28 protein-coding genes (1 of these 28 running past the window's edge) are annotated in these 57,671 nt (G+C 40.7%); 16 read left to right on the forward strand and 12 right to left on the reverse strand.

Annotated features, from left to right (window positions below):
• Positions 1-198 precede the first annotated feature (198 nt).
• Together G3O08_RS11655 and G3O08_RS11660 are read left to right on the forward strand one after the other, a co-directional pair.
• Entirely contained in the window at positions 199-5,988 is a 5,790-nt protein-coding gene (locus G3O08_RS11655; RefSeq protein ID WP_163285552.1) for a hypothetical protein, read from the forward strand.
• Positions 5,989-6,002: 14 nt separating this feature from the next.
• The gene (locus G3O08_RS11660; RefSeq protein ID WP_163285553.1) at positions 6,003-11,864 is read left to right on the forward strand and encodes a hypothetical protein; all 5,862 of its coding nucleotides are present in this window, start codon (positions 6,003-6,005) and stop codon (positions 11,862-11,864) included.
• Between the two features lie 772 nt (positions 11,865-12,636).
• Here the strand turns inward: G3O08_RS11660 and G3O08_RS11665 are convergent.
• The 4 genes from G3O08_RS11665 to G3O08_RS11680 form a co-directional block, all read right to left on the reverse strand.
• Positions 12,637-13,695, reverse strand: a complete 1,059-nt coding sequence (locus tag G3O08_RS11665; protein ID WP_163285554.1) for a PorP/SprF family type IX secretion system membrane protein — start codon at positions 13,693-13,695, stop codon at positions 12,637-12,639.
• 10 nt (positions 13,696-13,705) lie between these two features.
• Positions 13,706-16,696 (reverse strand): PKD domain-containing protein, encoded by a 2,991-nt coding sequence (locus tag G3O08_RS11670; RefSeq protein ID WP_204336860.1) that lies wholly within the window; start codon positions 16,694-16,696, stop codon positions 13,706-13,708.
• 685 nt (positions 16,697-17,381) lie between these two features.
• The gene (locus G3O08_RS11675; RefSeq protein ID WP_163285556.1) at positions 17,382-19,001 is read right to left on the reverse strand and encodes a PQQ-dependent sugar dehydrogenase; all 1,620 of its coding nucleotides are present in this window, start codon (positions 18,999-19,001) and stop codon (positions 17,382-17,384) included.
• 62 nt (positions 19,002-19,063) lie between these two features.
• Positions 19,064-20,641, reverse strand: coding sequence for a PQQ-dependent sugar dehydrogenase (locus G3O08_RS11680; protein WP_163285557.1), 1,578 nt, complete (start codon positions 20,639-20,641; stop codon positions 19,064-19,066).
• 93 nt (positions 20,642-20,734) lie between these two features.
• On the opposite strand from G3O08_RS11680, the gene G3O08_RS11685 reads away from it, so the two are divergent.
• Together G3O08_RS11685 and G3O08_RS11690 are read left to right on the forward strand one after the other, a co-directional pair.
• Positions 20,735-22,336, forward strand: a complete 1,602-nt coding sequence (locus G3O08_RS11685) for a peptide chain release factor 3 (protein ID WP_163285558.1) — start codon at positions 20,735-20,737, stop codon at positions 22,334-22,336.
• A 32-nt stretch (positions 22,337-22,368) separates the two neighbouring features.
• Entirely contained in the window at positions 22,369-23,817 is a 1,449-nt protein-coding gene (locus G3O08_RS11690; protein WP_163285559.1) for a redoxin domain-containing protein, read from the forward strand.
• A 705-nt stretch (positions 23,818-24,522) separates the two neighbouring features.
• Here the strand turns inward: G3O08_RS11690 and G3O08_RS11695 are convergent.
• The 3 genes from G3O08_RS11695 to G3O08_RS11705 all read right to left on the reverse strand — a co-directional run bounded on the left by G3O08_RS11695 (position 24,523) and on the right by G3O08_RS11705 (position 31,820).
• On the reverse strand, positions 24,523-25,431 hold the full coding sequence (locus G3O08_RS11695) for a leucine-rich repeat domain-containing protein (protein WP_163285560.1): 909 nt from the start codon (positions 25,429-25,431) through the stop codon (positions 24,523-24,525).
• Between the two features lie 3 nt (positions 25,432-25,434).
• Positions 25,435-27,264 (reverse strand): cytochrome-c peroxidase, encoded by a 1,830-nt coding sequence (locus tag G3O08_RS11700; RefSeq protein WP_163285561.1) that lies wholly within the window; start codon positions 27,262-27,264, stop codon positions 25,435-25,437.
• A 107-nt stretch (positions 27,265-27,371) separates the two neighbouring features.
• Positions 27,372-31,820 carry an alkaline phosphatase PhoX gene (locus G3O08_RS11705; RefSeq protein WP_163285562.1) on the reverse strand — a complete coding sequence of 1,483 codons (4,449 nt, stop codon included), beginning with the start codon at positions 31,818-31,820 and terminating at the stop codon, positions 27,372-27,374.
• Positions 31,821-32,443: 623 nt separating this feature from the next.
• On the opposite strand from G3O08_RS11705, the gene G3O08_RS11710 reads away from it, so the two are divergent.
• The 7 genes from G3O08_RS11710 to G3O08_RS11740 all read left to right on the forward strand — a co-directional run bounded on the left by G3O08_RS11710 (position 32,444) and on the right by G3O08_RS11740 (position 46,577).
• Positions 32,444-37,969: an alpha-2-macroglobulin family protein gene (locus G3O08_RS11710; protein WP_163285563.1), complete on the forward strand. Its 5,526-nt coding sequence runs from the start codon at positions 32,444-32,446 to the stop codon at positions 37,967-37,969.
• A gap of 293 nt (positions 37,970-38,262) precedes the next feature.
• Positions 38,263-38,430, forward strand: coding sequence for a hypothetical protein (locus G3O08_RS11715; RefSeq protein ID WP_163285564.1), 168 nt, complete (start codon positions 38,263-38,265; stop codon positions 38,428-38,430).
• 9 nt (positions 38,431-38,439) lie between these two features.
• Positions 38,440-40,758: a penicillin-binding protein 1C gene (gene pbpC, locus G3O08_RS11720; RefSeq protein WP_163285565.1), complete on the forward strand. Its 2,319-nt coding sequence runs from the start codon at positions 38,440-38,442 to the stop codon at positions 40,756-40,758.
• A 207-nt stretch (positions 40,759-40,965) separates the two neighbouring features.
• Positions 40,966-41,616 carry a SanA/YdcF family protein gene (locus tag G3O08_RS11725; protein WP_239541180.1) on the forward strand — a complete coding sequence of 217 codons (651 nt, stop codon included), beginning with the start codon at positions 40,966-40,968 and terminating at the stop codon, positions 41,614-41,616.
• A gap of 213 nt (positions 41,617-41,829) precedes the next feature.
• On the forward strand, positions 41,830-44,340 hold the full coding sequence (locus G3O08_RS11730) for a T9SS type B sorting domain-containing protein (RefSeq protein ID WP_163285566.1): 2,511 nt from the start codon (positions 41,830-41,832) through the stop codon (positions 44,338-44,340).
• Between the two features lie 397 nt (positions 44,341-44,737).
• Positions 44,738-45,664, forward strand: coding sequence for a hypothetical protein (locus G3O08_RS11735; RefSeq protein ID WP_163285567.1), 927 nt, complete (start codon positions 44,738-44,740; stop codon positions 45,662-45,664).
• A 37-nt stretch (positions 45,665-45,701) separates the two neighbouring features.
• A complete protein-coding gene (locus G3O08_RS11740) occupies positions 45,702-46,577 on the forward strand; it encodes a hypothetical protein (RefSeq protein ID WP_163285568.1) in 876 nt (291 codons plus the stop codon).
• 382 nt (positions 46,578-46,959) lie between these two features.
• Here the strand turns inward: G3O08_RS11740 and G3O08_RS11745 are convergent, their stop codons facing one another.
• The 5 genes from G3O08_RS11745 to G3O08_RS11765 form a co-directional block, all read right to left on the reverse strand.
• A complete protein-coding gene (locus G3O08_RS11745) occupies positions 46,960-47,562 on the reverse strand; it encodes a hypothetical protein (RefSeq protein WP_239541183.1) in 603 nt (200 codons plus the stop codon).
• A gap of 103 nt (positions 47,563-47,665) precedes the next feature.
• The gene (locus tag G3O08_RS11750) at positions 47,666-48,304 is read right to left on the reverse strand and encodes a trimeric intracellular cation channel family protein (protein ID WP_317164063.1); all 639 of its coding nucleotides are present in this window, start codon (positions 48,302-48,304) and stop codon (positions 47,666-47,668) included.
• Between the two features lie 386 nt (positions 48,305-48,690).
• Positions 48,691-49,494, reverse strand: a complete 804-nt coding sequence (locus G3O08_RS11755; RefSeq protein ID WP_163285570.1) for a hypothetical protein — start codon at positions 49,492-49,494, stop codon at positions 48,691-48,693.
• 228 nt (positions 49,495-49,722) lie between these two features.
• A complete protein-coding gene (ychF, locus tag G3O08_RS11760) occupies positions 49,723-50,820 on the reverse strand; it encodes a redox-regulated ATPase YchF (protein WP_163285571.1) in 1,098 nt (365 codons plus the stop codon).
• A gap of 91 nt (positions 50,821-50,911) precedes the next feature.
• Entirely contained in the window at positions 50,912-51,625 is a 714-nt protein-coding gene (locus G3O08_RS11765) for a DUF4190 domain-containing protein (RefSeq protein WP_163285572.1), read from the reverse strand.
• A gap of 137 nt (positions 51,626-51,762) precedes the next feature.
• Here G3O08_RS11765 and G3O08_RS11770 point away from each other — a divergent pair, with 137 nt between their 5' ends.
• From G3O08_RS11770 to G3O08_RS11790, 5 genes are all read left to right on the forward strand, one after another.
• Positions 51,763-52,266, forward strand: a complete 504-nt coding sequence (locus G3O08_RS11770; protein WP_163285573.1) for a hypothetical protein — start codon at positions 51,763-51,765, stop codon at positions 52,264-52,266.
• 61 nt (positions 52,267-52,327) lie between these two features.
• Positions 52,328-52,780 (forward strand): hypothetical protein, encoded by a 453-nt coding sequence (locus G3O08_RS11775; RefSeq protein WP_163285574.1) that lies wholly within the window; start codon positions 52,328-52,330, stop codon positions 52,778-52,780.
• Between the two features lie 644 nt (positions 52,781-53,424).
• On the forward strand, positions 53,425-54,288 hold the full coding sequence (locus G3O08_RS11780) for a M23 family metallopeptidase (RefSeq protein WP_163285575.1): 864 nt from the start codon (positions 53,425-53,427) through the stop codon (positions 54,286-54,288).
• Between the two features lie 219 nt (positions 54,289-54,507).
• Positions 54,508-56,898 (forward strand): transglycosylase domain-containing protein, encoded by a 2,391-nt coding sequence (locus tag G3O08_RS11785; RefSeq protein ID WP_163285576.1) that lies wholly within the window; start codon positions 54,508-54,510, stop codon positions 56,896-56,898.
• A 117-nt stretch (positions 56,899-57,015) separates the two neighbouring features.
• Positions 57,016-57,671: the 5' portion of a S28 family serine protease gene (locus tag G3O08_RS11790; protein WP_163285577.1), read on the forward strand. 649 nt of this gene lie beyond the right edge of the window; only the first 656 of its 1,305 coding nucleotides appear in the window; its start codon is at positions 57,016-57,018; the stop codon falls past the right edge of the window.

Genomic DNA, 57,671 nt, shown 5'->3' on the forward strand with positions numbered 1-57,671 from the left:
AAGTAGTCAGCTCTGACAAATTTTTAATATCTTTGGATTGCAGCATTTTTACGTATTTGGAATTACGCCTTTAAGATACTGTTTTTCAGAATCTTAAAGTAATAAAAATGCTGCACTTTTTAACTTTTCAATGTTAATTATCAACACAATAGCTCCTGCGAAACTTTAGTATTTAATATTACCGTTGAATTTTCTTGGTTGATAAAAAAATACCTGAATGGCTTTAAGGTGGATAGCTTTGCGTGGTCTCCTAATGCAATACTTGCAATTTTTGAAGAGATGATAGATATTCAAATGTCAACTCTTTTAGAGACCATTCATCAACGAGACTCGATCAAAATTCAAACTTCTGATTTGGAATTTTTAGTAGATATAGTAAATCAGGAATACAGTTGGTATGGAACAGCAAATGAAATTACATACGGTGTCGGAACAACGCTAAATAGCCTTGCAGCTACTATGCAAAACCAGAATGTAAGTGTTAGTCAATTTATTACTGATTTCAATATTAATACAATAGATTTACCTACAGGTTTCACCTATGAAGATGCTTTAGAGTTTCAAAGCTTGAATGCAGACTTTGAGTTGAACATGGATCTTGAGGATTTTATTGGAGAAATCAATCAAGAGTACAGCTTATCAATTACCTATTCTACTTCTACAACTTACGAGGGTATAGCCAATGATTTATTAATAAACAACGTAAGCGAAGTAATGCTAATAAGGGACTTTGTTTTAAAAGATATTACTGATTTAGATGAAGTATTTGATTTACTACAAGAGGTATTATCGCAATCTTCAATAATCAAAGATTTACCTACAAGCTTAAAAACCTTATTGCTTCCCTTTTTCAGTACAAGTATCAACAACCTTAATTTAGCATTATTTTTTCCCCGAACATGGTTAAAACCAGTCGATGAAGGCACATTAGAAGTTATAGAGGATGAGGCGGTCAAATCCAAGTTGACTTACGATGTAGGCAGTCTATTAATAGATACCGAATCGGGTTTTGAATTTAAGGACGCTGACAATTTCAACCTCACCCTATCCCAAATCGGAGACACAGGTCTCTTAATAAACATCCAGGGTTTAAAACTGGATTTCAGAACAGACCGAAATATTCCAGAAGCTGATGCAGATGGACGTCCAAATACCTTTCAAGGCGTTTTTGCAGCCAAAACCTCCATCACCCTCCCAGCAAAATGGTTTAATAATGTTGACAACACTACCCTTCAGGTAGCCGGTTACAACCTTTTAATTGGTACAGGCGGCGTTTCGGGTACCATAGGAATAGAAACCGTAAACGGAACTCCCTCAACCGGCGATGACTACCTCAACCTAAAAATCGGCAACTGGACAGTAGGCTTCAACCATTTCGCGATTACATTTAAGCAAAATGTAATAACCGATTCATCCATCGCTGGACGACTGACAATTCCGAAGCTCAAATCCGCGGACACCAGTGATGGAGATGATACAGCCTATGTGTTTATCAATGGACACCTTAACGAAGCTGGAGACTTTAATCTTACCGGATCGAAACCAGATGGTTTCACTTTTCACATTCTCGACTTTATAACCATTAACATTCTAACAGTTGAATTAGGTCGTCAAAATGATACCTCGACTTCGCTCGGTACAGGGTTTTATATTGGTACATCTGCCGAGATATGGTTTGACAATCCAACCATGCAGAAAATTCTTGGCGATCAAAAAATTGTTGTACCAAAGTTGCGCATCTACGATTCGGGTCGTTTTGAAATTGTTGGCGGCAGCAGTACCATCCCGTCTAATATTACCTTAAACCTTGGCCCCGTAGAAGTGTCTGTTACCGGTATTCATTTTGGTTCGCATCAACAGAATGGTCGAAAATATAATTACTGGGGCTTTGATGGTGCAATTAGTCTTGACCCACTTGGTATTGATGCCCGTGGCGAAGGAATTAAGTATTATTACACAGTTGACAATGAAGAATTAGCCGGAGAGGGTGAAGATCCTTTGCCCTATGCAGATAGCTTCCTTCGAATCCAAACCATCGAGATTGATCTTGTAATTCCCGGCTCGGCAAATCCCGATAATGCAAAAGCGATTATTCATGGTATGCTTAGTATTCCTGAACCGGGCGAATCGGCAGAATATGTGGGTGAGGTATCATTAAAAGTCCCAGACAGCAAACTCGCTGCGGGTGTAGCCATGCGGCTGCAGCCGAGATATCCGGCATTTTTAATAGAAGCTTATCTCGAATTGCCAAAACCCATTCCATTAGGTCCCCTTGGTGTTTACGGTTTTAGTGGCTTGCTCGGTTACCGATACGTGGCTGAAAAAGAAGCGGTAGGGCTCGCACCTGATACTAACTCGTGGTACGATTATTACACATATCCCGAGCGTGGAGTTAACCTGCCTAAATTTTCGAGACCTGAACATACTTCGGCATATACTTCCCCATTTTCGTTTGGCGCCGGTGCATTGCTCGCAACATCTTTTGATGATGGATGGGCAGTTTCGGCTCGTGTTATGATGATGCTGTCTGTGCCGTCACTTTTTATTGTGGAAGGAAGAGCTGCAATATTAAGTAAGCGCATTGGATTTGACAGCAACAGCGAGCCACCGTTTTACGCATTTATGGCTTGGGGGGGCGGCAGTATTGAGATGGGTCTCGGTGCTGATTTAAATATTCCGAAATCGGGGTCACATACGGGCGACATTCTAAAGATGTATGCTCAAGTTGAAGCAAGATTCTTTTTAGAGAATCAGGCACCGTGGTATGTAAATTTCGGAACTCAGGAAAATCCTGTGAGTGCTGAGATTCTCACACTTTTTACGGCCCCGACCTACCTCATGATTGCGGCCAAAGGAATAAAAGGCGGGGCGCGGGCAGAATTTAATCTGGATAAAAAATACGGCATTGCCAAGGTTAAGGTAAAAGCCTATTTTGAAATCGGCGGTTTCGTAAGCTTTGAGAAGCCCCAAATAGGAGGTTATATTAAGGCCGGTGGGGTTATTGAAGTCGATGTTTGGTTCATCGGATTCAGCATTGCTATTGATGCCTTGTTTTCGGTTGAAGTGCCCGAACCATTCAAAATTTATGCTCAAGTTTATGTTGAGGTGTGTGCAAAAGTTCTTTTCGTTAAAAAATGCGTTGATTTTACTGTAGAGCTTAAATGGGAAAAGAATGACATACTCAATCAGGAGCCCATTGCGCCGCTACCCCACGTTACAGTAGGAAATCAAATTGACAGAACAGACGAAGCAGTTAAGGGAGTGCACATGTTAACCAATGAAACCTTTCCGATACAAAAATTTCCGGTTCTTGAAAACAGCGATGGCACATGGACGCCAGATCCCGCTGGAATAGACAAAATTATTCCTCTTGACACCTACATAGATATTAAATCGGCAAAGGGTTTATTGCCTTACGAAGTCATGTCAAAGATCGGCGGTTTTACGGCACCACCCGAAGATTATAAAGACTTAATACCGCCCGATCAAGTGGTACAGGGAATGACTATTCGGCAGATAAAGCACGAATATGCCATAAGCGATATTGAATTAAAAGCATGGAATGGAACGAGTTGGGTGGTGTACCATCCTTTTGAAGCGGTGGTAAAAGCTGATACGCCAAGTGAACTAATAACGTTGAGAGCTGAAGTTGCTGGTTTACGAATCGGGTACTGGCAACTATCTGGAAAACAATATAATACGATACGCTTATTAGCTACAAATCCATTTTCATATACTGAGTCCGGCGAACCCGGTTGGTTTATACCGGAGCAATACGGCATCACACCATCTACTCTATTTTGCGAAGGTACCGCCCTGGTTCCGGTTTGCTGCAATGTATTAAATCAAACGTTAGGAAAAACTTACTACCCTCCTACTCAAATGAATGGGAATCTCATCAATGGTGCTTACTTTACTCTTGAGGTGGGAAATATAGGATACGTTACTGTAAATCTTGATGGGTCTCAAAATGTGGTTGAAGCAGACAATAATATGGTGGTCACTTATAAGATGAATCCATTTGGTTTTGCTAAGTCCTTAAAATTTGAGAATGGGAACAATTTGGTGATTTACCTACCGGAAATAAGTGCCGAGGTAAAACTCAAACTTACCACCACAGCTAATTTTGTAAAAATACGCTATTACAAGTCGGGGCTGACAGAAAATCCACCTCAAGACTTTATTCTACTCGCCGAAGAGACTTATACCCAAACGGAGCTAAATCAAGAAATTCAGTATCAGAATGAAGTTGCAGGAGTAGCCAAAATTGTAATTGACCCGGATTATATTGATCTGGATGCCATAAATGCAGTAACCGCACAAATCGCCGATCTCTTAGGTAGTAGCTATGGCAACTATTCAGGAGAAGTAGCTGGATTGAGTGCACAGGATCAGCTGGCATACGATGGGCTTATTGCGCAATTAGATGAATTGCTTGGTGATGGTTGCGGAAGCCGGAAAAGAGGAGGAGAATCACGCGGAGGTGACCCGGGTATCGAGTGTTTCACTGCCTTACACGAGTTGTGTTGGCTCGGAGTTGAAGCTTTTGAATACAATGAAACAATACCCGGTCAAGATGCAATTAATCAAGACAGTCTGGATATGCAAGCAGCCATCCAGAAAGTAGTCCAACCAATTTGGCGTCCAAATACAACTTACTATATTAGATTCAGGTTACGCGACAGAGTTGATAATGGTGCCATGCAAAAAACGTATGATTATTATTATGGTTTTAAAACGGTTGGTCCACTTGGTCATTACCATCTCAATGCCGAAGTAGATTGTCCGCTTGATCATCCGCTTGCTTCTTTTCGCAGATATATAGATTATCGTAGGTCTTACCCAAATGCAGACGGCGATTTGCTTATGTCAAAACCTGTTTTTTATGCTAACAGACAGTGCAAAATCAATTTATTCTTTACCAAACCACTTACTTACAATATGGTGAACAAGTGGCATGAGTACCACGATTTACCAGATTTGGAAGGGGCATTGCATATCGCCATTAAAGATCCTGTTTCGGAAGTGACCATCCCCTACCCGCTTCCAATAGAAGTTGATGAATCGATACCCGTTCCGGCAGATGATTCAGGTTGGATAAATGATGATGATCCCTTAATCCCACTAAATATTGCAGCATTAAACAATCAAATATTACAGGGAAATACAGACCCCGATGTGCAATGTACATTGGCCATTGGCGACCCACTTGTTCCATATAGTCAGTCGTACCAAGTAATATTAACTAATTTGAAGCCGCAAAAACTCTATACCGCTCTATTTTACAATGCATTTGATAACGATGCAACCAATTCGCTAGAGGCTAGTGAGAGTGAGCAAGTGCATCAATATCCATTTCAAACCTCGCGCTATGGGAATTTTAGAGAGCAGGTGGAAAGCTATATGCTCAAAGAATTAAACAATCAGGGTAATATAGTCAACGAAAGAAATGCTGTTTTTAAAATGACGATTCCCCTGTCAGTAGCTGCTGTCGATTCTGCTTTTAGCCTGTTTCCGTTTCAGACCGCTGATGCAGGTGCAAAAGCATTATCTCTAAAATATCAAGATCCCTTCGACAGAGTTGTTGAGGGTTTATTTGGAATAGTCCCCATAAATCCGCCTGAAACGACTGAGTTTAATGTTATCGTTAATACCGTTTCGAATAAAACAGTAGCGATACTGATCAAGAATCCCGAGCCGTTTAATAATCCTAAAATGCCGGTGGATTACGTGCTCAATACTATTACTGTGAGAAACGCTGCGGATGAAATCGACGTGAATTATATCGGACTCTACTCCAAAGATTACGCGCAGGTATTGCTTATGCATACTTCTAAGGTAATTTCTGCTGCCAGCCTTAATTTCATGTTTCAATATAAAGCCTGGAATGGAAACGGTTACGCAGTAGATATAATAGGCAATGATGCCGTAAATCAGGATGGTGAATTGCTCAATCAAGTGAAGGTCGTAGATCTGGTCATCAATTAACAACAGAAAGCATCATGAAATTTATCAATAGATATTCAAAGGTTGACAGCCACAACTACTACCACACTGAACAATTCAAGGAAGATAACGGCGAATTAATACTTGCTATTGGAACCTCAGGAAATCTTGGGCTTATTACGCGCTTAAAACCAAACGGTGATTTGGAATGGGAAAAGGCTTACAGAATTTCGACCACTTCTAGTCAACTCGTTTTCCATAAGATTATACAGTTGACTCCAATGAACCCCAGTAATACTCCTGGCTTTCAATATATTATTCACGGAGTTTCAGGAGTAGACCATTATATTTTAAGCATCAATGCTGTAGATGGTTCTTTATATTGGGTAAAAAAAGTACAATGGCCTAATCAGATAGTTACATTAAATCTTGCTGCGGCAATAGACCGGTTTGAATTTTATATTGCGATATCAGATACTACCAAAAATCCATTTATTGGTGTATTTAACGGCTCGTGTATTTTATCTATTGGAAAGACCATCGCTGTAAATAAAACGGGAACAATTATTAATGCCATTGAACCGAGGCTTAATGGAGTGGTTCTCGCAGGAAAATATAACAATACAAATCAGGCGGGTTTCATAATCGACCTTGATCACACATTAGTTATAGCAAAGTCATTTGCTATAACAATTCCAGCTAACACAATTCATGATCTGGAATACGATGGAAAAGATTATTTAGTAAGCGGATATATTCCCAGCATTAAGAAAGTATATGTAGCTCGCTTCAATGGAGTTTCCTCTCCGAATGCCATCTGTTTTCCAAAAACCGGCAATAATAAGTCTCGAATTGTTTTACTTCCAAGAGGCGTTTACCTTTTACATTATACTACAACACACGGTATTCTAAATTTGTTAGATCCGGGGTTTGTGCCACAGTGGCAAAAGGAACTTCGCTTTAGTGGCGATGAAAATGGTATTTCGAAAATTCATTTTGATTTAGTCACCGAGTCTATTACGACTGACGCATATCATTCTACCGTAGAATCAGTCATCGTTAAAACGGATGAAACTTTTGAAAGTTGTAAAACGATTTCACTCGGTATTCCGGCTATCACAGTCCAAAAAATAGAGGTGAAGTTGATGCCTCTATCATCTGTTAATGCTTCATTTAACAGCTCTGTGCCCACTGTCCAAATTAATACTCTCACACCCACCCTTAAGTATGTATGCCCACCCACAGTAAGCATTCCCACAGGTGAATCAACGGTTTTTCAATCACCAAATTTCTACATTCAATCGGCGGGCTCTACCGGTTCAGACAGTACAAAAAGTATCCACAGCCGCTGGCTTTTCAGAGGAGTGCTGGGAAATAAACACCTTCCAAAACGAACCTATGCTACAAACGAATATAATTTCAATAAAGAGAACGATTATGTGAAAATTTACCGCACAAAATATAGGAATCTCGGTTTTGAAATAGATTTATTACAGCCTCCGGAGGTTGTGGATAGTACATACAAGTTTTGGATATACAGGTTTGGTCAGCGTGATATTTACGTTTATTTTAGAGATACAATTAAATATCTCTTTGCTGCAGCGGCTCATAACCCCCTGACTAATCCCACAGCCTTTTTTCAGGCTTATGGAAATAATCTTATAGAAATTGAAAACAAGGATGATTTGTTTTTTGCTGTACAGCTTTATACAAATACAAATCCCTCATCAGGAAAGAATGTAAAAACAGAAACCTTAACCGTCTCTGAATTAGCCGCAAGTGCTCCTAAATTTCTTTCTAACCGGAAGAAATTTATACATACGCAGTTTAGCAACATGCGATTGATAGCCGAAAACGGCAGAATGCTAAGATTTACGCCGTTTAACTGCCAAATTGCCAAAATAAGATTTGAATACTACAGCGATTTTATAGATGGTGTAAATGTAGAAGAAGATTGGGTTGAAATCGGTGATTTCGGATTAAATCTTAACGATGCAGAAGTGCTGAGCGCGCTAGAACCCTCACCGGGTTCTGTAAACGGCAAGTGGCAGCGTTTCAATGACAATGCTTTTGTAAAAACTGCAAATTACGCTGACCGGTGGAATGGATCTGTAGAGCCCGGTGGACGGAATATTCGGCAGATGGTTGAACAATATATTTCTCTAAGCGATGTTGTCGGCAATCCCACAGCCAATGAATCTTTCCCTTTAGATCAAAATCCACCCGCATCAATGGAAATTTCAAATTTGAATTTACTCAATTTTGCAGCATTGGATTTTCACATTGCGAGAATGTTAGGCCTGGGTATGCTTGATACGGATACTTCAGTCTTTTTTAATCAATATGTGTATGTTGCCACGTATGTTAGTTCCGGAGATCTGGAAGATGGTCTCGGTATAAGAGATGTGCAACATCTGGCAATGAGTTTGCCTACGGGTCTCAACGATCATCGACTCCCGAAGCCCGTGGAAATTTCGGAAATCATTCCCGGGGCTTTTATTGGTAATACAGGTGAACCTTCTAATATAACTGATGCAGATGGCTATACCTTTGATGGAATCTTTAGATATGTAAGCATATTTAATGTGCCGGAGGCAGCAAATTTAATTTCCCCGCCATTCTATGCAACAAATAATGAATTTGAGGCACATCTTTATACCCTTTCTGTATATGCAGGGCTGGAATATCGAAAAAACAACGATCCGTCATGGCAAAAGCCTGAACTCTCAAATACGAGCGATTATCAAAATGAAGTGCTTACGGGTGATGGCCATAATGAAACAAGACCACTCGTATTACCTGCCACAGGTTTACCTCTATATGTGCATAAGCAAAATATAAGCGGAACGCATTATTACCAAACCTATGGTATAAATTGGTTTTCGCGGGCAGCGTCGAGCAATGTAGTCGAAGAGATTGAAACAAATCTTTCTCCTGCAAATTCATTAGTGGCACCATCAAACGTGAATGCACATTTAATTCGCCACGAAGTTCCCCCCATGTTTACTTCACAAGACGAGCAGGATAGATATTCGGCTATAGGCGATACTGATAAAACGCTTGTCAGGCTCACATTTGATTACCACAGTCATCACGAATTAATAACACGAAAAATTCCACCGGACTCCATATTATCGGATAATGATATACTGCTCCCCGCTAATGCGGACGATGCGGATATTCTTTTTCCTGATAATGAAGAAATTTTTGCAGAAGAAATAGAAATATTCTTTAGGAAACAGATGCCAAATAATATTTCAGGTAAGGCAACAACAATTGACGATCATCCGTCTAATACATTACTTTCGGTCATTGGTACTGCGCCATATCACTTAGCAAGTCAAGATCCAAATCCACCGACAGAAGAAGAAATAATTTATCCAACAGTTCAAGCCGGAACTGAAGCGAATTATGTTGGGGGTACCTTTGTAATAGACAATCAGGAATACGTTATCTATTCGATAGTTGGCACGTCAAATCCGCAAATTACGGTATATAAGAAAGAGATAAGCGATTCGGTTTTTGGTACGATCACCCCAACTGCGGATGCCGATAATTTACAATCACCGGAAATCACGAATGACGGATTCTTTATGGCGATTGAAAATATGCAAAATGAATCGAGTTGGTCGTTGCCCAACCCCCTATCGCAAAATGTAACCGTGGGCGCAAACTGGCCTATTCATCGCGAAATAATTTATTTTGAGAATGATGAAGGTGATATCGAACGACGCGTTGAAAAGACGAGAGGTATCTGGTCTTCCGATGCTAATCCGGCTACTGTGGAAACCGAAGATGAGTTAGAGGCTGAATTAGACGTATATGGAAATGTACAATATGTGGATGAGAATGGAAATCCCACAGATGAAGGTGGCGAAATTCTTATGCAAACCGTTTTTAAAGGATTGTACAAGATAACTTTTCAAGGTATTCATCTGGATCAGCATTCTCAATACGATACAGGCGGAAACCCGATAGAATGGTACCAGGGAATTGTACGTATTTTTACTCAAAATACGTTTCAAGCCGGAAACCCATATAAAACAAGAAAAGTACTCAAGGTAATTAAAATCAAAAATATCGGCGAACCTGTCGATTTAGTAGTTTATGCCCGGGACACAGCTTATTCAGCCGAGCCGGGCTATGATTCCATACTAACCGGAGCGAATATCTCTGTTAATTTTTATCCGGGATATAGAGCCTATTTGTATAAAAATACTTCAGACGCTTTGAATGAAGCAAATACCCTTCCGGGGGATGAGGAGGATGTGCGCTATACTATTTTTGGTTTGAGAAGTTATGACAGCGGTGAGAATTATTATTCCAAAATAGGAACACCTGCAATAATGTATGCACAAAAACTAATTGAAGCTGAAACTCCCGAGCAGCCTGAAGGGCCTCTTTATGCGACCCGTCCTGATTTTTTCGGTCGAGCTTCCTACAGTTTTACGACTCAATTTACCCATTCGCCTTATGCTATATTGATGTATAGAGGAAATGATGAAGCGTTTCTAAATGCATTATACGAAAAATCAACGGTTCGAGAAATCCGTGATGCCTTAAAGGTTTTAGGAGGCAATAATGAAGATTATTTTACCAATAGATGGACGAATTTTGTCAATTTCACCGAGCTTGCCTCCGATGGTGATTTCAAAGTTTATCCACCCGTCAATGTTTCACCTGACGGTTATAAATTTCCAAATCCGGATAAACAGGCTCTATTTGATTGGGCAAATAAAATATTGACAGATTTAGAATTAGACGTTATAACCGATCCTCCCGGCAGTCTTTCTATCACAGACCCCAAGATTTTCGGATTTGCAAAAGGGGCGATTTATCATGCAATGAATCCTTTAACCCAAGTTCCAGTAATATTTTATAGAATTAAATCAGGCAACTACCGTCCGAAAAATAAAAAGCAGGTAATAATGGATAGCAATGGCCACGCTCTTTGGCCAAGCAGTCCTTCTTTTGATATGGCTCCTATGATGAAGAGACTAAATTCAAAGAAAACAGAATATACTGACTTTACACTCGATGGAACGTCTGATAATATCTATTTTTACGGAGTTCGTGAACTTAGCTCCCAAATGAAGATGGGCGACTTTAGTCCTTTAGTTGGGCCAATCAAGCTCGTTAATTCTTATCCGGCCGAGCAGCCGGAAATAAAGCGAATAATGCCAATTCTTGAAAATCAGGCTTTGGGTATCTCTCCTGCTGTTCAACTTGAGGTTAACGCTTATCCAGAAGTTCAGAATATTAGAAAGATTACGGTTTTTAGAAGTCTCAACAGGCTTGATGCGCAATCTGTACGTACTATGGAAATCGCAAAAGAATATGTCATTCCCGAATCAGAACTCACAAATCCTGTTTGGGTTGTAAAAGACGTTTTTGACGATTTGGAAGAAGTGCCATTTGGAGAGGGTCTATATTATCGAATAGCAGTAAATCGTAAAGTGGAATATAGAGATGCAAATAATATTTTGATTAATGACTTCGCTCCGTCTCTACCTTCAAAGATCGCAGCGAGTGTAATTGTAGAAACAAGTAAGCCATCTGCGCCTGTTTTACGCTATGGCTCAAAGCCTATAGAACCAAAACGGGGAATACTCGCGGCCATAAAATTCTTCTGGGATAAGACATGCTATAACGGAACTTATCATATCTATAAAATGAATAGCCAAGGGAATTGGACAAAGATTTATTCGGTTCAATCTAATGATCAGACGATATATGTTGATTTGCTCGACACGTCTCTGCAAACCGGCTATATAGAAACGCAAACAGATAGCGGGGATTCAATCTTTCATCATTTCAAAGTTGTAGCCGAAAACACAGCAGGTTTATTGAGCACAGAAGAAAATATTCTTACGATTTATAAAGCAGAGGAATGGATAGATGTGGATACATTGCCATAATTGAGTTTGACTTGATTCGGGATAAAAATAAAATGCTCAACCATCAGGTAAAAATGATCAAGGAGCAGATGAAGCGAATCTAATGATTTTAGATTGTTGATTTCAGATTTATGATTGGTTGCTTCCTCGATTTATCGCGAGGCTATTCACTTCAGATTTCAGATTAATTCAGAGGGACATTGGATTATTTATATCTACACCCCCGCTGCCTATACGTTCTTGATTTTACGATAGATTTGATAATCTCCCCACCGTCGACCAACGGGAGTGCGTATGTAAGCGATAGCCAAAGAGCTGCAGAAACTAATTAAATTTTAGACTAATGATCTTGACGCTGACGTTGACGAGGAAAAGAGTCAGCCTGCACCACTAGCTTCCTAAATTTACTTCCATTGCTTCATTCTTATAGTAGTCCGGCGAGCATCTCGCTAAGCTGTAATGCTACGGATTTTTAGATAATGGCCGCGGTACTTCGCGCTGTAGCTCCCGCTCAACTGAAGTATGGATTTTTAAGTCATATTGAGCCGTGTTCTGATGTATTATGGGAAAAGACGTTAAGCAGGCCTAGAACTAAGAATCATGCCCACAAAACCTAAAAAGGAAAAAATAGCGAATTCATGATATTTTGACTCATCTAGGCAAACCCAAATCTGAAATCATAAATCTAAAATCATAAATCTAAAGTCCCTGAATTCATGATATTTTGATTCGTCTAGGCAAACCCAAATCTGAAATCATAAATCTGAAATCTGAAATCTGAAATCTAAAATCCCTAAAGTCCTTTACTTCTAATAAGCTTCTGTCTATTAGTACCCGGTCCTGAAAAGCTTTTTCGGTATGAAAGAACGAGTTCTACTCCACCTTTTCCATTGTTATTTTCGGCGAGAGATGAAGCAGTGAAGTCGTAGCTTATGCCAAGTGAAAAGTCGTGATAATTCCCGCGAGCGATAAAGTAGATAGCATCTTGAATCCGGTAATAAGCCCCAAGATTCATAGATAGGTTATTTCTAAAATCGGTGTACTCTGTGCGATCCCAGAAAGAGAATTCAATTTCAGATCCAACATCTATAATTCTGTTTGGGCCTTGAAACATTACAAAAACATTTGGCAAATAAGTTACCTGCGATCCTTCCGGAACGAAGGCCATGCTGGCATGACCGATGTATTTGCGCATCAAAGCTTCATTTGATCCGAGGATATCTACCTTGGGTTTGTTGGCGTGCAAAACGCTAGCTCCTATTAAAAGACGGGTATAGTCATTAAATGATTTATACCATGAAACTCCCCCGCCGAGATCGATATTGGACTCATTAATAGTTCCCGAAATACGCTCTCCGCTTGGCACACCGAGGTTAAATCCGGTACCATTCCATTGGTTTTCCCATGAAGCTGCATCCAGATTAAGTGAGCGCTGAATATAACCTACCTGAATTCCTACAGAAAGAAAATGTGGATTAAGAGCTGTACCGCCCAGATCTATTGCATAAGCGGCATTTGCAGAAATGCTGAGATTATTGAAGTTAGCAATCCCGGCATTATCATTTACCACCGCGAGCCCTACACCAAGAAAATTTTTATCGTAGGCCAGATTGGTGAGCTTTAATGGGGCATCGGCAGCAAAGGCAATCGTTTTAAACGGATTGGCTGATAAGGATCCATACTGACTTCTGTAGTTGACCATTCCTCTAATATCACCCTCAAACGCCCCTGTATTGGCAGGGTTGTACGTAATAGGTGATGCGAAGAACTGAGAAAAATGATAATCCTGCTGCGCCATTCCCGAAAGGGAGATGAACATCAATCCAATAATTGTATGTAAAGTTTTCTTCATAAACGCTCTTCTATTTTACAAGAGTTACATTTCCGGTATAGACTTCCAATTCGCCTTCAGCAAAGGTTACTTCTAGCGTATAAACGAAAACTCCGGGATTTAATTCTTTTCCATTCTGCAATCCGTCCCAGCCATCGGCCTGATTTGTTGTTTCAAAAACGAGCTGACCGTAACGGTTATATACTTTAAATTCCATACGGGTAATACCTTGACCCAAGACTCTTAAAACATCGTTCTGGCCATCGCCATTAGGCGAAAACGCTGAAGGAACGCCAACTGCTGCAACAAAATTTACCATTACAGTAACCGTATCAATAGCAGTACATCCCCCTGGCTCTTTATAATAAACGATATAATTTGTTGTTTCCTGTGGCGATGTATTTACACTTTGTGCTGTAAAATCATCTACCAAATCAAATGGTTGCCATAAGAAACTTCCTATCGGTGGTTGATTGCCAAGAGATGCATTTAGGGTAACTACTGCTCCAGAATTAATAGTACGGTTCGGGCCGGCATTAAGCGGTGGTCTTTCACCCACATATAAATCTTGAACAATCGGCTGTGCACCGCCTGAAGGATTCCAGGCTTCAACAAGAATCATATAGTTACCTTCATCTTCAAAGCAAACAACACCTGGGTTAAAAGCTTTTGATGTTTCAGGATTTCCGCCTTGGAAAGTCCATCGTACAGAATCAGCATCGGTAAATACGGCTGAGAAAACAGCGCAGTCGCCGGCACAGATTGTATCAGGAACAGAGGCTTCTATTGTCGGGCGACAATCTGGAGTATTTACAACAGTAATTACATCGTTAAAAACGCGAATGCTATCGCCTCCGGCACCTTCTACAAAAAGAGAAACGTCGTAAGTACCGGGGTTATTGTAACAAATATTCGACGGGTTTTGAACCATTGATGAGCCACTACCTGGCACAGCCCCCTGAAAATTCCATTGATAAGAGCTAAGTCCAATACCTGTACTTGCACTGGTATAGTCAACACATTTGCCTGCACAAATGGTATCGGCACTTATTTCTATACGCGGAACAGGCTTGCTGATACATTGCTCTACTATAATAAAGTCTGTTCTGGTAATATTATCTACCTGATTATTCGAATTGCTAACCGTTAGTGTAACATTGTAAGAACCTGGTTGGCTATAGCAAATCACCGACGGATTTTGCTCGGTAGAAGTAGCATCATTTATATCAGCCACGCCTTGAAATACCCAGAGATAGTCTTCTACAAGTCCCAGCGATTGATCGGTAAAATCAACACAATCGCCTGTACAAATCGTATCGGCGCTGGCGATAAAGTTCACATCTGGTGGGCCTGTACAAGGGTCTACAGTTATGGTAATTGTTTTTGTAATGGCCGATTCGCCTTCCTGATCCTGCGCTGACAAAGTAATATTATATGTTCCTGCGGTCTGATAGCAAACAGTTGGGTTTTGTTGGGTAGAAGTATCCGGTAGAGCGTCACCTACGGCTTGCCCACCGGGCAATGACCAGTGCCATGCTGTAATGGTACTATTGGTTGAAGAATTATCTGTAAGTTCTATGCAACCACCAGGGCAAATAACTGTTCTGTCGGCGGAGAAGTTAATATCAGGACCACTGCAGTCAAGTACTTCGATATAAGCCGGGAAGGTTTGTTCCTGCGTAAGATCAGCATCAGTAGCTGCGAGGGTTACATCGTAAAATCCAATTTCATTCAGACAAATATTTGTTGGATTTTGTTGTGTAGAAGATGTTTGAACACCGGTGGCGCTTGTAAAAGTCCACAGCCATGCAGTAACACCACCCGGATCATTCGTCTGACTTAAATCAGTGAAGTTAACACATTGCTCATTTGCACACGGAGTAAGATTACCAGCAGAAATAGCGATATCAGGACCACAATCTTGTACAGTAATAAAATTCGTTTTTGTTACAGGATCACTTTCGCCAATATTATCAGTAACGGTTAGCGTAATACTTTTTAATCCAGGTGTATCATAGCACACAGTGGGATTTTGATCTGAGCTAGTCGCCGGATTGCCACCCGGAAAAACCCATGCGTATGTTGCATTTGCTGCACCAGTGCTAAAAGGTGTATCAAAATCTGTAAGGTCGTTCATAGTGGTACAACCCTGCTCACAAAAAGTATCATTGCCATCGAGCACTTCAAAATCTACCACCGGAACCGCTGGAGGAGGACCTGATGTCAACCTTATATTGTCTATGGCAACAGAATAAGTTCCGGTAATGCCATCTGAATTGTTTTGCCACCTGAAACCAATTTTTACATCTGGGTTATTATTCGCGGAAGCGGGCAAAACTACCTGATAAGCTGCCCAGGGATATTGCGCAAGTGTACATCCAGAAGTCTGAGTAAAATCATTTAGAGTTGTCCAAACCGTTCCGTCAAAGTATTGAAACGAAGCTTTGTCCAATCCGTTATTCCAGGCCACGTACCACAAATCGACTGTAATAGTCCACTTATCGGTACAATCTATTGTAGGGCTTTCGGCTCTTTTATAGGTATCAGATAAACCTGGAGGAAAAGCAAATCCGTTATATCTCGCCCCGTCGTCCGGATCGTTATTTAGCCTTCCAATATGAAGCGACTGATTATTGAGCACGGGATTTGCAATACATCCTGTGCCACAGGGATTCAAATCTGGGTCAAAACCTCCCGCTGCTGTTGGAGAAACATACCATACGTTTGCAGTTCCGCCGTTTATGCCGTCATTGACCACAGTCCATGAACCACCACTTGTGCTAACATATCCATTTGCCAGCTGAACTGGAGTATTGCAGTTAATTCCGGTTCCAAAATCTTCTGTCCAAAACTGTTGGGCTTGCAGCTCTGTAATACCTGACAATCCGATGACTACCAATACGAAAAGTGACTTTATAGGCCACGCTGAATTACTCAATTTATGCACTTTTATCATGCTTATCTTAAAATAATCTGTCTTAATAATTTTGTGAAAATAGTGAAATATCGCAGTATTCATCATATTGGGGGCAAAAATATAACTATACTCTTGGGTTTTTATTAAAAATATGTCTTCAAAAATGCATTAAGTTTCTGGTTAATTCACGCTTAAAAACAAGTTTTTTAAACAGTGCATTGGTAAGAACCTAACATCCAAGATGGACAGCAAATGGTTTGTAGTAACCCAATTGACGAAATATATACATTATAGATGCCAGCAATACGCTATAAAATGACTGATTTGAGATCAGAAGTCGTCAATTAGAGTCTGTCAATAAAGTAAGGTGGCTGAGCTATAGAGTTCGATTGCCCATACGGGCGCCCTTTGGTTGCAAGGGCGCACGCACATTTGAAAACCAAGTAGTCCCGCTGGGGCGGGATGCGATGCCTTGAGCAGTGGTTATCGAGCGAAGTCAAGACGAGTCGAAAGGACTGTCATGCCGAAATGGCTTGATCTTCTATTTTCAAGACAAGACTTTAGACCAATCCAACGGCATGGTGCAACGCAGATCGAAGATCAAGCCACAGGCATGATATTGGACTTTATAGACAGACACTAATTAGAGTCTGTCAATAGAGTCAGGTGGCTGGATCATAAAGTTCAATAGCAAGGCGCACGTAGGGTTGAAAATCAAGGAGTCCCGCTGGGGCGGGATGACTGTTTTCAAGACAAGTGCAACGTAAATAGTGGACTGTATGGACAGACACTAGTTAATCATGAGTTTTCGTGTGGCAAGCACTTCTCCTTTTCTGTTTTTACAGAAAAGAAAATAGATACCCGGATTTAACTTGCTAATATTTATGGGAGAAAAGGTATTGTTTCTTTGTGCACTAAAACCCATAACTTTTTTTCCGTCAACGGTAAAAATATCAATTTGTAGATTTTCGGTAAGAGAAGGATCAGTCTCAACTTTTATATTTAATAGTTCTGAAGCTGGATTGGGATAGGCTTTAAAGAATTTGATTGCTTGGTTGTCTTGCAAGCCTGTGTTGGTTATTAAGATTGCGTTGGAGGTGATTTCGCAACCACTCTCGCTTGTAATTATAACGTAGTACTCTCCATTTTCAGAAAACTCAAGCGTTTGAGCATTTTCACCTTCTATTAGTTGTCCGTTTAAATACCATGCATACCCGGCACCTGCGAGGTTACTTTTAATGGTATTGAAATTTTCAAAAGAGATGTGATCGAGCAATGTGCCTGAAGATTCTACGACACGATAAATACTGCCATTACCATTTCTCACAGCATACATTTCGCCCCATACATCGCTACCAAAGGCCACAAGTCCTCCTCCCAAACTTTCGCCATAAAAATTCTGCCATTCGTTGTCTTCTTGCCAAATCAACCAATATTCGCCAGAGCACAAATCAGTTAATATATATTTTCCAATAATATTTTCGAAGGAGTTTCCTCTATATACTCTACCACCGGTTACCGAGCACCTGCCGCTTGATACCTGGCTATATTCAAATACGGGATCTACAAAATCTGTAATTCCGCTGCATTCAGAAAGGTCGTATGTAGAATTTCCTTCGTAGCATCTCCATCCAAAATTAGCACCACCAACGAAGCCTACAGGCAAAAAGTCAACTTCTTCAACCGCATTTTGACCAACATCGCCAATATATAAATCGCCCGTTGCATCATCAAAAGCAAATTTCCATGGGTTTCTCAATCCGAATGCCCAAATTTCATCCAATCCAAAATCATCGAAAGCAAAGGGATTATCATCAGGAATACTATACGAAGTCGTGGCACTCACATCTATTCGCAAAAGCTTACCGAGGTAGCTTGTAATATTTTGTGCATAGTTTTCCGGGTCTCCGCCTGCTCCCCCATCACCTGTTGCAATATATAAGTATCCGTCGGGCCCAAATTCAATCTGGCCACCATTGTGATTGCTAAATGGCTGATCAAATTCAATTAGCGATTCTTCAGAATCTTCGAGGGCATCATTTTCATTTTCGGGATTTACACTAAACCGCGATATGCGGGTTTTCAATTGTCCACCTTCAGTAAATGTATAATTTACATAAAACTTGCCAGATGTGCAGTAATCCGGAGCAAATGCCAATCCTAAGAGGCCCTTCTCCCCGCCGGAATTAACCTGAGATGAGATATCTAAGAATGGAGTAGCCTCTTTGGTACCATCGGTATAAAGAATATTAATCCTACCAACCTGTTCTACTACAAATAGTCTTTCATCGCCGGCATTTACAATTTCAGCCGGATTCTGATATCCGTCTGCGACTAATTCAAGTTCTAAATTGTATTGGCTGAAAGCCAATGAAGGCAATAAAAGAAGAAGAATAAAAATTATTTTCATTTTAAGAAGGGGTTTTAGAGTTACTACTTGGGGTTCAAATATAGCGACATTTACAGGTTAAACTAGTCCAGAGGAGGATTATCGCCAGCCACACCAAATGATGCACCGAATAATGAGATATCCAAAATATTTACCGACCCATCGCAATTCAAGTCTGCCAGTAAATTATAGTCTTCATCTTCACTAGTTTTGGCGAAGGATAAATTTATCAGTGATAGATCGTTAATATTAATAAGGTTATCGCCATTTAAATCGCCGGGTATGATCGCTAAAAAGCTAAATTCCGTATTCGCAGTTACTGTTTGAATACCGAGTGTTTTAGTAAGATATCCATTCACTTTCAAGAAAACATCAAAAACACCAAGAGGAGCGCCAATAATTTGGAATTGACCCAATGAATCAATAATTGCATCATATTGATATGCCAACAGCGTTGTTGCCGGTTGGTAAAAGTTCACAACAGCAGCTCTGTTAGCACAAGCCGAAAGCCATGTTACCGAAGCATCAATTTCTATTTCTGCCGAAGCATCTATAACTTTGTGAATAGTTCCATTTGAAGTCTTTACCGCATACATCTCGCCCCACATATCTTCACCAAAAGCCACAATTTGAGTGGAAAGAAGACCACCTTCAAAACTTTGCCATACACCATCTTCCTGCCAAAGCAGCCAGTAATTGCCGGAGCAAAAATCTGTAAGTATGTACTTGCCTACAAGATTAGGAAAAGCGTTACCCCGATAAACTCTTCCACCTGTAATGGAGCAACCATCACTATGGCTGTATTCAAAAACTGGGTCTGTTACAACAATACTATCATTACATTGCGGAGATTGATAAGGTTGAGTTCCCTCATAGCATCGCCAACCATAATTGGCACCACCGGGAGCACCGGCAGGTTGGAAATCTACTTCTTCAATTGCGCTTTGACCTACATCGCCAATATATAGATCACCTGTTTCTGCATCAAAGGCAAACTTCCAGGGGTTACGCAATCCGTAAGCCCAAATTTCATTCAAACCAAAATCATCATTCACAAAAGGATTATCACTTGGAATACTGTAAGGTGTTGTGCTCACGTTTATTCGCAAAAGCTTTCCCAAAAATGTCATTTTATTCTGACCGTTATTAAAGGGATCTCCCCCACTTCCGCCATCGCCTGTGGCGATATACAAGTACCCATCGGGACCAAATTCTACCTGTCCTCCGTTGTGATTTCCAAATGGTTGATAAAACTCCAATAGGGATTCTTCAGAGTCGGCGTTGGCAAGATTTTCATTATCAAGGTCAACGCTAAATCTTGAGATACGCGTAAAAAGGCTGTCGTTTGCGGTAAAAGTATAATTGACATAGAATTTTCCGGATGTCGAATAATCCGGAGCAAAAGCCAAGCCCAAAAGTCCCTTTTCACCGCCGGAATTGACATTTGAGGTAATGTCTAAGAATGGTGTTGATTCCTGAACGCCATCAGTGTAAAGAATTTTAATTTTCCCGCTTTTTTCAACTACAAAGAGCCTTGAGTCTCCGGAGTTGACGATTTCTGTGGGTTGATTATAGCCGCCGGCAAGCAACTCCAAATCAATATCGTATTGGCCAAAAGCCAATGAAGGCAAAAAACCTAAAAGTATTAACATTTTTTTCATGGTGCCAAGGTATTAGTTGCGTTATTTCTTGTTAGAACAATTACAACGACATTTAAGTTTATGTACTTTTGCAAATTCAAAATAACATCTTGAATGAAGCTTAGCGAAGCAATTAATAGCCGTAAAACATTTGCCATTATCAGCCACCCTGATGCCGGGAAGACCACTCTTACCGAGAAATTTCTACTTTTTGGGGGTGCAATTCAAACGGCGGGTGCCGTAAAATCGAACAAAATTAAAAAAACTGCCACTTCCGATTTTATGGAAATAGAGCGTCAAAGAGGAATTTCTGTAGCCACGTCGGTCATGGGATTTATGTATGACGGCATGCAGGTAAATATTCTTGATACTCCCGGTCACAAAGATTTTGCTGAAGATACTTACCGCACGCTTACTGCCGTAGATAGTGTAATACTGGTTATAGACTGTGTAAAAGGTGTAGAGGAACAAACGGAAAGACTGATGGAAGTTTGTCGCATGCGCAAAACGCCTGTTATCATTTTTGTCAATAAAATGGACCGAGATGGGAAAGATGCTTTTGATTTGCTCGATGAGTTGGAATCAAAACTTAGCATTCGCACCCGGCCATTGAGCTGGCCGATTGGTATTGGACCCACATTTCAAGGAGTTTACAATATTTTTAATAGCCAACTTAAACTTTTTGCACCCAATAAAACGAAGGTTGAAGCCGATACTGTGGATATTGCCGATTTAAACGATCCGCAATTGGCTGAAGTGATAGGAAATGAACCGGCAGACACCCTTCGCGAAGATTTGGAAATGGTGGAGGCTATTTATGAACCGTTTGATCGCAAGTCTTATTTAAATGCAGAAATTGCTCCGGTATTTTTTGGCAGTGCCCTGAATAATTTTGGAATCAAAGAATTGCTCGAAACGTTTATCGACATTGCGCCTGTGCCCCAAGCGCGCGATACAGATGTGCGAAAAGTAGAGCCATTGGAAAAAACATTTACAGGTTTTGTTTTTAAAATACATGCCAATTTAGACCCAAAACACCGCGACAGGATTGCATTCCTACGGGTTTGTTCCGGCAAGTTTGAGCGCAACCAGTTTTTTCACCATGTACGGCTTGACAAAAAAATTAAATTTTCGAATCCCTCGAGTTTTATGGCGAGCGAGAAAAGCACTATTGAAGAGGCATATCCCGGCGATGTAGTGGGACTATACGATACCGGAACCTTTAAAATTGGCGATACCCTGACCGAAGGGGAAGAGATGCAGTTTAAAGGCATACCGAGTTTTTCGCCAGAAATATTTAAGGAATTGGAAAACCTGGATCCAATGAAAACAAAGCAGCTAGAAAAAGGAATCAGGCAGCTTACCGACGAAGGTGTAGCCCAGCTATTTATTCAGGAGCTGCTCGGTAATAAAAAGATTATTGGTACCGTTGGCGAACTTCAGTTTGATGTAATTCAATATCGCCTTGAGCATGAATATGGTGCAAAATGTCAATTTAGAGCGCTGAAATACCACAAAGCCTGTTGGATAACCAGCGACAACGAAGCGAAGCTCAATGAGTTTATCCGAATAAAAACTACTGATATGGCAAAGGATAAAGATAATAACTGGGTTTATCTGGCACCGAGCGAATGGATATTGAGACTGGAGCAACAAAATTTTCCGGAATTAACCTTTCACACTACCAGCGAATTTAAACACGAAATTGTAGCATAATTCTTGATTTAGAGAACTAAACAATATACTTGATGAAACGCATAATTCTATTATCAATTGGTCTAATTTCAATCACACCCCTTTTTGCGCAAACCAATCCTTACAAATTTCAAGTAGAAAATGTAAAGGATACGGTGGTATATTTAGCAAACTATTACGGAGATAAACTTTACTATTCTGACACGGCCTACACAGATGTAAATGGCAATTTTTCGTTTAAAGCTATACCAGAAAATAATCAGGGAAAATACGCTGTAGTGATACCAGGCCCAAAATATTTTGATATTATTATTGCTGATAATGAAGAGATCAATATAAAAACCGACACGACTGATTTGATTAACAACATAACTGTACTCAAATCGCAGAACAATAAAGTGATGTATGAGTACATGCACTTTTTAACCGAGCGTCGTGGGGAACGTGAAAAGTTGGTGAGCAGCTTAGAAGAAAATGAAGGCAATGAAGAAGCTCAAAAAGCTATTAAAGACGAGTATAGCGTTTTAAACGATCAGGTAATAGCTTATCAAAAGAAGACCGCTTCCGATAATCAGCCTCTTTTTGTGGCGAAGGAAATTATGATGTCAGTAGATCCTGAAGTTCCAAAAGAGCTGCAAGCAGATCAATCATCGGGTTATTTCTATTTTAAAGACCACTATTTTGACAATATCAATCTAAAAGATGATAGAATTGTGCGCACTTCCATCTTTCACAATAAGCTAGACAATTATCTGAATAAAACACTAATTCAAAATCCGGATTCAATAGTTGCATCGGTAGATAAGCTAATTTCGAAATTAGATCGTGGATCGGAAGTTTTTAAATATGTGGTTCATTATACCACTTACAATTTTGAAACATCGAAGATAATGGGGATGGATAAAGTGTTTGTTCACATGGTTGATACCTATTATAAGGATGATATCGCTTTTTGGATGGACACCGATAAGATAAAAAAGATTCAGGAAAAAGCCGATGAAAAGCGAAATACGCTGATTGGGATGGCTGCACCCGAACTCATATTAATGGATACTTCGGGAACCTGGATAAGCACTTATAAAGATGTGAATACTAAATATACGCTCCTATTCTTTTACGATCCGGACTGCGGGCATTGCAAAAAAGAAACTCCGAAGCTTGTGGAATTTTATAAAACCCATTCGCCAAAGAATATCACTGTATTTGCTGTGAGTTCTAACCACGATGAAAAGTGGAAGAAGTTTATCCAAAAGAATGAAATGGCCTTTTATAATGTGAGCATTCCAGCGCAGGCTTATTCTGATGCTGAATATGCTACCAGGCTTATTACCTCTGGTACAACAACATACAAGAGTCTTAAATATCAGGAAACATTTGATGTTGTTACCACTCCAAAGATTTTATTATTGGACGAGAATCATGTTATTGTTGCGAAGGATATTGGTGTTGAGCAAGTTGAGGGGTTTATTACAAGGTTTGAAGAGTCGCTCAGTGCGCAATAGGTTTTTAGCTTTTAGCTGTTAGCTTTTAGCTTTAAGCCTTAAGCTGCAAGGTTTAAGTGTGAGGTTTCATTATTGGAAGTATTTATTGCAAGGTGATTCTGAAATTTTAAGTTGCTGTACATCAATGCTTTCTCGCGCGCAACCCCTAAAGGGCGCCACCGCACACATCATCCGAATTGATTAATTTTATATGCGTATCAGGAACTTTACCAGTTGGCTTCTTAAACTAAAGATTTATGCCTAAAGTGATTTAGCTTGATTCATTAGAAGTTTATTATTTTGGTATTTCCCTACAAAATATTAGGTCACACAAAACAGCGAAGCTGTTAAAAGCCTGTAGGGCTGATATTTAATAGCCCAGGGTGTAGTGAAACGAAACCCTGGGTCATGATTTGGATGAATTTAGGTCTTGGCGGCATTTTTGCTTTTTTTTTGCAAAAATGATGACAAGACCGGTTAATATAAGTTGGGGATATAGTTTACTGGTAAAGTCGCCGATACGCATTTAATTTTATTCCTTAAAAAGCTTTTTTATGCATCCCTACATTAAGGCTTTTCAAGGAGCGATATTGCGTTGTATTGAGTGGTTATTGAGCTTGTCGAAATGCGGAGTCAAAATGTGTGCGGCAGAAGCTCACATTCAGAACATTCTGTGATTAGCCAAAAATCATAAAAGTCTACCCCCATAATTTATTTACAGGTTTCTCAAAAATAAATCTTACAATCAGGTAGTTCAGCCTTGATTCGTTCTTTTTCGCTTTCACTAAAATGATTGTCTACCGCAATAAGCGTTCTCAGTTCTTTTAAATTGCATATGTCTTCGGGTAGACTCACCAGTTTATTCCCACTGATTATTAGCATTTTCAATTTTTTAAGTTTGCAAAGTTCTTCCGGAACGTTTTCAAGCTCATTGTTGGATAAAATAAGCGTTTCCAGTTTCTTATATTTGCCAATACTCCCCGATAATTGTCTAAGTTGATTGTTCTCTAAGTTAAGCCCTGTTAGACTCTTAACCGGAGGCAGGTTGAATTCCTTAAATTGATTGCTTCCAATATTCAGTGTTTTGAGATTCCTTAGGTTTGATAGCGAAAATGGAAGACTGCTTAAATGGTTATTTTGCACTTCAAGAACCTCAAGATTAGAACACTCACCAATTTGTGGAAATATACTCGTCAAGTAATTTGATGACATGTGCAGATATTTCAAATTCTCCATATTGCCAAATGCGGGGGGCAATTGCTTGATCTGATTCATAGCCAGATCCAGCTTTTCGAGTTTTTTGAGGCTGGCAATATTGGCAGGGATATACGTAAGCGCATTTTCACTTAAATTGAGAATTTCAAGATTCTGCATTTCGAAAATCGATGGATCCCAAAATTCAAAATTATTCTTCATCAAGTTGAGGAAAGTCAGGTTTTCAAGATTGGTAATATCCTTATCTATTGAGAAGATTCCCTGCTGTCGCAAATTGAGAACCTTCGCCTCTGTATCTTTTCCCAAAGCATCTTGCACGCTATAGTACACGGGCTCTTTGATGGGATTTGCAAACTGAGAAACAGCATATGTTGAAACAGAAACTGAAACAAATGCGAGTAAATAACGAAGTGATTTCATAATTTAGTAAGTTGCGGCAGTGTTGTCGGTAAGTGATTTGAGGAAGGTAATGATGTTTTTTTTCTCACTTTCGGTAAGGTTTAAATGATCTCCAGAAAGGGTTTGATTGGGCAAGTCTGACTCAGAAAATCCAACACCGTAAGCTCCTCCATTTTCATAAAATTCAATTACTTCATTTAAAGTTCCGTATGCGCCATTGTGAAAATAGGGTGCAGTAAGTTCAATATTTCTTACAGTTACTGTTTTAAAAGATTTATTGTAAATCCACGCTTCCTCATTATTAATTCCATTGTTGTTTCTTCCGTTATCGGGATCAATAACTTTCTGATTGGGCTTTTGCATAACACCTAAAATCTCACTTTCGGTTTTCTGAAAATGTGGAGGTACTAAACCAGAAAAAGTAGGAGCAAAATGACAGGTACCGCAAGCAGCCTTTCCCATGAAAAGGTTGAATCCATTTTTTGCTTCTGCCGAGAGCAGTTCCGATTCTTTTCTCATATACTTGTCAAATGGGCTGTTAAAAGATTGCAGGGAAAGGACATAAGACGTGAGTGATCTAATCAACCTTTCGCGTGTAAGATCCGCCGATTTAAAAGCCGTTTTAAAAAGTGATTTATACGTTTTATCAGCTTTCAAGCTTTCTATTATCTGGCTGTAAGCCGAATCAAACTCTTCCTCATTAAAAATAACATGCTCTGCTTGCTGCTCCAGGGTAAAAGCACGTAGATCGTAGAAGTACCGGTCGGCATATACTGCATTTAGAAGGGTCGGCGCGTTTCGCTGCACCGTTTTTCCCTCTACATTGCTCACTGATTTTGCTGCACCATCTGTAAAAGCGAGCTCGGGCTTATGGCAACTTCCGCAACTTAAGCTTCCAGAAGTGCTTAGAGATGCGTCATAAAATAGTTTCTTCCCCAATAGTTTTATTTCGGGAGAATCATCTTTTCTGGTAAGCTCGGTAAAGTAATACGGATCTAAAAAATCTTTTGCAAAAATGCTTGAACTATTTTGATTCCACGCGCCGTGATTTTCCTGCAATAAAATATCTCTGTCAAAAGCCAGATCTCTTAAAAGGGCGTATGTCGGATCAATGTGTTCTCTTATAAAAACAAGTCGATCAAATGTTTCAAAGTCCGAATTTTTATCGAGATATGCCATAGCACCTTGCAGTCTCTGAACTATCTCTTTACTATCTTCTTCAAAGTAATCTGTTGAGAATGTTTTAAGTGAAAAGAGTGCATATTTTGATTCTTCAATACCACGTAAAGATCCCGGCGTATCAAAACCAGTGATTCCCAGAGTAACAATAGCGATAAGTTCCTGACGCATTGCAGATATAAGTTCTCCCTCGGGTATTGATTTGCTATCTAAGTCTGATTTTACTTTCGCGAAAGCATTCTGAAGATTACCCGCCAATTGGTCTATTTCAATGGCATGTTTACCCGGATTATCATATATCAATTCATCTAAATACTGCAAGCCTTCAGGCGGGTGCACACTGGCTCTGCTCCCTTCACGTGAAATGTGAAAAAGTGGCGCCCCATTTAGGTTAGACTCTGTATAATCTGGATAGTAGTAATTAAGTATAAACTCAACACGCTTATACTCATTCCGCGCTTCATTTATAGCTTTTACAAGCTTGGCCTCTGTTGATTGTCCAACACGGTATTGAGCAGCTGTTCTTTTAAGCTGTAGAAATGATTTATCTAAATTATTAGAATATTGATCTACCAACCGCTTATCTGTTGTAAAGTTGAAAGATGAAAGAAGCGCAGAAATAACAACAACAGCAATCAGCAGTATTACGCCTCCTTTATTGGTTTTAAATTGCATTGGCTTATTTTTTAGTTGAAAGTTTTATAATCTGAAAAATCCAAACCCCACGCCCGTAAATTAGGCGTGGGGTGTGAAATATTTAATTGAAAAGGCAAGCGCACATGCTAGCGAGCAATTACGAACTTGTCAATGATCGTTTCATTTTCAGTAACCATTCGGTAGATATAAACACCGTTTGGAAGGTTTAAACCATTAAAATCTACCCTGTTTTCAACATCTTTTTCAGACAATTGATTAAAAAGTGTTTCAACAACTCTTCCATTCATATCAACTACCTGAACAGTTGTAAAAACAGTAGAAGCCGTCTTGAAGATAATTTTCAATTCACCCTCTGTTGGATTAGGGAAGGCAGTGATAACGTCTTGAGAATCAGTAATCTCAATGAAAGATACTTCTTCATCTTCAGCACCAACTAAATGCGAAACTTCATCTGCAACACTGTTAAAGCGCTCCTCAAGGTCAGTACATCCTGCACCCAAGTCACCATTGTATATGCTAAATGGAGCACCATCAAGACTTAGGTTAAACTCAAGACCTGTAGCAATACCATCAGTTCCATATGCAACCAGGCTTCCCGCATCGCGTGATGCAACAAGAAGGTTGCCGTTTGACATCGTAGCCATTCCCATAACTTTATATGAAACAGATCCCAGAACTGTATTTATTCCGTTCGCATTGATTTGGTAAAGCTTACCACCAAAGCTTCTTGAAGCAAGGTAAAGGGTACCATCTAATCCAAAGCTAATATCACCACCAGATACATTTGCAGTAGCATAAGGCGATCGCTCACCGGTTGCAACATTTACAGAAGTAATGATTCCGCTATCCGTATCACCTATCAAAAGCGATCCATCTTCGGTAAAAACAGCAGCGGTAACTTTTGTAAGTGGGGTGCTCAAAGCAACTTCTTCACTCAATTCACCATTGCCGCTCATTACATTTAATGTTCTGTAAGAACCACCTTGAGACCTCACAAGGTAAAGGAGTTTGTCATTTTCATTAAATGCGATGTGCACTTCGTAATCTACCGTTTGAATGGCTTCAAGAGAAGCTGAAGTTTCAACTGCATCAAGAGTTACTTCATAGATAGTAGAAATACTGTCGTGATCAACATCTGCCAGATAAATAGCGTAGTTATCACAGTCAATTACTGATGCGCTTTCGCGAATAACTGTAATAGATTCAGAAAGATCAAAACAACCCGAAAGCTCGTTTGCGTTTACATTTTCACCATTGGCGAAAGCCGCAGCCAAATCTGCAACATTGCTGCTCTCAGCATCAAAACTCAAGAACCAAATTAGGCAAGAGCCTGCACCGGCATCGTCAAAGTTGATAGCTTCTACATCTGCAATAGTTGCAGGAAGACCCAATATATTACCCTCTGTATCAGTTACAACCCATGTTCCTGCCACGTCATCTGTTGGCATTATATCAAATTGAACCGTTACGTTGCTTTCTACTTCATCATTTACTAAAACTACTGTTTGATCTTCTCCATCGCCAAAAGCAATTGATCCGCCGTATGCTAAACACAAATCTTCAGCGCCAAGGAAGCTGCTCAAAGCGAAAATTACTGTAGCTGAAGCGTTAAAACTCACTTCATTTCCTGTAGCATCTATCTGTGGCGTATTCGAGCCACTTGGGTGCTGCACGGAGAAGAAACCAAACTTATTATCAGGTGAGAAAGTTAAACCTGTAGGCTCAGAACCATTTGGAACTGAAGCGAAAAGCTCAACATTCGGATAAATCTGACTGTGGTCAGGACGAACTACCCAGATGTAGTTCAAACCACCATCCTGCTGTACCCAAAGATTTCCTTGATTATCAAAGGTGAGATTATCGTTACCACCACCCCAATTTTCAGAAACAATTCCATTTGCCGTTTCGATATCATAAGCTCTACCACCTACAAAAGTTTCGAAACCTGTTACGCCATTGTCACCATCGGTGAATCGGTATGTTCTGCCATTTCCTTTTGAAGTGAAGTAAATTTTACCATCAATTGGACTGATCTCACAATCTTCAACACCATTAAAATTTGTACCACCAAGAGCAGCAGCTGTGTTGCGAATGTTGTTTCTTTCTTCAGGCGTATCATTTGGCACCTGAATCCAAAGACCAGCAGTTCCAGATGGATCGCCACTTACCAATTCTTGATTAAGGCTAAGCACATAAACTGTTCCTGCACTAAGATTACCAGGCTCATCGGCTACAAATTTGTATACACATTGTGTACCACCATCTTCACCGTAAAAGGCGCGAATCATGTCATCAGCAACTACAACATTCTCATGGTTCATTCTACCCATTGCCCATAGTTTATCCTGAACGCCATCATTTTCGTAGTCAAGAACTTCAGCCGTAATAGGGTCTATTTCAACCAACCAACCAATATCCTGGTATCCATCTTCATTAGAGTCGCCACCGCTTGTGTTTTCTTCAGCAGTAATTATTGTTCCCCAAGGAGTAAGACCACCAGAACAGTTTCTGATAGTACTCACAAGATCATCATTATAAAAATCAACTGCTTGTGTACTATCTACTTCCCAAAGTAACGTCTCTTCGTTGTAATGTAAGTCAGCAATGGTAACGCCACCCGGAGATGTTTCATGATTTACCGAAAGATGACCAATCGTGCTGCTACCATCTAAACCTATATAACCAGTAAAATCATGGTTTCCACCAATGTTACCCTCACCAATTGTATGAGGAGTACCTTGCTTCAAGATCATTTGAAAGCGGTGTCCTTCCGGGAGAATTAAGTTAGGAGTTTGTGCGGTTGGATCAATTGAGGTAAAGCAACCAATGTGATCTGTAGTGCAATCTGCCGGAGGGTTAACCTCTGGTAAGTTTTGAATGTACATATCAAAACCAAGGTCAGAACTTTGACCATCTCTGTTGTGCAGTTCTACAGCAATTTGATTTTCGCCATCTACGAATATATCGCTACTAAGAATGTGATAGAAGTATGTATCTTCCGCGTTCCCAGAAACTGTAGTGGAAGAAAAAGTAAGGTAATCTATCTCTCCTTCCGGCATGTTATCGCGAACAACTTCTACACCATTGATATAGATTATTGCACCATCGTCTCTTCTTAGTCCGATAACTACTGAATCCACAACGCTTGTCATATCTACATTTATACTTCTACGGAAGTAAGTTGTGATATACTTGTTGTCGGCATCAGGGCCAAAAGAAACCACTGTTTCAACATCGTCACCGTATCCAAGAGGGCCATTGCCCTGATTCCAAAGGTAATCGTCAAAGCTGATGTTTGTCCAGTCTTCTGAACCTAAGTCAGAACCATTGTCAAGGTAATTCCAACCAGAGCCGGCTGGAAGTGGGTACTGCGCAGCTGTGTAAGGCACTTCAAGGAAATTTACAGCTATGTTAAAACCAAGATCAGAACTTGAAGCTGAAGCTTGGTGAAGCTCTACAGCAATTACGTTTGTTCCGTCTTGAAGAAGGTTAGCCGTATTTATTGTAAAGTAAGCAGACTCATCAGACCCATTTACAGTTTCGCTTGCAAACGTATTATATGAAACTTCGCCTTCGGGCATGTTCATTCTAAATGCTTCCACGCCGTTTACATAAACAATAGCTCCATCGTCTCTCAGTACATCAAATACCAGAGAATCAATAGAAGCAGAGTTTTCAACTTCGAATATGTGGCGTAAGTAGTAGGTAGGATATTTGTTTTCAGCATCGTCACCAAAACTCAATTCGGTAACAACATCGGCTTCACCGTATCCAAGTTTAGCATCGCCATAATCCCAGTCATCTCCGGCAGGATAGTCAATAGCTGTCCAGCTTTCGCCAGCAAGATCAACTCCATTGTCATTGTATAACCAAGAACTACCTGCAGCAACAGGAAAAGAACCCGGGAAATACATTTCCGGAAGGGTGTAATCTATTACTAATCTTGCCGCTACAGTCGGGTCATTGTCGTATGTTTTAAATACGCGTTTGTTGTCGCCATTACCGGCATATCCGGGTACCTCTATATAAAGTGGATCTACCAAAGCGAAAGCGATGGCGTTTCCTGCAGTCCAGTTATCATGCGAAATAGCTTCTGTGATAAGCACAGCAAGATCTGGTGATTGCTGGTCTTCTCCGGCGTCGTTAACCTGTGCAAATGGTCCAAAATTCCAAATTACGGTGTCACCGTAATAGTAGTCACGATTTAAAACGTTGTATGCTCCGCTGCCATAAGATGCGGCATCACCTGTATTTTCAAGAACGATTGCTGCATTTACATCTCCTGTAGTATTTGACTCATCAACCACAACCTGAATGTAGGCGTTATTAATTGTCGCTATAGCAGGAATGTCAATCCCTGCAAAACGGAGCCCGATTAATTGTTCAAAAGATCCGTCTTTAGTTACTTCAATGTCAGAACTGGTGCGGTACATTTCGCCGGTAAACAGTCCCTGTTCTACGTCATCGTTTCCCGAAGTAATAGGAAATTCGACTGTTTGTGTTAGCTGTGCTTTCGCCGAGAGTCCCAGAAGGAGTATCGATCCAAACAACAGAAAAGAGTTAAGCTTTTTCATGAAATTGGTTTTTGTGTTTGATTTAGTGCCGCAAAACTCTGGAGAAAATTAGGGTTTAACCGAAATAGAAATTTAAGCTTTTGTTAGCTATTCAATAAATCAAAACTCGCTGGATAAATTTCCCTGACATCTAAAAACCAACCAGTTAGAATCGACTATTGGTACTTAGAGATGCCCGGTGATATTTAATAGAGAAATAATATTGTATTATCAAAAAGCTTTACCGGCTTGTGCTTCAATCGTCTGGAATGTTAATGTTTAGAATCAACCGCATCAGGGTTGTGTAAAGTTGGGTTAATATTAACCCTGAATTGAAACGCCTTTCTGAAATTGGGCAAATGGTGTGAGGTGAAAGTATAATTGCCCCCGCATCGTTTTCAAGGAAACGAAAATTCATACGCTACTGACCATAGCACAACATTTCAATATCCCCAAAAAATTCAAATTTCCAATGCTTGTATACTAAATCGACCATTTATAAAGTTTGATTTATAATGCAAGTCATTGCATACCAATCAAGTTTATAACCAGCTGATAAAATTCTGTTTTGAAAGTTGAGATCTTAACTGTGTAGTGTACTTTAGTGGGCTGCACACAGTGCACACCTTAACAACAGATTATCTATGTCAGCTGCCCGCTTCATCCGAATTTCTCTCGTCGCCTTTTTGTCAATTTATCTGGTTGGTTGCTCCGACCCTGAAGAGAAAATTGAAACCAATCCCGCTTTTGGAGAGTTTATATTTGCTTATACATCCGGGGTGATTTCTTCCAATGATCCCATTTTGATTCAACTAGCACAGCCTTATAGTGGCAGCATGAGTGCCGATGATGCGCTACCTGACAACCTGTTTTCATTTGAACCCAAAATTGAAGGAAAAGCGATATGGCTTAATGAATCGACATTGAAGTTTTTACCCAACGAAAAGCTTCCGGGCAATACCAACTATCTCGGAAAGCTCGACTTATCGACACTGATGGATGTGCCGAAAGATATGAAGACATTCAAATTTCAGTTTCAAACCATCAAGCAGGATATGAGCGTGTATGTTGATGGGCTTGATGCCTACTCTCCTACTGATCTTACGCGGGTGATGCTGAAAGGAAAAATTCACACTGCAGATATCATTGAAACAGAACAAATAAAAAAAGCCATTTCGGTAAAGCAGGGCGACAAAGACCTGGGATTTACATTGATTTCTGAATCTGACAGAATCTTTGCTTTTACAGTAGAGAATATTGTGCGTGGCGATGAGCGTTCAAAAGTGAAAATACTGTGGTCGCTTGGCGGGAATGAGAAAGAAGATGCGGGTGAAAAGACCATAGAAATTCCTTCGCTTAGCGATTTTGAAGTCATGAATGTAAAAGTAGATCGGGGCGCAGAGCAGGCTGTTACAGTGTTCTTTTCAGATCCGCTTTCAGATCAGAAACTCGATGCGATTGTGAGTGTCGAAGATGTTGAAAGCCTCAAATATCTAATTGATGGAAATGCCTTGAAAATCTATCCGCAATCAAAGGTAAACGGCCATAAACTGCTTCGCATTAATGGAGCTATTAAAAATGTGGCCGACAAAAGCATGGGCAAAGAATATTCGGCATCCATTGCTTTTGAACTTGAAAAACCTGCTGTGAGATTGATTGGTGATAAATCTATTATTCCAACGCAGAAGCAAGGTCTCGTTTTCCCGTTTGAAGCTGTCTCGCTGGAAGGTGTTGACGTTTACATCACAAAAATATTTTCGAATAATATATTGCAGTATCTCCAATCGGCCGAAATGGGCGAAAGCTATTATCTAAACCGTGTGGGCCGCCATATTTACCGCAAGCACATTAATTTGCGACAAGCCGGAGGTGCCGATCTGTATTCGTGGAATCGATATTACGTAGATCTTTCGGAAGTTATAAAAGTCGATCCAGGTGCGCTTTACGAAGTTGACATTCGCTTTAAGCAAAAAGATGCCGTATATAATTGCGATGAAAATGATTCCGGAAAAGAAACCGACAATCTGAATACCGGCAATCAGGGTTGGATTAGCGATGGAACTTATTTTATAGATGATTATTGGAAAAACTACCAATATAACTGGGAAGAGCAGGAAAACCCATGCAATGCCGCCTATTACAATCGCTACACCACGAGCTCAAAACGCGTGATAATGGCCACCAATATTGGCCTCACGGCGAAAATGGGTGGCGACAAGAACCTACTTGTAGTGGTAAACGATTTGCGAACCACTACCCCATTTCAGGCGGCAACCATTAAAGTGTATGATTATCAGCAGCAGCTAATTGCTGAAACGCTTAGCGACGAAAACGGATTTGCCAACATTAAATGTATCAGAGAGCCTTTTGCAATTGTTGCCTCCAGCACAAACGATAAGGCTTACCTAAAAATCAACCAGGGCAATGCGCTTTCGCTATCAAAATTTGATGTGGCCGGTCAGCACGTTCAGGATGGAATAAAAGGATTTATTTACGGTGAGCGCGGGGTTTGGCGACCGGGCGACTCGCTGTATCTCAACTTTATACTTGAAGATACCGAACAGATATTGCCAAAGGCACACCCCGTAGAAATGGAACTTTACAATCCACTGGGGCAACTCGTAACCCGAATTGTGAAAACCAAAAGTGTAAATGGATTTTACGATTTTAGAACGGCGACAAATAGCGAAGCACCAACCGGAGACTACCGGATGAATATTTCTGTGGGTAACAGATCATTTAACAAGAGTATAAAAATTGAAACCGTTAAGCCCAATCGGTTAAAAATCAGTTTTGAATTTGACGATGTGCAGGCCAACGCCAAAAATCTAAAAGGAGTGCTGGAAGCCAAATGGCTGCACGGAGCAACAGCTTCAAACCTTACGGCAGATGTTACCATGTCTCTCCGAGGAATGAAAACAACCATTAAGGGATTTGAAAAATATCATTTTGACAATAATATTCGCGAAGGTTTTAGTACAGAATCTACAGAGATATTTGATGGGAAACTAAATGCCGAAGGGAAAGCCAATCTGAATATAGATATGGGCGACAAAACCCAAAATGCTCCCGGAATGCTCAAAGCGTCTTTCAGTACAAAAGTTTATGAGCCGGGCGGCAATTTCAGCGTTGATTATCACAGCATCAATTACGCTCCATACAACAGTTTTGCGGGTATGGAACTTCCCGAAAGCAATATGTGGGGAAATGCACTTGAAACCGATCAGGAACATGAGATCAAGCTGGTATCTGTTGATGCGAAAGGAAAACCAACCGACAGAAAAGAACTGCTTGTAAAAGTATTTCGAATAGATAACTATTGGTGGTATGACAGCTACAACGGAAACACATACAATTACCTGAATAGTAGCTATTACCAAGAGATAAGATCAGAAAAAGTGGCCCTTACCAAGGGTCGTGGAACATATAATATCACGATTCCGGAGCGCAGCTGGGGGCGCTATTTGATTCATATTGAAGACCCGGTAAGCGGACATACTTCGGCACAGTTTGTTTATTTCGACTGGCCGTATTGGATGCGTGCAAACAGAACAAATAGCGAAGCGGCAACCATTCTTGGTTTTAGCAGCGATAAAGACAATTACAATGTTGGCGAAAGCGTAAAACTCACCTTTCCGAGTCCTGAAATTGGTCGCGCACTTATTTGCATTGAAAACGGAACAAAGATTTTAGAGAAATACTGGGTTGAAACCAAGGCGGGCGAAACCAAGTTTGAATTTACAACCACAGCTGCCATGTCGCCAAATGTTTTTGCGCATATCAGTTTGCTTCAACCCCATTCACAAACGGTGAACGACCGGCCTATACGGATGTATGGAGTGATTCCCATTCCCGTAGAAAATCCGCAATCGCGCTTAAAACCCGAGATTATTGCGGCTGAAGTACTGCGCCCCGAAACAACTGCAAAAATTGGAGTAAAAGAAACAGATGGCAAACCAATGACTTACACCCTTGCTGTTGTTGATGAAGGATTGCTCGGCTTAACCCGTTTTAAAACGCCCAATCCGTGGGATGCTTTTTACGCTCGCGAGGCACTTGGTGTGCAAACCTGGGATATGTACGATGAGGTTATTGGCGCTTTGGCCGATGGCGATGGAAATGTATTGAGCATTGGTGGTGACGAGGAAGCTGTAGATCCGGGCAAGCAAAAGGCAATTCGCTTTAAACCGGTGGTGCGATTTCTCGGCCCTTTCAACCTCGAAGCCGGAAAAACAGCCAATCACGAAATTTCAATTCCAAACTACATTGGCGCGGTGCGCATAATGGTTGTGGCCGGTCGCGATAAAGCCTATGGAAATGCAGAGAAAGAAGTTCCGGTTCGCAGCCCGGTGATGGTGCTGGGCACGCTTCCACGGGTTTTGGGCCCCAATGAGCGCGTTTCCCTTCCGGTAAATGTCTTTGCAATGGAAGATCAGATAAAAGATGTAACCGTAACTGTAACAACCAATGATTTGGTGACCCTTACGGGAAATAAAACCCAAAAATTGCACTTTGATAAAACCGGCGACGATCTGGTATTTTTTGATTTAACCACTTCTCGTAAAACGGGAATTGGAAAGATCAGCATCGAAGCCAAAAGCGGAAAAGAAGTGTCTCGGTATGAAGTAGAGATTGATGTTAGAGCTTCTAATCCACTCTACACCACAGTGCGCGATACTGTAATTGCTCCCGGAGAAACATGGAATGCCAATTACGCTCTTTTCGGGGTAGATGAAACCAATAAGGCAGTGATAGAGCTCTCTAAACTACCTGCGTTAAATCTTGAAAAACGATTGGAGTTTCTGATTCAGTATCCACATGGATGTATTGAGCAGATTACTTCAGGTGTTTTCCCGCAAATATATCTGGGCAAGATGATTGACTTATCAAGCAGCCAAAAGATTGAAATTGAGGACAATGTAAAAGTTGTACTTCGGGCTTACCGCAATTTTCAGCGGCCCGGCGGCGGATTATCCTATTGGCCCGGTGCGAGAAGCGAAAATGATTGGGGTACTAACTATGCCGGACACTTTATGCTCGAAGCCGAAAAGCAGGGGTATGCCCTACCCGCCGGACTTAAAGCGCAATGGATAAAGTATCAGAAATCTGCTTCACGCAAATGGAACAGCAATGAGTACAGAAGCCGCGATTATGAGCAGCGCATTCAGTCTTACCGACTTTTTACGCTCGCATTGGCCGGAGAGCCTGATTATGGTTCTATGAATGTGCTCAAGGCACAATCAACGCTCAATATTTCAGCGCGATGGATGTTGGCTTTGGCATACACTACTGCCGGCCAGCCCGAAGTAGCCAAAAATCTCGTAGAAGGCCAGGTTCGCGATATTCCAAACTATACCGAGCTATCCTATTCTTATGGCTCGGGCTTGCGGGATGAAGGCTTTGTACTTCAAACACTGGTGGCCCTTAATATGAAAACAGATGCAGCTATGGTGGCACGCCACATTGCAGAGCGCATGGGCAGCGACCGCTGGTACAGCACCCAAACTGTGGCGTACAGCCTTGGGGCACTCGCCTTATACATGGGCAATACGAAAGATAGCGGCTTGAAAACCACCATTTCCGGAAACGGGAAACCAAAGGAAATAAATACCGGCAAAGATTTGATTCAGGAAATCCTTACTGTGAATGGTGAGAAAGGGAATGTCACAGCGCAGAATAACTCAAATGAAAATATGTTTGCGCGTTTGCTGATTTCGGGCAAGCCGATAGAAGGCAAGGAAGCGCGAATAGCGAGCAATTTGCGGATGGAGATAAAATATCTGGACGCAAATCACAACCCGATTGATGTTTCAAAACTGAAAATGGGCATCGATTTTATTGCAGATGTTACCATTATTAACCCTGGAACTCGCGGTCGATATCAGGAAATGGCGCTGACTCAAATTTTCCCATCAGGTTGGGAAATTCTGAACCCGCGCATGAGTGATGCCAACGATGCAAGCGGTGCAACTCCTACTTATCAGGATATTCGTGACGATAGCGTACTGTCGTATTTTGATTTGGGAACTGGCGATAGAATAAAGTTTAAAATACGGTTGAATGCTACGTATCAGGGACGTTTTTATATGCCAGCTATAAAGTGCCATGCCATGTATGATGAGTCTATTATTGCTATTGAGCCGGGTAAATGGATTGAGGTGGTTAAGTGATTAGGATTGTGATTGAGACCTTCCAGGTTTATTCATTCGTGTCTATTTTTTAAGGAATTAATCATGATTACTATTCTTTTTTTGGTATTCGTGAGGACTATGTCGTTCAAGAGATCGCTACGCTAAGTTTGAAAACCTGGCAGGTCTTTAACGAAATATTTTAATTTTTGGAATAAACTTAGGGGTTTGACTTATTTGAATTTTGAACCCATTTGCAAAAGCTTATGCCGAATGTGATATCTAATTGTATTTTTGGAAATTAACGCAACAAATTATTAAATCAATTCAAAAAAATGGGAAAAGGAGCAATAATTACCATCCTGGTCATCGTAGGAATTATAGCAGCCGTTGGGCTTGTAGCAGGTGCAGTACTGCAATTGATGCAAGCAGTAATCGGGTTTGTGGTGTGGGCAGTAGTCATTTTGGCCATCTATTTTATTATAAAATCAAAAGTGGATTAGTGTAAATTCATGTCCGTTCGCCGCAGAATAAGCATTGCCTTGGCCGCCATTTTTTTGGCAATTGGCATATGGTGGTTGTTTTGCCTTCCGGCGAATTTATTTGATAAACCTTTGAGCACCATCGTGCTCGATAGAACCGGACAGTTGATTGGTGCGCGAATTGCCGATGATGGACAGTGGCGATTTCCGGAAACGGATACTGTTCCCGTGAAATTTGCAGCCTGCATTACAACTTATGAAGACGGCGGTTTTTACAGTCACCCGGGCATAAGCCCTGGAGCTATGTTGCGCGCTGCATGGCAGAATGTAAATCGTGGTGGCGTAGTGAGCGGAGCCAGCACAATTACAATGCAGATCATGCGGATGTCGAGAAGTCCTAAACCCAGATCGATATGGCAAAAACTAATTGAAATCAGCTGGGCAACGCGAGCAGAATGGCGCTATTCTAAAGATGAAATTCTCAATTTATATGCATCCAATGCTCCGTTTGGTGGAAATGTAGTAGGCCTTGATGCGGCAGCCTGGCGGTATTTTAATAAGCCTGCTTATGCCCTGTCGTGGTCAGAAAGTGCCGTGCTTGCTGTATTGCCAAATGCGCCGGGAATGATCTATCCGGGACGAAATCCCGCAGAGCTTTTGCGAAAGCGAAATGGATTACTCAAAGATTTGCGCGAAAATGAGATTATTAGCGACGAAGATTACAGCCTCGCGCTGCTCGAAGATTTGCCGTCCACTCCCCTTCCACTACCTGAAAATGCACGGCATCTTCTCGCCACAGCCGCTAAAACAAAAGATGGTCAGCGCATTGAATTGACCATAAAAAGCAGATTGCAAAACGATGCCACAGATATTCTGAATCGGCGACTTGACGACCTGCGCAGAAATCACATTAACAATGGGGCTCTCCTGATTTCAGACACAGAAACAGGCGAAATACTCGCTTATGTAGGCAATGGGAAACCTTTTGAAGACAATGATGGAACGGCTAATGACATGATTATGACTCCTCGAAGTTCGGGATCTATTCTCAAGCCTTTTCTTTTTGGCGCCATGATAGAAAGCGGCGTTCTGACACCCCGTCAGCTCGTACCCGATATTCCAACTCAATACTCTGGATTTTCGCCAAAAAACTACGATGAATCGTATAGCGGCGCAGTGCCTGCTGAAGAAGCACTCGCCAGGTCGCTTAATATTCCTGCGGTGAGAATGCTGCGCGATTATGGTATTCCAAATTTTCATAAAACGCTGAATGAAATTGGATTTACGACAATTACTAAAAGCCCTGGGCATTACGGATTAAGTTTGATATTGGGTGGTGCAGAAGTTACCCTCTGGGATTTGGTAAACGCATACCGGATGATGGGAAATACGTTAAACCGATATCCATCGCACCCGCCTTTTATTTCTATTGGCTACAGCCTAAACCAGCGAGATACATTGCCAAAATATTCTATAGATGCCGGTGCCTGCTATTCCACTGCCGACGCGATGGCTATGGTAACCCGACCGGATGAACGTGCAAGCTGGGAAGTTTTTGGCGGATCTGAAAAAATAGCCTGGAAAACTGGGACAAGCTATGGTTTTAGAGATGCTTGGGCGGTGGGCATTACTGCCAAATACACGGTAGGCGTTTGGGTGGGAAATGCCAGTGGTGAAGGCCGTCCGGGGATTACGGGGCTGAATGCTGCCGCACCTGTAATGTTCGATATTTTTAACATCCTTCCAGATACACGGTGGTTTATGCAACCCACAGCTGAATTTGCTCTGGCCAATATGTGCGCGCGCAGTGGAATGCGTGCATCTAATATTTGTGCTGATATACGGAGCGAGCAAATACCAAAAACTTGTCTTGAAACTCCGGCGTGCAACTATTGCGAATGGGTACACGTAGATGAAAATGAAGAATATAGAGTAAATACTGATTGCTATCCCCAGTCTAAAATTCATACGAAATCATGGTTTTTGCTGCCTCCGCTCGAAGCCTGGTATTATCAGCGATACAATGCAGATTACACGAGATTGCCAGACTGGAAGGCGGATTGCAATCCCCAAAAATCTGGAAATGTGATGCGTATGATTTACCCACGTGAAGAATCGAGTGTATTCATTCCGAGAGAATTAGGCGGTGAAAAAGAAAAAATTGTGTTAAAAGCAGCACATACGCGGCCAAATGCCGTAATTTACTGGCATATAAATGATGAATATATTGGAGTGACTTCAGGTTTTCATCAAATGGAGATACAGGTGCCTACCGGTTCATATCGCCTGCTGATGGTAGATAATACCGGAGAAACGCTAATTACAAACATTAAAGTAGAGACCAAGTAGTGTCTGTCCATAAAGTCCAATAGCTGCGTTACGCTCGCCGCTTGAAATCCTCATTTACAAGAGTAAACTGCGGTTTCAAGCGACTTCGCAAGCCTTGCAACCACAGGGCGCCCGTATGGGCTCTTGAACTTTTTGAACCAGACACGCGAGTGAACTAAGCCTAGCGATCTCATGACCGCAGGGAATAATTGACAAACTCTAAGAAGATTGAAAAAAAAGATTGGGAAAATACTGAAATTCGTGTTGCTGCCGCTATTTATTGCCGGCCTGATGCTTATTTTGATTTCGAATAAACTGGTGAGCAATGAATCTAAAGATTGTTATACATCAGTCACAGAAATTCCCGAAAGCGATGTTGCTCTTTTACTTGGCACTGCAAAATACCGTAAAAATGGCGGTAGGAATCTTTATTATCGATACCGAATGGAGGCCGCCGTAAAATTGTTTAAAGCCGGAAAGGTAAAAGCGATTATTTGCAGTGGCGACAATGCCACAAGATACTACGATGAGCCAAGCACAATGAAGGCCGACCTGGTAAAAATGGGCGTTCCGGCATCGCTCATTTACCTCGACTTCGCAGGTTTTCGCACGCTCGATTCAGTGGTGCGATCTAAAGAAATATTTTCGCAAACAAGTATAACGGTTGTCTCGCAATCCTTTCACAATGAGCGCGCTTTGTACATTGCCTACCACAAGGGTATTAAGGCTATCGGCTTTAATGCCCAGGATGTAACGCGATCTTATGGTCTCAAAACACAAGCTCGCGAGTTTCTGGCGCGTGTAAAGACCATATTAGATATCCATTTTCTAAACACAGAACCCAAGTTTTTGGGTGAAAAAATCCGAATTAATTTTTAAGTTTTAACGAGGTGATCGCTGAGTAAGTAACGGATTGTGGTGATAGAACTTTTTAGTGTTTTATACGTGACAATGAGTCAGCTCATGAAACCAATCTGTAGCGCGCTGGCTTAAAGGTCACTAAATGGTAGATGCATATTTCTAATCATCAATGGCCTTGGTTTAAGATATTTTAACCATCTTTCGCCTCCTGAATTTAGAACAAGATTTAATATGATTAAATGGATAACGATAATACTCGCTCTTAGTTTTTCTTATCAATTGAAAGCTGAACATATAACCGGTGGCGATTTTAGTATACAGCATGTAGACGGAAATACTTTTGAAGGCCTGCTCACACTTTACCGCGACTGCAATTCGAGTGGAGCAGAACTGGATCAGAATGTGATAATAACGGTAAGGGACTTGCTGACCGACGAACACTTCACCGATCTGGATTTTACTTTTATCGGTTTTACAGACTATGAAGCAGAACTTGGGAATTCTTGCTTTGTACCGGATATCTGCCTGCAAGTGGGTAATTATTCCGCTGTTTTTACTTTACCCGACAATCCAAATGGATACTACCTAACAAAAGAGCGTTGCTGTAGAAACAATGCATCAAATAATCTTGCCGGATTTAATTTAGGTTTTGTTTTCACCGTAGATGTGCCCGATCCTGCTCTTGAAAATTCAAGTCCCCTTTTTAATCCTTTTCCCACCGACGCCTATTTTTGCATTAATGGAAATAACTTTATTGATTTTGGTGCATTCGATGCAGATGACGATTCGCTTGTTTACAGTTTAACTGAACCTCTTAGAGGTTCTACCGATGACTTTAATGCCAACCCAGCTATAGCTTCTGCCAAGCCTTTTGCGCAGGTTCCATGGGCTGCCGGCTTCTCTACCGACAATCAGGTAGGAGGTGCCGTGCCAATGACTATAAATCCGGTAACCGGACTAGTAACTGCTCAGCCTACCCAACTTGGTATATTTACTGTAGCCGTAAAAGTTGAAGAATACCGCGATGGTATAAAAATCGGAGAAATTCGACGCGAGTTACAGCTGGCCAGCACAATCTGCGCAATGGATATGCCATCCGAAATAACCACACCAAACAATGATACGATTTTCGATGTTTATGCCAATACGGTGTTTTGTATAGACATTACAGCAACCGATCCTAATTTGGGAGATACTTTGTTTCTGGAAGCCGGCGGCGAACTTTTTGATGGCAGCGTTGAACCTGGCGCATTATTCCCTCCTGTAGATAGTTTTTCTACTGTAACCGGTGAGTTTTGCTGGTCGCCAATCTGCACGAATGTGCAAGATGAGCCTTATTTGGTAACCTTTACAGCCTTTAGCCGAGGCTGTGCCAATGAAGTGCTCGTTACTACCCAAGACATTTACATCAATGTAATTCTCGCAGTAGATGAACCTACCCAATTAGCGCAGCCTTCTACGCCAAATGGGCCGGGAGCAGCGATTATCGATCTTTACGACCCATCTACCCATTGTTTTGATTTTCAATTCATTGATCCAAACATAGCGGATTCACTTAACGTGATAGCCAGTTCAGATCTGTTTTTACGCGATGAGGTAACGATAGAGCCTTTTGGCAATGATCAGGGTCAAATATCTCTGCCATTTTGCTGGGATGTGGCTTGCGCCGATGTGCGCGACGAACCATATTTCGTAGATTTTCAGGTAGTAGCCACCAACTGCGAAGTGAATGATACAACCACTTTTTCGGTGCCGATTTTTGTTATCGTTCAAGACGATGAACCGACGGTTTTTGCACAGCCGGCACAGCAAATTTATTTTGAATTTTATTCAGCCAGTTCACTCTCAATTCCTATTATAGTAACCGATGCTAATTATTTCGATACCTTAAATGTTACTGCATCTTCACCTATTTTCTCCCTTCCGCGAAGTGCGGCTACCATATCTGATAGTCTTTTCGGAAATTCAATCGTGCAAGGCCAGATAGATTGGACGCCGAGCTGCAGGGATGTACGCCCGGAGCCTTACGTAATTACATTTCAGGCTACTGCCAATAGCTGTAAAACTGCGAAGGTTGTAGACTATACGGTTGAAATATTCCTTACACTGCCCCCAGAAAATTCGGCGTCAATAAGCATGCCTTCTGATGGTGCATATTATGAATATTACATTGGCGATGAGCCCGTTGATATTGACGTTTTAGGTTCTGACCCTGATCCGTATGACACCCTCTTGCTCCAATATGCGGGATCGGTAAACAGTGCTTTACAGACTTCTCCAACATTTGAAACACAGGGAATTACTGAGACCTCAGTTGGAAAATTCACCTGGGCTCCAGCTTGCGCTGATGTTTTAGACACACCGTATGAAGTTGTTTTCGCTCTCTTGTCCTCAAGTTGCCAGAAATTGAATGCAGTTTCAGTATCGGTAAATATTCTGGTTACAACACCTACAAAAGGAATTATCGAACCCATTGCAAATATTATTACGCCAAATGGTGATGGACGAAACGACATGTGGACAATCGAGAATAAGGATGATCCATGCTTGCTAGGTTTCAAAGCAATGGTTTGGGATCGCTGGGGCAAGGAAGTCTTTACGACTCAAGACCCTGCCTTTGTGTGGCCGGGAACTTATGGGAATGACAGCGAAGCAAAAACAGGTACCTATTTCCAGACGATCGAATTCATTTACAAAGAAACGAAGGAATCCTTTACGGGGACTATTGAGGTGATGAAATAGTCGCGAGTCAGTTAGTCGCGAGTCTCTAGTCGCGAGTCTCGAGAATGAGTCGCAAAGCTTGGCCGTTATTGGGTGCTTTATCAGAAGTTTGCTCCACCGATTGCTTGGGTAGATAAACTTTAGACTTGAAAGTTTCTAGACTTACGACCAATGGGAGTCTGCACACTGAGTGATTCCTTAGGGGTTGATGAGCGGTAGGCTATCATAGCGAGGTTTACCCCGTACTTTTGGTGTGTTCTCTTTACTGAAAGGACTCCGTACGGATGACCGTAGCGAATAAATGTAGCAGCGATATGAAGGCTGCATTTACCGAAATCGTAAACCAAATCTAAACATAAAATAAATATGCAAAATTAAAACATATCAATATCTTTGCCGAAATCTAACTAAAAACCTTATGAAAAAAGTAACTTTCTCTGCAGTAGCAGCATTAATGCTAGCTTTTGCATTTACGTCATGTGAGAAGTATGACGTTTCTGAACCACTTGAATTATCATCGCTACGCACCGTAACCATTAAAGGTGATATGTATGCTCAATTAGACAAAACAAACAGCAATCTAGAAATGGCGCCAGCGGATTTAAAAGTAACCGTAGCTATTCCGCTTTCAGATTATAATCCGAACAATTCCTCTGGTGGAAAGCACTTTGTAACAACCCAAACTGATGAGAATGGTAAATTCTCAATTCAAGTGCCTGTTGTATCGAGCGGAATTAATGCCAGAATTTCTTTTGAAAGCTTCACCGCTACAGTTCTTGAAGAAATTGGACTAACTGAAGTTTCTGAAAACACATCTCATTTCGAGCTTGCAGATAAAACTATTTCTGGTTTGGGATCAGGTAATTCTCAAGAGCTTATTGATTTAGGATCTTTAGAATACATGGTTACTTCTACAGATCCCAATGCAGGAAGTTTTACACCTTCAACATCTATCACCTATGCAGGTAATCTTACTTACGAAATTAAGCTTAGAGAAGGTGTGAATCAACCGGATACCTTAATCTACGCACCAATTCCTGAAGGAACAAATCTACTTGTTACTATAGTTTCTTTAAATGAGTTTGGAGATAAAGAGTTCCAGCAAACCAAAACTGTAACTACAACTGCTAACGGAAATTATCAAATAGATGTGCCACTGGTTCAAAATGGAACTGCTTCCATAGAGGTGAGTAGTACAGAAATCCTTCAATTCGAAAATGAAATTCTTGATGAGAACTATTTGTACATCTATAATTTGAACATTGTTGATAATCTGTACTTTATTAATTACACAAATAAAGATTATCAATATTCGCAGGACACCTTTCTACAAGAGGTAGAATAATTAACTTTTTTGTACTAAAATATAAATAATATAAAAGATGAAAAAGTTTATAATAATAAGTGTGTCTCTTTTCCTGGCGTCACCAATGGTATTTGGTCAGGACGACAAAACAGATTATTCGCAGTTGTTTCCCGAAGCAGGCGATTTTTCTTTAGGCTTAGATATGTCTAATGTCATTCAATTTATTGGAAATAGCTTTAGCGCTAATGGCGAGTCTAACTTTCCTAACAATAGCTTGGTTGAGCCGTCAACGACCTCTGTATCAGTGCGCCCTACGATATATGGGAGATATTTCTTAACAGATGATATGGCGATTAGGCTACGTCTCGGACTTGGCGTAAACAATACAACTTCACGTGTTTTTGTATATGATGATGTTGCCAATATGGACAATCCATTAAATGACGACCCATTAACTTACGATAAGACAGTTGATGAATATAAACAAAGGAACAGTCAGGTTGAGCTAGGAATAGGATTAGAGCGAAGAAAGAACTTGTGGAGAATGCAAGGCTATGGTGGAGCTGAAGTTTTTGGAGCATTTATCTACAATAGTTCATCATATACTTATGGCAATGCCATGAGCGCAACTAACCAAACTCCAACGACTTATAACTTTGTGACCGACATGGTTCAAAATCCAACGCATAGAACTTTGGAAACCACTGGCGGGAATGTAATTCGCTATGGTGGAGGTCTTTACGCCGGAGCCGATTTCTTTATTACTAAAAATATTTCGATGGGTGTAGAATATAATCTTTTCTTCTTTGGAAGTTTTACTACCGAGGAGACTGGAATTATTGAAACATATAAATTAGACCAGGTGTATTCAGGTGAAACAAAATTAACGCCTACGAATACGGGCTTTCAAACAGCGCAACTTGGAACATTTAACATCAATATATATTTCTAAGAAGAATAAAAAGTAGTAATAATTTCTTGAGGCTGTTCATTTGAACAGCCTCTTTTTTTACTCTATTTCACAACAAAAAAGGAATTCCTTTAGGCACTTTGTAAATTACTTACTCGATTGTTAACGGTCTTAAACAAAACCCTCATGATACCCGTGCAAAAACTCACTCTATCCGCAATCTCATAATCAGAACAACCCAAATATAAACTCACAAGCCAACAGCATTGATTCATAAACCGCTTTTGTTGTAACACCATCTTACAAACTAAATACAACATGGCTTATGATGCCGGGCAAGCAACTCGGTTATATCGCTTCGCTTCGTAAGTTGCGCTGCTGCGGAATACGTAATGCAGTTATTATGAAGCGTGTCATATCAATATTATTTAGCCGGTGTAATCATTATATGCGCTCTAGGCGTACCGGGATCCATAAGCCAAGGCATTCCGGCCACAGATGGCTTGTCTGATATTCCCGTAGATTCGGGTGTGGCAAATGGCATGTAAATAACATACCTCAGATCGCCTTCAGTTATGTCTCCGGTGTTTGAATTGTGATCTTCCTCTTTGGCAGAATAGACAAAAAGCATTCCGGCTTCCGGCATTTTAATTTTTCCGGCTTTTATCTCTTCACTGCGTATTTCACGTGTTTCGGTAGTTGATTTCCCCTGAGCTGTTAGTTCTCTGCCCCGCGCCATAAAAGGTTCAAGTTCCTTGTAATAGCAAGCCGCACTTATTCCACTTTTATTCGGATTGTCTGATAAGCAAATAAGTTCATTTGTTCCAGGGCGCAAAACAATAAGACCTCCGTCCTGATCGTAACCATAAATCATGGCTCCCTCTTTTTTATCGTCAGGAGCTGCGTATAACGCAGTTCTGACTTGAGCCTCTTTGGAAGGGATTTTAACTTCTTTGGTAGAATCCTGAGCTGATACAGAAATGAAAAATGTACTTACACACAAACTTAAAAATACCTTATTCAACATAACTTCCGATTTTTTCGTTTATAAATCACGAAAGATAAGCATACGTAATGAATCTTTTAGAAGACAGGTAATGCAGATTTTTGGGAACTCAATTTATTGGAGCTTAATTGCGTGCTCTTAAATTAAGCGACCAGTTGTAGCGTACAGCCATGTATCGGATAATAAACACAGTACCCATAGATATTGCCATGGCGAGTAATTCATGGTCATAAAATTTGGTGAGAAGCAAAAACACCAATCCCCCCGCGAGACAAGCTGTAGCATAAATTTCTCTTCTAAAAATAAGCGGAATTTCATTGGTTAAAACATCGCGTAATACGCCACCAAACACAGCACTAACCATTCCCATAATAAGAGCAATTGCAGGATCGAGACCGGTAGCGAGCGTGCGCTGAAGGCCGAGAATTGTAAAAAGACCAATACCGATCGTGTCAAAAACAAACAAACTTCTGCGCAACTTTACTATTCGTTTCCTGAAAAGGTATGATAAAATAAGCGCTGCAAGGATAGTCCATAGATAATTTACATCGTACATCCACCCAACCGGCGTTTGGCCTATCATAATATCTCTAAGTGTACCCCCACCGAGCGCTGTAATGAAACCAATAACTGCAGAACCCACCAAATCAAACTTATTGTCGATGGCTGTGAGCACGCCACTTGTAGCAAATACAAACACACCTATTATGTCTAATATGTACACGATATCCATGGGGCGCGAAGGTAGAAGTTCAATTTGCAATTGGCAAGGGGAATTTGCAATAGGCAACTGGCAATAGGCAACTGGCAATAGGCAACTGGCAATTGGCAATTGGCAATGGGCAATGGGCAATGGGCAATGGGCAAGGGGAATTTGCAATTTGCAATTGGCAATAACGATCTTAATTACTACTCAAATCCTTCCAATTAGATTCTAATTTTTATTCTACCGTGAGGTAAACTCCCTTTCCTGCATCCGACGAGGCTTTTCGCCGAGAGGAATGCACAAGGGCGGCAATAGGCATGGTACTTTGAGATACAGAATACTCAATACTCAATACTCAATACTAAATACTCAATACTAAATACTAAATACTCAATACTAAATACTAAATACTCAATAGCTCGGCTCACCTGCAAACTGCAATTTCAGAACTTAAATGTCATACCCAGATTGAATCCATATCCATTAACTGTATTTCGACCGGCAAAAGAATAAGAAGCCCCAATATATCCACCTAGCTTATCTGTAAATGGTCTATAATACGTTCCTCCTATTTGATTGTAATCCACACCAAGCTCTCTAAAAGTTGCCGGCGCAGGATCTCCGCGATAATCAAGTCCACCAAAGGAATATTGGTAGGCGTACCATAAATCGAAGTAGTAATTTGAAGTGGCCTTCCCTATTTTCAATCCGGCATTCATAGCTTCGGGTACGGGGCTAAACTTGTAAAGATAAGCGCCTTGCAATGTGTAAAACCAGCCACTATTTGATGCAAAATGCAAAACAGGTCTAATGTCTATCACTTTGGCTTGTTGACCCAGTGCGCTTCCTCCTTCAGTTTGATAATCAACCAGATTTGAAGAAAAACCGGCGGCCAAGCTAAGTTGAAGGCTTCCGCCGGATAGCTTGCGGTTAAGTAGTCTGTATTTTAAATAAACGCTTGCATCTTGCAGAGATTTTTCATCGTTAATTGCGAGAAATGGAAGACTTGCATAGACGTCCAGATTTTCTGTAAGTCCTACACCTGCAAAAATGCTGACGTTAACGATATTCCGCTTCAGGGCAATAAGATCGGTGCCAGCATAGAAATTCTTATTCAAAGATGCTCCTCCTCCAATACCTATTTCGGCATTGCCTTTTCCCTTATAAAACCCGTCAACAGGCCCCTGTGCAAAGGCAATAGCATTAAAAAAAACGATAGAAAAAGGGAGTAGGATTTTACGAATCATCGAGGGGTTTTATTGGATTTGTATTGTAAATGAATTCATTATACAAATGAAAATTATATTTCTCTACTGCAGGCTTACCTTATGTTTTAATCTATAAACTATCAAATCAAGCTATTCTTGTTTTGATGTCAAAACGCTTGAGAAAAGGCGATACTTAGCTCTTAATTCCCTATTATAACATCAATCCAAGAACAAAAAACCAAGAACTAAAAACTAAAAACTTAGTACTTACACATTAAATCGAAAATGCATAACATCGCCGTCTTCTACAACGTATTCCTTCCCTTCTACCCCGAGTTTACCAGCATCTTTTACCGCCGCTTCAGATCCATGCTTGATATAATCATCGTATTTTATCACTTCGGCGCGAATAAAACCTTTTTCAAAATCGGAGTGGATTACGCCTGCTGCCTGTGGAGCTGTAAATCCGGATTTTATCGTCCAGGCGCGCACTTCCTTTACTCCTGCAGTAAAATAGGTGTATAGATTCAATAGTTTATAAGCAGCCTTAATAAGCTTTGCTACACCAGCTTCTTCCAGACCCAAATCTCCTAAAAATTCCTGACGCTCTTCATAGGTTTCCAATTCAGCAATGTCGGCTTCTATTGCGGCCCCTATTACTAAGACTTCCGCATTTTCATCAGCTACAGATTTACGCACCGCATCTACGTATTTATTTCCGGTTTTTACCGAATCTTCATCCACATTGCAAACATACATAATAGGCTTATTGGTAAGCAATTGCAAGTCGCGGGCGAGAAGTTTTTCAGCCTCATTAAGCTCAACGGTACGCGCAGAGAGTGCAGATTCAAGCGCTTTTTTATAGCGTTCGAGAATTGACACCATGCTTAGAATGTTTTTATCTCCCGAACGGGCAGATTTTCCTGCTGCAATTAATCGTTTGTCAACTGTTTCCAGATCTTTCAGCTGAAGTTCGATATCTATGATTTCCTTGTCGCGTACAGGGTCAACACTTCCATCAACATGGACTATATTATCGTCATCAAAGCAACGCAAAACGTGAATTATAGCATCAGTTTCACGAATATTTCCTAGAAATTTATTTCCAAGACCCTCACCTTTGCTTGCGCCTTTTACCAGCCCGGCAATATCCACAATTTCAATGGTGGTGGGTAGTACCCGTTCAGGATGAACCAGTTCGCTCAACTTATTGAGTCGCTCATCAGGGACTGTTATCGTACCTACATTTGGTTCGATAGTACAAAACGGAAAATTTGCCGATTGCGCCTTCGCATTTGAAAGACAATTAAAAAGTGTTGATTTTCCAACATTTGGCAAACCAACAATACCACACTTTAAAGCCATTTATATGAATTTGGGCGCAAAAGTACAAAGACTTGTGATTAGTTCTATGCTTTTATAACAATGGATTGCAAATTAGGCAACTATCGTATTATTAAGCTGCCGCAGAAAGTACAGCTAATAAGATTACAACAGAGATTAATCCGATAATAAGTCCGGCTATTGCAAACCCCTGACCTTTATAAATATCTCTATTTTTCTCCACTTGCACAATACCGATTATCCCTAAAACCACTGCAGCAATTCCAAAGGGTATTCCAAGAATAAATAACGAAAGAACTCCAAAAATAAAACTCAATAGCGATACAGTGCTTAATCGCCTGGCAGAATAATAATCCTGGGGTTGATTCTGAATTTGGTTTTTATTGGAATAAAAATTCTTTTCAGATTTCAATAAAACCGACTTATCTAAAGATGCAGATGCCTCTTTAACATACTCATTCGCAAGTGTATTATCAGCTTTTGTTTTTTTCGGACGTTTTACGTCGATACTTTCAGCTTTTAATTTCGACTCTTTGGCAACCGGCTTTGCCAATACAGGCTCAATTGATTTTGATGGTAAGCTTGCCCTTAGTGAAGCGGTAAAGGTTTCTTCTGAAGTCTTTTCAATATGGACTGAATTATTATTTGAGTCAAAAGGACTCTTTATATTTACATGATAGCCTTTTTGATATTTTCGTTTTTGAATAATGCCCTTATCGGCGATAGTTTCACCCGATTTACAGGAAAAAAGTATGAGGCTTATCAAAGCAAAAAATAGAAGCCTGATATTTAATAGATTAGATATTAAAATAGAAGTTTTCATCATCTCAAGGATTTCAATTTCGGTGACCAAGGTACACAACTTATGTTAATAGAAAGAGAAATTATTAAATTCTCACCTTCAGAATTAAACCTCTTGCTCATTATTACATCCAATTAACCGAAATCTTAAAAACAATAAAAATGAAGCACCTATTTTTAATACTGCTATTTGGAGCAGCCACAGTAGCTAATGCCCAGACCAATAAGGGTAATTCCAGTGTTCAGCAATCCAGAACGGCCGAAACGATAGCTCCCGACCAACCACAAGAGTTTGCTAATGCCGAAGAGCTCGCTAAAGGTTTATCTCTTTCGAAGGAAGAAGCTGAGAGAGTCTGGTTGAAATACACAGAATACAAATCAGCTAAAAAGAACCTAATGGAGAAAAAGGGAAAAAGTATGAAACGTATTAAATCAGGTAGTGAAAAGATGAGTGATGCAGATTACGAGAGCGCATATCGAGCTGGCCTGGAAATGCAGCGTGAGCGCATAAAACTTGATGAATCATACTACAATCAATTTCTGGAAATTCTTCCCGCCTCAAAAGTTCATCAGTTATTAATGAATGAAAGAAACAATAGAAAGCACTTACGAGATATTGAGGACAAACCTGAACAAACCCGTACCAGAATCAGAGAGAGTGAATAATTTTGAGCATCATTCAGTTTTTTTTCATCATCTTTGGCAACAATAACTAATTAATCAAATTATGAAAAACATTTTTTTAGCATTCCTATTATTCGCCGGCACTACAGTGATGGCTCAAAGTGGCTCAATGAAAGCTGCACCTGATGTTTCTGCAACCAAGAGCGAATCAGTTACCAAAACTATGGGTAAGGAAGAAATTCAGAAATCGCTTGCTCTTACTGATGCTGAGGCCGATAAGGTTTGGGCTATACAACAAAAATATTGCGGTCCTGACGTGAAAGCCAGTGCAAAACAAGATGCAGCCTCTAGAAAAGAAACTGCAAGTATGGATAAGCAACACGAAGCTTATTATGCAGCACTTCTAGAAGTTATTCCTGCTAAAAAAGCAGAAAAACTAATGGAAGAATGCAAAATGACCTGCGAAATGGGCAAGGCAAAAGCCGATGCTACATCAGGTAAAGGTTGCTGTGCCGGATCGGCCGAGAAAAAATCTTGCAGCGATAAGAAAAAGTAATTTACCGCTTTTATTAAAAATTTCAAAACCCGGCATATGTCGGGTTTTTTGTTTTAGTTCTTTAACCTGAGTCGATTATTCTTTAGGATTCAAACCGTCTGTAAATTATTCGTTTCTCTCACCCTTCGGGCTCCCGTTGGTCGTGATGTCGCTTCGCTCAGTTGTGAGTTTCAACTAAAATAGCGAAGCAATAGCGGGCTATTTTTAGAAGTGTTTATTTTCAAAGGCTATAAAGAGAACGCTGCGCTTAGTTGCAAGACATTTTTAGGCAGAAAATCGCTGTGCAGAGGTGGAATGTAAAATTCTTTCCCCTTAATTCCAACATCCATCGTTGTCTTCACTCGATATAGCCCGCTATATCTTTATAAAGACGCCTTGTCTATTGAAATTTATGAAAATCTAAATTCCCTAATAATAGTTGAACTCAGGTTTTTACATAGTAAAACGATCTCGGAAATAAAATGCTGCCCCAATTCAAGTGTAACGAAACTCCAAAAGGCTATTTGCCGTAAGGAAACAATAAAGTCTGTTAAATAGAGTTTTTTCAGGGTACACATATTAAAAGTTGGTTGTTGGAATTTATATTTTCGGCGCTAACAACATGAGTCCTGCAAGACTATGTTTGTAATTTTGAAACCATATTTATGAAGCCATTTATTTCCGTATGCATTTTTACAATGCTCTCTTTTAGCCTTTCAGCTCAAGAACTGATCTCAGAAACCCATCTTGCAAACATCTACGAATTCGAAAAAGTTGTTGCTGAAACTGATGGTAAAGCAAATCTCTGGGATATAAACGACTCCCTATCTTACATTCCTGCATACGATACATATTGCTCCTGGAATTCAAAACGAGTTCATCCCTATTCTTATAATCTCACAAATATGAAAGACACGGTATTTATTCCGCTGGCTTTCGATTCGTGTAGCTTTGTGGCTCCATTTATAGGTCGTAAAACATCAGATTTCGGTGCTCGACGCTACCGCCATCATTACGGTGTAGATATTAAAGTGTATGTAGGCGACCCGATTAGTTCTGCCTTTGAAGGCGTGGTGCGGGTAGCTCATTACGACGGTGATTACGGAAAGGTTGTGGTGGTCCGCCACCCTAACGGTCTGGAAACTCTTTATGCTCATTTATCAGAATTAAAAGTGCGCGAAGGCGACTGGCTTGATGCCGGTGATATTGTAGGCCTTGGCGGTAATACGGGTCGCAGCACCGGAAGCCACTTGCATTTTGAAGTGCGGTATAAAGGCGAGCCTATTAATCCAAACGACATCATTGACTGGGAAACCGGAGAATTGCTAAGCAACGATCTTTTGCTGAATAAGCAGCATTTTGCTTATCTCAAAGAGATCAGAAAAACAAAATATTACACCATTCGAAGTGGCGATACCCTTTCGGGAATAGCGCGTAAGCAGGGCACCACGGTGAGTGCGCTCTGTAAGTTAAATGGAATACGGTCAAACACAACCTTACGTGTTGGTCGCACCCTGAGGTATAATTAGAACTTAAAAAAAGTATAAGCAGCTTTTTAGTAATGATATTTGAATTTAATTGCCTCTTCTCGAAGAGGCAATTTTTTTTATGAGCTTCATTATTCTTGAAAATTCATTTATGCAAATAAAATATGATCATGTTTTCGAAATCATTCAATTACCTTTGAAAGCTTTTTTATCTTATCAATCCATCACAATTTTAACCTTTACAAAATAGTTAGCCTTTAAATGGCCTCCAAGAAATCCACTTCTAAGAAATCTGTTTCCAAAAAGAAATCTAATCCGAAAAAGAAAAAACAGCAAAAACCCATCTGGAAAAAGATCGTCAGACTGTCAATTTATGCCATTATTTTGGGAGCTGTATTGCTCTTTGCGCTATTTGGATCTGTTTATATCGGACTTTTTGGTAAACTGCCTACGGCAGAAGATTTAAAAGACATAAAAAACGACAATGCAAGTGAAGTGTTTTCATCTGATGGCGTCGTTCTGGGTAAATATTTTGTCCAAAACCGCAGTAGCGTAAGCTACGATGATATTCCCAAGGTGGTAATAAATGCGCTAGTGGCCACCGAGGACAGTCGTTTTTTTGAGCACGAAGGCATTGATTTTTACAGTATTCCACGTGTTGTTATTAAGACAGCAATACTGGGCGATCGCACCGGGGGTGGTGGAAGCACTATTTCGCAACAGCTGGTAAAAAACCTTTTTGGACGCCAAAATTATGGCGCTCTTTCGATGCCTGTAAATAAGCTCAAGGAAAATATTACTGCCCTTAAGCTGGAAGAAACCTACAACAAGGAAGAAATCATAACACTGTATTTAAATACGGTAAGCTTTGGCGAAAACGTGTACGGTATAAAAGCGGCAGGCCAACGTTTTTTTGGTAAAAACCCGGAACAACTTTCTACAGAAGAAGCGGCTACATTAATTGGTATGCTCAAGGCAAATACGAGCTATAACCCACGTCTGCACCCCGAAAAATCGAAAGAACGCAGAAATACAGTTCTCGCTCTTATGGCGCAACAAGGAGATATAGAGCCCGATAAACTCCAGGAATTACTCGAAAAGCCGCTCACGCTCGACTATCAGAAAATGGAAGGTCAATTTGGATCTGCACCATACCTTAGAGCAATGATAGAAGGCGAGCTGAATGAGATATTGAGCAAAACTCAAAAAGAAAACAACGAACCTTATAGTCTATACTCCGATGGGCTTCGCATAGAAATTAGCATTAACAGTATTCTTCAAGCCGAAGCTGAAAAATCGGTGAGGCAAAACATGAAAAAACTTCAGGAGAGTTTTGACCAGCATTGGAAGGGAAAAGAACCATGGGCGAAATACAGGGATTTTATTTGGAATGAAGCCAAGAAATCTGAACGTTACAAACGATTGGCTGCAGCCAAAAAAACTGAGGCTGAAATCAAAGCCAACTTCAATCAGAAAACTAAACTTCTCGTATTTTCTTACGACGGTTTAAAACCGGTTGAAATGACTCCAATGGATTCTGTAGCTTATCATCAAATGATTCTCCAAACAGGTTTTCTCGCAATGGACTCGCATACGGGAGATGTGCTCGCCTATGTGGGCGGTATTGATTTCGGATATTTTCCCTACGACCATGTTTATGGAAAGCGGCAAGTAGGTTCTACTTTCAAACCTTTCGTTTATACGGCAGCACTTGAAGCGGGAATAAAACCGTGCGATTATATCGATAATGAACAACTTATATTCTCTAATTACGATGATTGGTCACCGGAGAATGCAGATGGGAAATATGGGGGCTATTATTCCGTAAAGGGCGGATTAACCTACTCGGTAAATACGGTAGCGGCGAGACTAATAAGCCAAACCGGTCCCGAACCTGTGCGCAGACTGGCTGCAAGAGCCGGAATAGAAAGTTATTTGCCAAAAGGACCTTCCATTGCCCTTGGCGTTGCCGATATTTCGCTTTTTGAAATGGTAAGAGCTTATACCATGTTCGGGAATGAAGGGAAAAGCACCAAACCTGTTTTTATAAAACGAATAAAAGCCGCGAATGGCGATGTGCTTTACGAAGCAAAACAAGCAAAGGCCAAGCCGGTACTCGACCTCTATACGGCACATGCAATGCGAAGCATGTTAGAGATGGCTGTTGACAGCGGAACCGCCCGTTCTATCAGAAGTCGATTTAATGTACGCACGCCCCTTGGGGGAAAAACGGGTACGACTCAAAACAATGCCGACGGCTGGTTTATGGCCTTATCGCCACGTGTGGTTTGCGGCGCATGGGTTGGTGGGCAATCGCCGGTGGTGAGGTTTAGAAGTACAGCTTTGGGGCAGGGTGCCGCTACAGCACTTCCTATTGTTGCTACATGGCTTAAAAATGTGGAAACAAATAAAGATGTTCCAAATATTCTGGGTCGGTCGTTTCCTGAAAATTCTATCGATCTGGAATTGGATTTGCTTTGTCCGCTATTTATTGAAAGTAGAACAGAAAACTTTCTCGAAAATCTTTTTGACAATGATCGTAAGCAAGAAAGACGTGAGATAAAGGCTAAAAGAGATAGTTCAAGTTCCGGTGCAGAGGAAGACGATGAAGGATGGATAAGAAAATTATTCGACAAGCTGAAAAAGGATTAGTAGAAGACATGTGATTTAGTAGGAGTACATCTTAATCGAAAGAAATTCTTAAATTCGGAAATGACTATCGGAGCACTTTGCCAGATGCAGAACCGGTAGCTGATAAAAAACTAATTTATGAAGAAACTCTTTAGAAACTCCGCGCTTTTTCTGGTATTCTTGCTGGGATTAATTCAATGTTTAGTCGCCCAGGAATTTGACCTTGAAACACTTCTATTCGAATTGCCTGATGTGGTTTTTAACAAGATTGAAACAGCAGAGAACTTCACGAGTACATATGAGCTTAAAATAAAACAACCCATTGATCATTCCGATTTAACAAAAGGATATTTCTTTCAACGGGTATTTCTTTCGCACAAAGGGTTTGACAGGCCAACAGTTATGATAACTGAGGGCTACGGACGTTCTAAAAACAGAATAAACGAACTGACAGAACTCATTGATGGAAATCAAATCTTAATCGAACACCGTTTTTTCGGCGAAAGCCTTCCCGATACTCTTGATTACAGTTACCTAACAATTAGTCAATTAACGGCAGATTTGCATCATATTAATACGCTGTTTAAGCGTATTTACAAAAGTAAATGGCTCGCTAGCGGAAGAAGCAAAGGCGGAGCCACTACCCTGTTTTACCGCTATTTATATCCAGAAGATGTGGACGTAAGCGTAAACTATGTTGGCCCGATAAACACCGCTTACGAAGAACCTCGGATCTATCACTTTTTAGACACTGTGGGAAGCCCGGAGTGCAGAGCCAAAATAAGATCGTTTCA

Origin of the sequence: Cryomorpha ignava (assembly GCF_010686655.1) — a bacterium.
GTDB lineage: Bacteria > Bacteroidota > Bacteroidia > Flavobacteriales_D > Cryomorphaceae > Cryomorpha > Cryomorpha ignava.

Excerpts from the sequence above, each read along its gene's own strand:
- G3O08_RS11765 (WP_163285572.1), bottom strand. The coding sequence starts at position 51,625 with ATGATGAAAACTTCTATTTTAATATCTAATCTATTAAATATCAGGCTT.
- G3O08_RS11690 (WP_163285559.1), top strand. The coding sequence starts at position 22,369 with ATGAAACGCATAATTCTATTATCAATTGGTCTAATTTCAATCACACCC.
- G3O08_RS11780 (WP_163285575.1), top strand. The coding sequence starts at position 53,425 with ATGAAGCCATTTATTTCCGTATGCATTTTTACAATGCTCTCTTTTAGC.
- G3O08_RS11735 (WP_163285567.1), top strand. The coding sequence starts at position 44,738 with ATGAAAAAAGTAACTTTCTCTGCAGTAGCAGCATTAATGCTAGCTTTT.
- ychF (WP_163285571.1), bottom strand. The coding sequence starts at position 50,820 with ATGGCTTTAAAGTGTGGTATTGTTGGTTTGCCAAATGTTGGAAAATCA.
- G3O08_RS11770 (WP_163285573.1), top strand. The coding sequence starts at position 51,763 with ATGAAGCACCTATTTTTAATACTGCTATTTGGAGCAGCCACAGTAGCT.
- G3O08_RS11775 (WP_163285574.1), top strand. The coding sequence starts at position 52,328 with ATGAAAAACATTTTTTTAGCATTCCTATTATTCGCCGGCACTACAGTG.
- G3O08_RS11745 (WP_239541183.1), bottom strand. The coding sequence starts at position 47,562 with ATGTTGAATAAGGTATTTTTAAGTTTGTGTGTAAGTACATTTTTCATT.
- G3O08_RS11710 (WP_163285563.1), top strand. The coding sequence starts at position 32,444 with ATGTCAGCTGCCCGCTTCATCCGAATTTCTCTCGTCGCCTTTTTGTCA.
- G3O08_RS11740 (WP_163285568.1), top strand. The coding sequence starts at position 45,702 with ATGAAAAAGTTTATAATAATAAGTGTGTCTCTTTTCCTGGCGTCACCA.
- G3O08_RS11685 (WP_163285558.1), top strand. The coding sequence starts at position 20,735 with ATGAAGCTTAGCGAAGCAATTAATAGCCGTAAAACATTTGCCATTATC.
- G3O08_RS11705 (WP_163285562.1), bottom strand. The coding sequence starts at position 31,820 with ATGAAAAAGCTTAACTCTTTTCTGTTGTTTGGATCGATACTCCTTCTG.
- G3O08_RS11665 (WP_163285554.1), bottom strand. The coding sequence starts at position 13,695 with ATGAAGAAAACTTTACATACAATTATTGGATTGATGTTCATCTCCCTT.
- G3O08_RS11785 (WP_163285576.1), top strand. The coding sequence starts at position 54,508 with ATGGCCTCCAAGAAATCCACTTCTAAGAAATCTGTTTCCAAAAAGAAA.
- G3O08_RS11670 (WP_204336860.1), bottom strand. The coding sequence starts at position 16,696 with ATGATGAATACTGCGATATTTCACTATTTTCACAAAATTATTAAGACA.
- G3O08_RS11700 (WP_163285561.1), bottom strand. The coding sequence starts at position 27,264 with ATGCAATTTAAAACCAATAAAGGAGGCGTAATACTGCTGATTGCTGTT.
- G3O08_RS11660 (WP_163285553.1), top strand. The coding sequence starts at position 6,003 with ATGAAATTTATCAATAGATATTCAAAGGTTGACAGCCACAACTACTAC.
- G3O08_RS11680 (WP_163285557.1), bottom strand. The coding sequence starts at position 20,641 with ATGAAAAAAATGTTAATACTTTTAGGTTTTTTGCCTTCATTGGCTTTT.
- G3O08_RS11755 (WP_163285570.1), bottom strand. The coding sequence starts at position 49,494 with ATGATTCGTAAAATCCTACTCCCTTTTTCTATCGTTTTTTTTAATGCT.
- G3O08_RS11715 (WP_163285564.1), top strand. The coding sequence starts at position 38,263 with ATGGGAAAAGGAGCAATAATTACCATCCTGGTCATCGTAGGAATTATA.
- G3O08_RS11675 (WP_163285556.1), bottom strand. The coding sequence starts at position 19,001 with ATGAAAATAATTTTTATTCTTCTTCTTTTATTGCCTTCATTGGCTTTC.
- pbpC (WP_163285565.1), top strand. The coding sequence starts at position 38,440 with ATGTCCGTTCGCCGCAGAATAAGCATTGCCTTGGCCGCCATTTTTTTG.
- G3O08_RS11695 (WP_163285560.1), bottom strand. The coding sequence starts at position 25,431 with ATGAAATCACTTCGTTATTTACTCGCATTTGTTTCAGTTTCTGTTTCA.
- G3O08_RS11730 (WP_163285566.1), top strand. The coding sequence starts at position 41,830 with ATGATTAAATGGATAACGATAATACTCGCTCTTAGTTTTTCTTATCAA.